This is a genomic window from Streptomyces sp. Rer75, assembly GCF_013414305.1.
In the GTDB taxonomy this organism is placed as follows: domain Bacteria; phylum Actinomycetota; class Actinomycetes; order Streptomycetales; family Streptomycetaceae; genus Streptomyces; species Streptomyces himastatinicus.
Window position 1 is genome coordinate 7,677,340 of sequence record NZ_CP058693.1, and the last position, 54,911, is coordinate 7,732,250.

Annotated in this window: 53 protein-coding genes (1 of these 53 running past the window's edge); 24 read left to right on the forward strand and 29 right to left on the reverse strand. The window is 72.4% G+C overall.

The genetic code is table 11. The features are described 5' to 3' along the window. Window positions 1-756 carry the beginning of a 3-hydroxyacyl-CoA dehydrogenase family protein gene (locus tag HYQ63_RS33060; RefSeq protein WP_179937445.1) on the reverse strand. 1,080 nt of this gene lie to the left of the window's left edge, so only the first 756 of its 1,836 coding nucleotides appear in the window; its start codon is at window positions 754-756; its stop codon lies beyond the left edge, outside the window. Between the two features lie 431 nt (window positions 757-1,187). Here HYQ63_RS33060 and HYQ63_RS33065 point away from each other — a divergent pair, with 431 nt between their 5' ends. Continuing rightward, a complete protein-coding gene (locus HYQ63_RS33065; RefSeq protein ID WP_179937446.1) occupies window positions 1,188-1,865 on the forward strand; it encodes a HEAT repeat domain-containing protein in 678 nt (225 codons plus the stop codon). Window positions 1,866-1,943: 78 nt separating this feature from the next. Here the strand turns inward: HYQ63_RS33065 and HYQ63_RS33070 are convergent, their stop codons facing one another. Beyond that, window positions 1,944-2,450, reverse strand: a complete 507-nt coding sequence (locus HYQ63_RS33070) for a GNAT family N-acetyltransferase (RefSeq protein ID WP_257232298.1) — start codon at window positions 2,448-2,450, stop codon at window positions 1,944-1,946. A gap of 68 nt (window positions 2,451-2,518) precedes the next feature. Continuing rightward, window positions 2,519-3,550 (reverse strand): Rv2578c family radical SAM protein, encoded by a 1,032-nt coding sequence (locus tag HYQ63_RS33075; RefSeq protein ID WP_179937448.1) that lies wholly within the window; start codon window positions 3,548-3,550, stop codon window positions 2,519-2,521. Between the two features lie 165 nt (window positions 3,551-3,715). Here HYQ63_RS33075 and HYQ63_RS33080 point away from each other — a divergent pair, with 165 nt between their 5' ends. From HYQ63_RS33080 to HYQ63_RS33115, 8 genes are all read left to right on the forward strand, one after another. Then, the gene (locus tag HYQ63_RS33080; protein WP_179937449.1) at window positions 3,716-4,171 is read left to right on the forward strand and encodes an SRPBCC family protein; all 456 of its coding nucleotides are present in this window, start codon (window positions 3,716-3,718) and stop codon (window positions 4,169-4,171) included. A 213-nt stretch (window positions 4,172-4,384) separates the two neighbouring features. Beyond that, a complete protein-coding gene (locus HYQ63_RS33085; RefSeq protein ID WP_179937450.1) occupies window positions 4,385-6,916 on the forward strand; it encodes an MFS transporter in 2,532 nt (843 codons plus the stop codon). Window positions 6,917-7,157: 241 nt separating this feature from the next. Next, the gene (locus tag HYQ63_RS33090; RefSeq protein WP_179937451.1) at window positions 7,158-9,647 is read left to right on the forward strand and encodes a SpoIIE family protein phosphatase; all 2,490 of its coding nucleotides are present in this window, start codon (window positions 7,158-7,160) and stop codon (window positions 9,645-9,647) included. Between the two features lie 58 nt (window positions 9,648-9,705). Continuing rightward, entirely contained in the window at window positions 9,706-10,479 is a 774-nt protein-coding gene (locus HYQ63_RS33095) for a class I SAM-dependent methyltransferase (protein WP_179937452.1), read from the forward strand. A gap of 11 nt (window positions 10,480-10,490) precedes the next feature. After that, window positions 10,491-11,324, forward strand: a complete 834-nt coding sequence (locus HYQ63_RS33100) for a M55 family metallopeptidase (protein WP_179937453.1) — start codon at window positions 10,491-10,493, stop codon at window positions 11,322-11,324. Beyond that, window positions 11,317-12,663: a M20/M25/M40 family metallo-hydrolase gene (locus HYQ63_RS33105; RefSeq protein ID WP_179937454.1), complete on the forward strand. Its 1,347-nt coding sequence runs from the start codon at window positions 11,317-11,319 to the stop codon at window positions 12,661-12,663. Before HYQ63_RS33100 ends, HYQ63_RS33105 begins: the two co-directional genes overlap by 8 nt. Before the next feature lie 16 nt (window positions 12,664-12,679). Beyond that, a complete protein-coding gene (locus HYQ63_RS33110) occupies window positions 12,680-14,821 on the forward strand; it encodes a prolyl oligopeptidase family serine peptidase (RefSeq protein ID WP_179937455.1) in 2,142 nt (713 codons plus the stop codon). 136 nt (window positions 14,822-14,957) lie between these two features. Further along, window positions 14,958-15,683 (forward strand): 4'-phosphopantetheinyl transferase superfamily protein, encoded by a 726-nt coding sequence (locus HYQ63_RS33115; RefSeq protein ID WP_179937456.1) that lies wholly within the window; start codon window positions 14,958-14,960, stop codon window positions 15,681-15,683. A 21-nt stretch (window positions 15,684-15,704) separates the two neighbouring features. Here the strand turns inward: HYQ63_RS33115 and HYQ63_RS33120 are convergent, their stop codons facing one another. Then, entirely contained in the window at window positions 15,705-17,069 is a 1,365-nt protein-coding gene (locus HYQ63_RS33120; protein ID WP_179937457.1) for an MFS transporter, read from the reverse strand. Between the two features lie 263 nt (window positions 17,070-17,332). On the opposite strand from HYQ63_RS33120, the gene HYQ63_RS33125 reads away from it, so the two are divergent. Further along, window positions 17,333-17,875: a GNAT family N-acetyltransferase gene (locus HYQ63_RS33125; protein WP_179937458.1), complete on the forward strand. Its 543-nt coding sequence runs from the start codon at window positions 17,333-17,335 to the stop codon at window positions 17,873-17,875. A gap of 58 nt (window positions 17,876-17,933) precedes the next feature. Here the strand turns inward: HYQ63_RS33125 and HYQ63_RS33130 are convergent, their stop codons facing one another. The 5 genes from HYQ63_RS33130 to HYQ63_RS33150 form a co-directional block, all read right to left on the reverse strand. Further along, window positions 17,934-18,287: a VOC family protein gene (locus HYQ63_RS33130; protein ID WP_123099071.1), complete on the reverse strand. Its 354-nt coding sequence runs from the start codon at window positions 18,285-18,287 to the stop codon at window positions 17,934-17,936. Window positions 18,288-18,319: 32 nt separating this feature from the next. Further along, the gene (locus tag HYQ63_RS33135) at window positions 18,320-19,132 is read right to left on the reverse strand and encodes a methyltransferase domain-containing protein (RefSeq protein ID WP_179937459.1); all 813 of its coding nucleotides are present in this window, start codon (window positions 19,130-19,132) and stop codon (window positions 18,320-18,322) included. A gap of 180 nt (window positions 19,133-19,312) precedes the next feature. Beyond that, entirely contained in the window at window positions 19,313-19,693 is a 381-nt protein-coding gene (locus tag HYQ63_RS33140; RefSeq protein WP_179937460.1) for a CBS domain-containing protein, read from the reverse strand. A 57-nt stretch (window positions 19,694-19,750) separates the two neighbouring features. Next, the gene (locus tag HYQ63_RS33145; protein WP_179937461.1) at window positions 19,751-20,134 is read right to left on the reverse strand and encodes a DUF2795 domain-containing protein; all 384 of its coding nucleotides are present in this window, start codon (window positions 20,132-20,134) and stop codon (window positions 19,751-19,753) included. A gap of 59 nt (window positions 20,135-20,193) precedes the next feature. Beyond that, the gene (locus HYQ63_RS33150; protein WP_179937462.1) at window positions 20,194-21,363 is read right to left on the reverse strand and encodes a Vms1/Ankzf1 family peptidyl-tRNA hydrolase; all 1,170 of its coding nucleotides are present in this window, start codon (window positions 21,361-21,363) and stop codon (window positions 20,194-20,196) included. A 259-nt stretch (window positions 21,364-21,622) separates the two neighbouring features. Between HYQ63_RS33150 and HYQ63_RS33155 the strand changes: the two genes are divergently transcribed. Then, window positions 21,623-22,222: a TIGR03086 family metal-binding protein gene (locus HYQ63_RS33155; RefSeq protein WP_179937463.1), complete on the forward strand. Its 600-nt coding sequence runs from the start codon at window positions 21,623-21,625 to the stop codon at window positions 22,220-22,222. 73 nt (window positions 22,223-22,295) lie between these two features. Here HYQ63_RS33155 and HYQ63_RS33160 read toward each other — a convergent pair whose 3' ends face one another. The 5 genes from HYQ63_RS33160 to HYQ63_RS33180 all read right to left on the reverse strand — a co-directional run bounded on the left by HYQ63_RS33160 (window position 22,296) and on the right by HYQ63_RS33180 (window position 29,097). Continuing rightward, the gene (locus HYQ63_RS33160) at window positions 22,296-24,401 is read right to left on the reverse strand and encodes a catalase (RefSeq protein WP_179937464.1); all 2,106 of its coding nucleotides are present in this window, start codon (window positions 24,399-24,401) and stop codon (window positions 22,296-22,298) included. After that, window positions 24,401-24,973 (reverse strand): type 1 glutamine amidotransferase domain-containing protein, encoded by a 573-nt coding sequence (locus HYQ63_RS33165; protein ID WP_179940751.1) that lies wholly within the window; start codon window positions 24,971-24,973, stop codon window positions 24,401-24,403. The genes HYQ63_RS33160 and HYQ63_RS33165 overlap by 1 nt, the downstream gene beginning before the upstream one ends. A 144-nt stretch (window positions 24,974-25,117) precedes the next feature. Further along, window positions 25,118-26,209 carry an enolase C-terminal domain-like protein gene (locus HYQ63_RS33170; protein WP_179937465.1) on the reverse strand — a complete coding sequence of 364 codons (1,092 nt, stop codon included), beginning with the start codon at window positions 26,207-26,209 and terminating at the stop codon, window positions 25,118-25,120. Between the two features lie 13 nt (window positions 26,210-26,222). Next, entirely contained in the window at window positions 26,223-28,055 is a 1,833-nt protein-coding gene (locus tag HYQ63_RS33175) for a thiamine pyrophosphate-requiring protein (RefSeq protein ID WP_179937466.1), read from the reverse strand. 76 nt (window positions 28,056-28,131) lie between these two features. Further along, window positions 28,132-29,097, reverse strand: coding sequence for a TIGR03557 family F420-dependent LLM class oxidoreductase (locus HYQ63_RS33180; RefSeq protein WP_179937467.1), 966 nt, complete (start codon window positions 29,095-29,097; stop codon window positions 28,132-28,134). A 236-nt stretch (window positions 29,098-29,333) separates the two neighbouring features. On the opposite strand from HYQ63_RS33180, the gene HYQ63_RS33185 reads away from it, so the two are divergent. Then, on the forward strand, window positions 29,334-30,197 hold the full coding sequence (locus tag HYQ63_RS33185; RefSeq protein WP_179937468.1) for a SigB/SigF/SigG family RNA polymerase sigma factor: 864 nt from the start codon (window positions 29,334-29,336) through the stop codon (window positions 30,195-30,197). On the opposite strand, the gene HYQ63_RS33190 is transcribed toward HYQ63_RS33185, so the two are convergent. Next, window positions 30,194-31,432 carry a PAS domain-containing protein gene (locus HYQ63_RS33190; protein WP_179937469.1) on the reverse strand — a complete coding sequence of 413 codons (1,239 nt, stop codon included), beginning with the start codon at window positions 31,430-31,432 and terminating at the stop codon, window positions 30,194-30,196. The genes HYQ63_RS33185 and HYQ63_RS33190 overlap by 4 nt on opposite strands. A gap of 124 nt (window positions 31,433-31,556) precedes the next feature. On the opposite strand from HYQ63_RS33190, the gene HYQ63_RS33195 reads away from it, so the two are divergent. From HYQ63_RS33195 to HYQ63_RS33215, 5 genes are all read left to right on the forward strand, one after another. Beyond that, window positions 31,557-32,300, forward strand: a complete 744-nt coding sequence (locus HYQ63_RS33195) for an ANTAR domain-containing response regulator (RefSeq protein WP_179937470.1) — start codon at window positions 31,557-31,559, stop codon at window positions 32,298-32,300. Window positions 32,301-32,431: 131 nt separating this feature from the next. Continuing rightward, on the forward strand, window positions 32,432-33,652 hold the full coding sequence (locus tag HYQ63_RS33200) for an aminotransferase class I/II-fold pyridoxal phosphate-dependent enzyme (RefSeq protein ID WP_179937471.1): 1,221 nt from the start codon (window positions 32,432-32,434) through the stop codon (window positions 33,650-33,652). 58 nt (window positions 33,653-33,710) lie between these two features. After that, on the forward strand, window positions 33,711-34,817 hold the full coding sequence (locus HYQ63_RS33205; protein WP_179937472.1) for an MBL fold metallo-hydrolase: 1,107 nt from the start codon (window positions 33,711-33,713) through the stop codon (window positions 34,815-34,817). A 72-nt stretch (window positions 34,818-34,889) separates the two neighbouring features. Then, the gene (locus tag HYQ63_RS33210) at window positions 34,890-35,957 is read left to right on the forward strand and encodes a nitrous oxide reductase family maturation protein NosD (protein WP_179937473.1); all 1,068 of its coding nucleotides are present in this window, start codon (window positions 34,890-34,892) and stop codon (window positions 35,955-35,957) included. A gap of 31 nt (window positions 35,958-35,988) precedes the next feature. Continuing rightward, complete coding sequence (locus HYQ63_RS33215) at window positions 35,989-37,050, forward strand: methyltransferase (RefSeq protein ID WP_373689170.1); 1,062 nt, start codon at window positions 35,989-35,991, stop codon at window positions 37,048-37,050. A gap of 70 nt (window positions 37,051-37,120) precedes the next feature. Here the strand turns inward: HYQ63_RS33215 and HYQ63_RS33220 are convergent, their stop codons facing one another. The 9 genes from HYQ63_RS33220 to HYQ63_RS33260 all read right to left on the reverse strand — a co-directional run bounded on the left by HYQ63_RS33220 (window position 37,121) and on the right by HYQ63_RS33260 (window position 44,062). After that, on the reverse strand, window positions 37,121-37,837 hold the full coding sequence (locus tag HYQ63_RS33220; RefSeq protein ID WP_257232300.1) for a class F sortase: 717 nt from the start codon (window positions 37,835-37,837) through the stop codon (window positions 37,121-37,123). A gap of 105 nt (window positions 37,838-37,942) precedes the next feature. Then, window positions 37,943-38,491: a hypothetical protein gene (locus tag HYQ63_RS33225; protein ID WP_179937474.1), complete on the reverse strand. Its 549-nt coding sequence runs from the start codon at window positions 38,489-38,491 to the stop codon at window positions 37,943-37,945. A gap of 350 nt (window positions 38,492-38,841) precedes the next feature. After that, a complete protein-coding gene (locus HYQ63_RS33230; RefSeq protein WP_009714127.1) occupies window positions 38,842-39,165 on the reverse strand; it encodes a TcmI family type II polyketide cyclase in 324 nt (107 codons plus the stop codon). Between the two features lie 4 nt (window positions 39,166-39,169). After that, window positions 39,170-39,634, reverse strand: a complete 465-nt coding sequence (locus tag HYQ63_RS33235) for an SRPBCC family protein (RefSeq protein ID WP_179937475.1) — start codon at window positions 39,632-39,634, stop codon at window positions 39,170-39,172. Between the two features lies 1 nt (window position 39,635). Next, entirely contained in the window at window positions 39,636-39,893 is a 258-nt protein-coding gene (locus HYQ63_RS33240; RefSeq protein WP_179937476.1) for an acyl carrier protein, read from the reverse strand. After that, window positions 39,893-41,161, reverse strand: coding sequence for a beta-ketoacyl synthase N-terminal-like domain-containing protein (locus HYQ63_RS33245; protein WP_179937477.1), 1,269 nt, complete (start codon window positions 41,159-41,161; stop codon window positions 39,893-39,895). The genes HYQ63_RS33240 and HYQ63_RS33245 overlap by 1 nt, the downstream gene beginning before the upstream one ends. Then, window positions 41,158-42,417: a beta-ketoacyl synthase gene (locus HYQ63_RS33250; RefSeq protein ID WP_179937478.1), complete on the reverse strand. Its 1,260-nt coding sequence runs from the start codon at window positions 42,415-42,417 to the stop codon at window positions 41,158-41,160. Before HYQ63_RS33250 ends, HYQ63_RS33245 begins: the two co-directional genes overlap by 4 nt. Beyond that, window positions 42,414-42,821 (reverse strand): cupin domain-containing protein, encoded by a 408-nt coding sequence (locus HYQ63_RS33255; RefSeq protein WP_063730698.1) that lies wholly within the window; start codon window positions 42,819-42,821, stop codon window positions 42,414-42,416. The genes HYQ63_RS33250 and HYQ63_RS33255 overlap by 4 nt, the downstream gene beginning before the upstream one ends. A 74-nt stretch (window positions 42,822-42,895) precedes the next feature. After that, window positions 42,896-44,062 (reverse strand): SchA/CurD-like domain-containing protein, encoded by a 1,167-nt coding sequence (locus HYQ63_RS33260; protein WP_373689171.1) that lies wholly within the window; start codon window positions 44,060-44,062, stop codon window positions 42,896-42,898. Window positions 44,063-44,221: 159 nt separating this feature from the next. On the opposite strand from HYQ63_RS33260, the gene HYQ63_RS33265 reads away from it, so the two are divergent. Further along, the gene (locus HYQ63_RS33265; RefSeq protein ID WP_179937479.1) at window positions 44,222-45,859 is read left to right on the forward strand and encodes an FAD-dependent monooxygenase; all 1,638 of its coding nucleotides are present in this window, start codon (window positions 44,222-44,224) and stop codon (window positions 45,857-45,859) included. A gap of 50 nt (window positions 45,860-45,909) precedes the next feature. Here HYQ63_RS33265 and HYQ63_RS33270 read toward each other — a convergent pair whose 3' ends face one another. Continuing rightward, on the reverse strand, window positions 45,910-46,542 hold the full coding sequence (locus HYQ63_RS33270; protein ID WP_257232301.1) for a DedA family protein: 633 nt from the start codon (window positions 46,540-46,542) through the stop codon (window positions 45,910-45,912). After that, the gene (locus tag HYQ63_RS33275; protein ID WP_179940758.1) at window positions 46,539-47,321 is read right to left on the reverse strand and encodes an MBL fold metallo-hydrolase; all 783 of its coding nucleotides are present in this window, start codon (window positions 47,319-47,321) and stop codon (window positions 46,539-46,541) included. The genes HYQ63_RS33270 and HYQ63_RS33275 overlap by 4 nt, the downstream gene beginning before the upstream one ends. A gap of 99 nt (window positions 47,322-47,420) precedes the next feature. On the opposite strand from HYQ63_RS33275, the gene HYQ63_RS33280 reads away from it, so the two are divergent. Continuing rightward, on the forward strand, window positions 47,421-48,014 hold the full coding sequence (locus HYQ63_RS33280; protein ID WP_179937480.1) for a MarR family winged helix-turn-helix transcriptional regulator: 594 nt from the start codon (window positions 47,421-47,423) through the stop codon (window positions 48,012-48,014). Between the two features lie 7 nt (window positions 48,015-48,021). Then, a complete protein-coding gene (locus HYQ63_RS33285) occupies window positions 48,022-48,942 on the forward strand; it encodes a DMT family transporter (RefSeq protein WP_179937481.1) in 921 nt (306 codons plus the stop codon). A gap of 10 nt (window positions 48,943-48,952) precedes the next feature. Here the strand turns inward: HYQ63_RS33285 and HYQ63_RS33290 are convergent, their stop codons facing one another. Continuing rightward, window positions 48,953-49,438 carry a GNAT family N-acetyltransferase gene (locus HYQ63_RS33290; RefSeq protein WP_179937482.1) on the reverse strand — a complete coding sequence of 162 codons (486 nt, stop codon included), beginning with the start codon at window positions 49,436-49,438 and terminating at the stop codon, window positions 48,953-48,955. 92 nt (window positions 49,439-49,530) lie between these two features. Here HYQ63_RS33290 and HYQ63_RS33295 point away from each other — a divergent pair, with 92 nt between their 5' ends. Together HYQ63_RS33295 and HYQ63_RS33300 are read left to right on the forward strand one after the other, a co-directional pair. After that, window positions 49,531-49,956 carry a cupin domain-containing protein gene (locus HYQ63_RS33295; protein ID WP_179937483.1) on the forward strand — a complete coding sequence of 142 codons (426 nt, stop codon included), beginning with the start codon at window positions 49,531-49,533 and terminating at the stop codon, window positions 49,954-49,956. Window positions 49,957-49,964: 8 nt separating this feature from the next. Then, a complete protein-coding gene (locus HYQ63_RS33300; protein WP_179937484.1) occupies window positions 49,965-50,696 on the forward strand; it encodes an SDR family oxidoreductase in 732 nt (243 codons plus the stop codon). A gap of 134 nt (window positions 50,697-50,830) precedes the next feature. Here the strand turns inward: HYQ63_RS33300 and HYQ63_RS33305 are convergent, their stop codons facing one another. Together HYQ63_RS33305 and HYQ63_RS33310 are read right to left on the reverse strand one after the other, a co-directional pair. Continuing rightward, a complete protein-coding gene (locus HYQ63_RS33305; protein ID WP_179937485.1) occupies window positions 50,831-51,520 on the reverse strand; it encodes a polysaccharide lyase family 7 protein in 690 nt (229 codons plus the stop codon). Between the two features lie 123 nt (window positions 51,521-51,643). Further along, window positions 51,644-54,061, reverse strand: coding sequence for a SpoIIE family protein phosphatase (locus HYQ63_RS33310; protein WP_179937486.1), 2,418 nt, complete (start codon window positions 54,059-54,061; stop codon window positions 51,644-51,646). A 209-nt stretch (window positions 54,062-54,270) separates the two neighbouring features. Here HYQ63_RS33310 and HYQ63_RS33315 point away from each other — a divergent pair, with 209 nt between their 5' ends. Both HYQ63_RS33315 and HYQ63_RS33320 read left to right on the forward strand, forming a co-directional pair. Continuing rightward, the gene (locus HYQ63_RS33315; RefSeq protein WP_179937487.1) at window positions 54,271-54,468 is read left to right on the forward strand and encodes a hypothetical protein; all 198 of its coding nucleotides are present in this window, start codon (window positions 54,271-54,273) and stop codon (window positions 54,466-54,468) included. Window positions 54,469-54,480: 12 nt separating this feature from the next. After that, complete coding sequence (locus HYQ63_RS33320) at window positions 54,481-54,885, forward strand: type II toxin-antitoxin system VapC family toxin (RefSeq protein ID WP_179937488.1); 405 nt, start codon at window positions 54,481-54,483, stop codon at window positions 54,883-54,885. The last annotated feature ends 26 nt before the right edge of the window (window positions 54,886-54,911 follow it).

Sequence of the window (54,911 nt, forward strand, 5' to 3'; positions counted from 1 at the left end):
CAGGGCCAGCGGGCCCATCGGCAGCCCGCAGCCGAGCTTCATCGCGGCGTCGATGTCCTCGCGCGCCGCGTACCGCGACTCGTACATCGCCGCGGCCTGGTTGAGGTAGCCGAACAGCAGCCCGTCGGCGATGAATCCGGGCCGGTCGCCGAGCGCCACCGGCTCCTTGCCGAGGTCGCGGGCGAGCGCGGTGACCGCGTCGACGGCGGCGGGCGCCGTCAGCACGCTGGAGACGATCTCCACCAGCTTCATGGCGGGCGCCGGATTGAAGAAGTGCAGCCCCAGGACGCGTTCGGGGTGGGCGGATTCGGCCGCCAGCCGGGTCACCGACAGCGCGTTGGTGCCGGTCGCCAGGATGGTGTCGGGCCGGACGACGGCGTCCAGCGCGGTGAACACCTCGCGCTTGATGCCGTAGTCCTCGGGCACCACCTCGACCACCAGGTCCGCGTCCGCCGCGGCGGACACCTCCGTCGCGATGCGGAAGCGGTCGAGCGCGGCCGTCCGCTCGCGCTCGGTCATCCGCCCGCGGCCCACCGCCCGCGCGGTGGCCACCTCCAGCGCGGTGACCGCCCGGCGGCAGGCGCTCTCGCTGATGTCGATGCCGATCACCTGACGCCCCGCACGGGCCAGGATTTCGGCGATGCCGGTGCCCATCGTGCCGAGCCCGACGACCGCAACAGTAGTGAGCGGGGCCCGGGAGGGGGAGAGATCAGGGGAGGACGTGGTGCTGACGCCGGTCTGTGGGAGACGGTCCATCGCGGACTCCAGAGGGTGTTCCCCGGAAGACGGGGATGAAGTGACGACTGGGACGATCGAGGGGAGCCTTCGGTGAAGAGCGGAGGAACGGCACCGCGATCAAGGCAATCCGGACGGGCGTCCGGCGCCTGCTGCGGAATCTCCTCCGGCCGTGACGAAAACTCCGACGGAAGGGCTTGCACGCTCCCTGGCGGACAGCGCCGCACGGAGGAAACTGCCCGTGGGAGACACACGGCGGGCCCTGTCCCGGGGCCGTGCCGCAACTCTGCTGAAACTGCCGAACCGACGTCACACAAGGCGGCTGCGTCACCAGGCCGCCCGAGCAGGGGTGCTGCTCGTGTCGCCATATTAACTCGCGGGTAACCAAGACGCCAGAGCCGACTGTGAGTCCTGCGCGATGGCGCGGATCACCGGGGAGGGGAGACCTCGACATGGACGACGAATTCCGGACGCTGACGGAGCGGGTACGGGCCTCGCTCACATCGCAACAGGAGACCGCGGCACACGCCTCGCTGCTCGCGCTCGTACGACAGGGCACCCCCGCCGCGCGCGAACAGCTCGCCCGCATCCTCGTCGCGCCGGAGCAGCCGCTGTGGGCCCGCGAGACCGCCGCCTTCGTGCTGGGCAGCGCGGGCGACCGGCGGGCCTTCGAAACGCTCGTCCTGCTCCTCAACTACCGCGAGCCCGCGCGCTGCGCGACCGCCGCCCGGGTGCTGGCCCGGCTCGGCGACCCGCGCACCGCCCGCGCCGCCGCCGCCCTCGCCACCAACCCGCTGCGCACCGCGTACTCCCTGCACCCCATCCGGCTCCTCGTCGAACTCCGCGCCCCCGAATCCGTACCGGCCCTGGTCGCCGCCCTGGAACGGCAGTTGGCCGCCCGCGACCGGCACTGGGCCATCGCGCGCGCCTGCGTCGAGGGGCTGGGCGCGATCGGCGACGAACGCGCCATCCCCGCCCTGAAGGCGGCGGGCGAGCACATACGGCTCAGCGCCGCGGCGGCCGCCGCCCTGGCCCGCATCAGCGTCGGCGGCTCCCTGGACCCGGAAGCCACCCCGCCCCCCACCCCCCGCTCCGGCCGCGCGGGCACGGGCCGCGCGGGCGTGCGGTGACGGGGGCGGCGCGAGGCCCGACCCACCCCGCCCCTTCCGGCCGCATGTCGATGCTGCGGGAAGGGGCGGGGTGGGGGATCAAACCCCGGGTAGCCGCAGGGCGTAGCGCACCTCCGGCACTGACGCCCCCTCCACCTTGTACGTCTCCGCGCCCCCGTCCGGCGCGAAGCCCGCCCGCTCGTAGAAGCGGCGGGCCCGCGTATTACCCTCCAGCACCCACAGCCGCAGATGGGGGAAGCCCCGCTCGGCGGACCGGCGACGGGTCTCGTCGAGGAGGGCGCGGCCGATGCCCGTGCCCAGGAGTGAGGGGTGTACGTAGAGGGCGTACAGCTCGGCGTCCCCGGGCGGCACATCGCGGTCCCGGTACGGGCCGAAGCAGGACCAGCCGACCACCTCGCCGGTGCCGTCCTCCGCCACCAGGTTGACCACGTCGCCGAGCCCGCGGGAGAAGAACTCCCGCCGCCGCTCGGCGTCCTCCTCGACGCTCAGACCGTCCAGATACGTCTGCGGCATCAGTCCCGTGTACGCCTTCTGCCACCCCCGGACCCGTACCACCGCCACGGCGTCGATGTCGGATTCGGTCATCTCCCTTACCAGCACCCCGTCCATATGCGTCCACCGTAGGTGGCTCGGCCTGGACCCCGGTGGCAGGGTCACAGCAGTGACAGCTGGGCCGGGCCAGGGGAATCGGCGGGGTCGGGAGCGGGGTCGGGGACGGCGCGGTGGGCTCCGGGCTCGTACGGGCCGATGCCGTACTCGGCGGCGAGGTCGTGCACCATGCCGGTGATCCGCCGCTGGTACCACTTCGGTGCGTACGAGCCGCCGTCGTACAGGGCGTCGTAGCGCTTCAGCAGCCGTGGGTGGTGCCGGGTGAGCCAGGTCGTGAACCATTCGCGGGCGCCGGGGCGCAGGTGCAGCACGAGCGGGGTCACGGAGGTCGCCCCGGCCTCGGCGATGGCGCGGACGGTCGCGCGCAGCTGCTCGGGGGAGTCGCTGAGGAACGGGATCACCGGGGCCATCAGCACCCCGCAGGGCACGCCGTGCTCGGACAGGGTCCGTACGGCGTCGAGGCGCCGCTCGGGGGAGGGGGTGCCGGGTTCGACGGTGCGCCACAGCGCGGGGTCGGTGAAGCCGACGGAGACCGAGACGCCGACGTCGGTGACGCGGGCCGCGCGGCGCAGCAGCTCCAGGTCGCGCAGGATCAGGGTGCCCTTGGTGAGGATGGAGAAGGGGTTGGCGCGCTCGACGAGCGCGCCGAGGATGCCGGGCATGAGCTGATAGCGGCCCTCGGCGCGCTGGTAGCAGTCCACGTTGGTGCCCATGGCGATGTGCTCGCCGCGCCAGCGCGGGGCGGCCAGCTCGCGCCGCAGCAGCTCCGGGGCGTTGACCTTGACCACGACCTGGGTGTCGAAGTCGCGCCCGGTGTCGAGGTCGAGGTAGCTGTGCGTCTTGCGCGCGAAGCAGTAGACGCAGGCGTGGGTGCAGCCGCGGTACGGGTTCACGGTCCATTCGAACGGCATCCGGGAGGCCCCGGGCACCCGGTTCACGATCGAACGGGCGCGGATCTCGTGAAAGGTGATGCCGCGGAACTCGGGGGTGTCGAACGTGCGGCTGACCACCGCGTCCGTGGAGAAGAGGGCCGGGGCGGCCGCCTCGCCGTCGCCTGTCAGGTTGTCCCAGCGCATGGCCCGCACCTCCGGAGTCTCGCTCGTTCCCTTAATAGAACACATGTTCCCTTCGTTTCCGTCAACCCCGAATTTGGGCGGGTGACCCGCAGGTGGTTGGCTTGCCCGCGCAGGGCAACGGCGCCGCAGCGCACGAACGCAACGCAAGCATCGGAGGACAGAGCAATGGGCCAGGTCGAGGCCACCACGGAGCGCATCGTCACGGGCAAGCCCGAGGACGTGTTCGACGCGCTCGCCGACTACCGCGAGGTCCGCCCCCGGCTGCTCACCGAGCAGTTCAGCGAGTACGAGGTCCGTGAGGGCGGCGACGGCGAGGGCACCCTCGTCCACTGGCGCCTCCAGGCCACCAGCAAGCGGGTGCGCGACTGCCTGCTGGAGGTCTCCGAGCCGAGCGACAATCAGCTCGTGGAGAAGGACCGCAACTCCTCCATGGTCACCACCTGGACCGTCACCCCGGCCGGGGAGGGCAAGGCGCGGGTCGTCGTGACCTCGGTGTGGAACGGCGCGGGCGGCATCGGCGGCTTCTTCGAGCGCACCTTCGCGCCCAAGGGGCTCGCCCGCATCTACGACGGCGTGCTGGAGAAGCTCGCGGCCGAACTCCCGGCTCAGAGCGCCCAGTAGCCTCCCGGGCGTCCGGCCGCCCCGGTCTCGGTCTCGTCGTCGCGGTCACCGGTTCGGGTGGTTTTCTCCGCGGTGCGCTCCATAGGCGCACATGCTCTCACTTGCGGTAAAGCCGCCCGAACCCGTCTCTTTGTCGATTCGTCGCGCTTGCCCCTTGTTGTTGCGTAATGCGAGAAAAGGGCGGCGGCGCAGGCGTGACGAGGGGAGACAGACGTGGGCGGGATCACCGAGACCACCTTCGCGAAGGGCCATCGGCCGGCAGGCGCACCCGCCCGCGCCTCCGGCGACAACGGCCCCGGAGCCCGACCCGGCGACGGTGACGGGGACGGCACGGGCACCGGCACCGGCACGGCGGGACCACGCACCGACGACGGCCCCCCGGGGGCCGGGCTCAGCCCCGCCCGGGTGCGGACGGTCTTCCTCGGGCTGATGCTCGCCCTGCTGCTGGCCGCACTCGACCAGACGATCGTCGCCACCGCCCTCCCCGAGGTCGTCGGCGAACTGCACGGCCTGGACAAGATGTCCTGGACCGTCACCTCCTACCTCCTCGCCGTCACCATCGTGCTGCCCGTGTACGGCAAGCTCGGCGATCTCATCGGCCGCAAGAGCGTCTTCATCTTCGCGATCGTCGTCTTCGTCGTGGGCTCCGCGCTCGCCGGGTGGTCGCGCACGATGGACGAGCTGATCGCCTTCCGGGCGGTGCAGGGCGTCGGGGCGGGCGGGCTGATGATCGGCGTCCAGGCGATCATCGCCGACATCGTGCCGCCGCGGGAGCGCGGCCGCTACATGGGGCTCATCGGGGCCGCGTTCGGCCTCGCGTCGGTGGCCGGGCCGCTGATCGGCGGCTTCTTCACCGACCGCGCCTCATGGCGCTGGTGCTTCTACGTGAACGTCCCCTTCGGCCTGGTCACGCTCGCCGTGGTGGCGGCCGTCCTCAAGGTGCCCGAACCGCTGCGGCGGCCGCGCTTCGACTTCCTGGGCGCCCTGTTCCTCACCATGTTCTCCACCTGCACCATCCTGCTCACGAGTTGGGGCGGTACGGAGTACAGCTGGCACTCGCGCGTCATCCTCGGGCTCGCCCTGGGCGCGGCGGGCTCCGCGATCCTCTTCGTCGTCGTCGAGTGCGTCGTCCCCGAACCGCTCATGCCGATGCGGATGTTCCGCGACTCGGTCTTCTGCGTCTCCGGGCTCATCGGCGCGGTCATCGGCGTCGCGCTGTTCGGCGCCGCCAGCTATCTGCCGACCTTCCTCCAGATGGTCGACGGGGTCTCCGCCACCGAGTCGGGGCTGCTGATGGTGCCCATGATGGGCGGCATGGTGCTGGCCTCGATCGCCTCCGGCCAGCTCATCAGCACCACCGGCCGCTACAAGGTCTTCCCCATCGTCGGCGGCCTCATCTCGATCGGCGGCATGTGGCTGCTGTCCCGGCTGGAGGAGGACACCTCCCGCCAGGACTACAGCCTCTGGATGGGCGTCCTCGGGCTGGGCATCGGGCTCGTCCTGCCGGTGCTGATCCTCTCCGTGCAGAACTCGGTGTCCCCCGACGACCTCGGCTCGGCCACCAGCGCCAACAACTACTTCCGGCAGATCGGCGGCAGCGTCGGCGCGGCCATCTTCGGCACGCTCTTCGCCCACCGGCTCGCCGACCGCCTCGCCGAGGAGTTCCCCGGCGGCACGGGCGTCCGTACCGTCGGCGGACCGGAGCTGCCCGACCCCGACGCCATCACCCCGCAGATCGTGCACGCGATGCCGCGCGCCCTGCGCGACGGCTACGTCACGGCGTACGCCGACGCCATACCGCGGATCTTCCTCTACCTCGTGCCGGTGCTCGTCCTGGGCTTCCTGCTCGCCTTCCTGCTGAAGGAGAAACCTCTGGTGTCCCACACCGACTTCGCCGTCCAGCCAGACCCCGGCGTGCAGCCGGACCCCGTCGTACCGGCGGCGCGCTCGGTGCCCCGGCACGCCCCGCCCCCGCCGCCGCCCGTCGCGGGCATCCCGGTCTGCGGCACCGTCCAGCACCACGACGGCACCTCGGTCCCGCGGGCCGCGCTCACCCTCATCGACATCGGCGGCCGCCAGATCGGGCGCGGCGCCACCGGCGAGGACGGGCGGTACGCGCTGAGCACGCCCGGCACCGGGTCGTACGTCCTGATCGCGGCCGCCGGCGGCCACCAGCCGCGGGCGGTCAGCGTCACGGTCGGCGACCGCCCGGTCGAGCTGGACGTGGTGCTGGGCGGCGCGGGCCGCCTCGCCGGTTCCGTGCTCACGGCGGACGGCACGCCCGTACGGGACGCCACGGTCACCCTCACCGACGTACGCGGCGAGGTGGTCGCCTCCACGCGCAGCGGGCGTGAAGGGGGCTATGTGATGACCGAGCTGGTCGCCGGGGAGTACACCCTGGCCTCCAGCGCGCCCGCCTTCCGCCCCGCCGCGCTCCCCGTCACCGTGCAGGCCGCCCGCGAGACCCGCCAGGACATCGAACTGGCCGGTGGCGCGGTGCTGCGCGGCGTCGTACGCGCCGGTGGCGGCCGCCTCGTCGAGGACGCCCGGGTCACGCTGCTGGACGCGGCGGGGAACGTGGTCGACACCGCGACGACCGCCGCCGACGGGGCCTTCCGCTTCATCGACCTGTCGGCGGGGGAGTACACGGTGATCGCGGCGGGCTACCCCCCGGTGGCGACCGTGCTCCAGGTGGCGGGCGGCGGCCGTACGGAACGCGATCTGCACCTGGGCCACGAGGACTGACCACCGGTGGACCACGAGGACTGACCACCGGCCGCCCCGCCCCGGCCCCCGCCTTCCGCCGGGGGCCGGGGCGGAGGCATGTCCGCCGATGGCATGTCCGCGATGACGGGTTCGCGATGGCGGGTTCGCGACCCCGCGCTGAGATGACACCTATTCGGGTATTGGCCCACGCTGCGCCTCGCCCCCGCCGTACCGTTGAAGACGGTGTCGCAGATCGTGCGTGCGAAGGAGTCTTCCGCCTATGGAGCAAGGCACGTCGCGCGGTGACGGCGGGCTGGGAGGGGCACCCAGGGTGCCGGCGCAGCGGACGGAGGTGTCCGGCCGGATCCCGCTCGCGGTGGTCGTCGCCGACGCCGACGGGCTGGTCACGCACTGGAGTTCCGGCGCCCGCAAGCTCTTCGGACGCACCCGCGAGCAGGCCGTCGGCGCGCCCGCCGTCGATCTGATGCCGGTCTCGGGCGCACTGCGCGGCGCGGACCTGCCGCACGAGGCGGCCGCACCGGACGACGCCCTCGGCGGTGCGCGGTACTACCCCACCGCGGGCCGCGCCCGGATGACCCTCCCGGCCGACGCCGCCCAGGACGCCGCCCAAGCTGACGTCCTGTGGTGGGCGTACCCCCTCGTCGGACCGGGCCCCGAGCGGCTGCTGGTGCTGGCCGCCGACGCCGCGGGGCTCACCGGGGGCGCCCCGGACGAGCGCTTCGCGCCGGGTTTCGCGCTGCACACCGAGTTCCCCGGCGCCGAGCTGCTGGCCGGACGACTGCCCGACATCCTGCCGAACATGGGCCCGGCCACCGGCGGCCGGATCGTCGCCCAGGTCCTCGAACTCGGCTACCCCGTCCTGGAGATCAGCCACCACGAACGGGTCCCGGTGACCCCCGACTGGGGCATGCCGCGCTACCGCGAGCGTCAGGCCCGCCGCGCGGCGAGGCTCCGCGCGGCCGCCGAGGCTGGTCCCGCCACCCCGGCCGATCCGCCGTCCCGCCCCCAAGACCTCGAAGAACTCGAAGACCTCGAACACGCCGCCGTCCGGGAGCGCCTGGAGTTCCTGAACGAGGTCAGCGGCCGCATCGGCAGCTCCCTCGACCTGGCCCGCACCATCCGCGAGGTGACCAGCGCCGCCGTCCCGCGCTTCGCGGACTTCGCCGGTACGCATCTGCGCGCCCAGGTCCTCGCGGGCGAGGGCTTCCCCGACGGCCCGCCCGACGTCACCACCGTCTGGCACCGCGTCTGGGTCGAGCACAACGACGAACCGGGGCGCTGGGACGACACGGTGCCGGTCGGGGAGAGCATCGCGTTCCCCGAGCACACCCCGTTCTTCCAGTGCATGGTCACCGGCGAGCCCGTGCTCATCCCGTACATCAGCGACGAGTTGGGCGACCGGATCGCCGGGCAGTTCGAGAAGCGGGACCTGCGGCCGCTGATCAACGGCCGGTCGATCCTCATCGTGCCGCTCAAGGCGCGCACCGTGGTGCTCGGCTTCATGGTGCTGCTGCGCCGCGCGGGCCGCGAGGCGTTCGACGACATGGACCGCACGACCGGGGCCGAACTCGCCGCCCGCGCCGGGCTCGTGCTCGACAACGCCCGCATGTACACGTACCAGGAGAACGTGGCCGAGACCCTCCAGGACAGCATGCTGCCCCAGGTGACGCCGCGTATGGCGGGCTGTGACACCGCCACCCGCTATCTGCCCGGCACCCGGCTCGGCCGGGTCGGCGGCGACTGGTTCGACGCCATCAAGCTGTCCGGCTCGCGCACCGCGCTCGTCGTCGGCGACGTGATGGGGCACGGGCTGAACTCGGCCGCGATGATGGGCCAGTTGCGCACCGCCGTCCAGACCATGGCCGCCCTCGACCTGCCGCCCGCGCAGCTGCTGCGCAACCTGGACGACCTGGCGCAGCGGCTCGGCGAGCACTACCTGGCCACCTGCCTGTACGCGGTCTACGACCCGATCCGCTCCGAACTGCTCCTGGCCAACGCGGGCCACATCCCGCCCGTGCTGGTCCGCGCCCAGGACGGCCGCAGCGCGTTGCTGGACCTGCCGACCGGCGCGCCGATCGGCGTGGGCGGGGTGCCGTTCGAGACGGCCACGGTGCGGGTCGCGCCCGGCGACCGCCTCATCCTGTGCACCGACGGCCTGGTCGAGGTGCGCGGCCAGGACATCGGCGCCGGGCTCGCGGCGCTGTGCGAGTCCGCCGCCCATCCGGCGGCGTCGATGGACGACGCGTGCGACACCCTCATCCGCACGCTCGCTGCCTCGTCCCGGGAGAAAGACGGGCGCGGCGGCCGCAAGGACGACGTGGCGCTGCTGATGGCCCGGCTGAACGGCATCCCCTCCGACGACGTCGCCCAGTGGCGGCTGGCCCTGGACCCGGGTGAGGTGGGCCGGGCCCGCCGCCTGGTCCGCGAGCGGCTGCTGCGCTGGGGCCTCCCGCACGCCGTGGAGACCGCCGAACTGCTCGTCAGCGAGGCCGTGACCAACGCGGTGCGGCACGCCCACACCCACCATGTGGTGCTGCGTCTGGTCCGCACCGAGGCACTGCTGTGCGAGGTCTCCGACGACGACCACGAACTGCCCGCGCTGCTGACCGCCGGACCGGACGACGAGTGCGGGCGCGGGCTGCGCGTGATCAGCGAGCTGGCCAGGGAGTGGGGGACGAGCCGGACGCGGCAGGGCAAGACCGTCTGGTTCGAGCAGGCGCTGACGGGCCCCGCCCGCCGTCACTCCTGACGCACGGCCTGACGAACGACGGCCTGACGCACAGTGGGAACGGACGTGGGGAGCGGTGATGAGTGTGTCGGAGCGTTACCGGGAAGCGTGGGAGAGCTATTGGCGGGCCACCTCGGACGCCCCGGGGGAGGCCATCTGGGACGCCGACCCGTCGCTGAGCGCCGCCCGGGACGTCGACCGCTTGGCCCCGCACGCCGACCTCTCCCTCCCCATCCTGGACCTGGGCTGCGGAAACGGAACCCAGACCCGCTATCTGGCCGCCCGTTTCGGCCGCGCCCTGGGCGTCGACCTGTCCCATGCGGCGGTCGAGCACGCGCGGCGCGCCGATACGGCGCGGACCGCCGAGTTCCGGCAGCTGAGCCTCACCGACCCGGCGGCCGTGCGGGAGCTCCACGAGCGCCTCGGCGACGCCAACGTCTACATGCGCGCCGTCATCCACCAGAGCGACGCCCCCGACCGCCGTCCGGTCGCCGAGGCGGTGGCCACCCTGGTCGGCCGCCGCGGCCGGGGCTTCGTCGCGGAGCTGACGGAGGAGTCCAAGACGACGCTGGCGCGCCTGGCCGGGAGCCCCGGCGGCCCGCCCCTCAAGCTCCGCCGCGTGTTCGACCACGGCCTCAAGCCCGCCGACGCGGCGGACAGCGAAGTGCCGGAGCTACTGGCGGCGGCGGGACTGCGGATCCTGGCCGAGGGCCCCACGGCCCTGGCCCAGACGGAGCAATGGGCCGACGGTTCGCGGGTGGAGCTCCCGGCCCGGTGGTTCGTGGTGGGACGGGCGCCGGAGGGTGAGGGACGGTTATCCACAGGGGTGGTTCGGCCCCCGCACAGCGCGTAACGTAACGAACCATGAAGATCCTGATCAGCGCCGACATGGAGGGCGCCACCGGGGTGACCTGGCCGGGCGACGTCCTGCCCGGCACCCCGCAGTGGGAGCGCTTCCGGCACCCGTTCACCTCGGATGTGAACGCGGCGGTGCAGGGGTTCTTCGACGGCGGTGCGGACGAGGTGCTCATCAACGAGGCGCACTGGTCCATGCGCAACCTGCTGCTGGAGAAGCTGGACCAGCGGGCACAGATGATCACCGGGAAGCACAAGACGCTGAGCATGGTCGAGGGGGTACAGCACGGCGATGTGGACGGGGTGGCGTTCATCGGTTATCACACCGGCGCGGGCACCGAGGGCGTGCTCGCGCACACGTATCTCCCCAACTCCGTGACCGGCGTCTGGGCGAACGGCGCCCGGGCGAGCGAGGGCCTGCTGAACTCGCTGGTGGTCGCCGAGTACGGGGTGCCGGTGGTGCTCGTCACCGGGGACGACAAGACCTGCGAGGACGCCAAGGGCTATGCGCCGGACGCCCGGTGTGTCGCCGTCAAGGACTACGTCTCGCGGTACGCGGCGGTGTGCCGCACCCCCGCCCGCACCGCCGCGGACATCCGGGAGGCGGCGCGGGAGGCCGCCGGGCTGGCGGTGCGCCACGAACCCCCGCACCGCGGGCCGTTCACGATCGAGCTGGAATTCGACGCCGAGCATCTGGTGGGGGCGGCGAGCGTCGTACCGGGCGTGGAGCGCAGCGGTGAGCGGCGCGTCGCCTTCACCTCACCGACCATGTACGAGGGGATCCGCTGCTTCAAGGCGGTCACGACCGTCGTATCGGCCGCGGTGGAGGAGCAATATGGCTGACACGGTCCGTCCGGAGGCGATCGACGCGCAGGCGCTGGAGGAGGTGGTGCGGTTCACCTCCGAGCTGATCGCGATCGACACCACCAACCGCGGCGGAGGGGAGTGCTCGGAGCGCCCGGCCGCCGAGTACGTGGCGGAGATGCTCAGCGACGTGGACATCGACCCCACGCTGCTGGAGCGGTCGCCGGGGCGCACCAATGTGGTCGCCCGGATCGAGGGCACCGACCGGGCGGCGCCCGCGTTGCTCGTCCACGGCCATCTGGACGTGGTGCCCGCCGAGCCCGCCGACTGGACCGTGCACCCCTTCTCCGGGGAGGTGCGCGACGGGGTGGTGTGGGGCCGGGGCGCCATCGACATGAAGAACATGGACGCGATGGTCCTCGCGGTCGTCCGGGCCTGGGCGCGGGCCGGGGTGCGGCCCCGCCGGGACATCGTGCTGGCGTTCACCGCCGACGAGGAGGACAGCGCCGCCTGGGGCTCAGGCTACCTCGCCGACCGGCACCCGGAGCTGTTCGAGGGCTGCACCGAGGGCATCAGCGAATCCGGCGCCTTCACCTTCCACGCCGGGCCCGGGCTGCGGCTCTACCCCATCGCGGCGGGGGAGCGGGGCACGGCCTGGCTGAAGCTCACCGCGCGCGGCCGGGCCGGTCACGGCTCGAAGGTCAACCGGGCCAACGCGGTCAGCCGGCTGGCCGCCGCCGTCGCCCGCATCGGCGACCACCGCTGGCCGGTCCGGCTGACCCCCACCGTCAAGGCGGCGCTCACCGAGATCGCCGCGCTCCAGGGCATCCCGGCCGACGTGGACGCGCCCGACTTCGACGTCGACGAACTGCTCGCCAAGCTGGGCCCGGCCGCCGCCCTCATCGAGCCGACCGTGCGCAACAGCGCCAATCCGACGGTCCTGGAGGCCGGTTACAAGGTCAATGTGATCCCCGGCAGCGCCTCCGCCTATGTCGACGGGCGGATGCTGCCCGGCGGCGAGGACGAGTTCCGGGACACCCTCGACCGGCTCACCGGCCCCGACGTCGACTGGGAGTTCCACCACCGCGAGGTCCCGCTCCAGGCCCCGGTCGGTCCCGAGGCGCCCACGTACGAGGCGATGCGCGCCGCCGTCCAGCGCTTCGACCCGGGCGGCCACGCCGTTCCGTACTGCATGTCGGGCGGCACCGACGCCAAGCAGTTCTCCCGGCTCGGCATCCGCGGGTACGGCTTCTCGCCGCTGCGGCTGCCCGAGGGCTTCGACTACCAGGCGCTCTACCACGGCGTGGACGAGCGGGTGCCGGTCGACGCCCTGCACTTCGGCGTCCGGGTGCTCGACCACTTCCTCCAGAGGGCGTGAGCCGGTGGTGCAGCAGGTGACGGCCACCGCCCCGTACGGGACCTGGCCCTCCCCGGTCGACGCCGCCCTCGCCGCCTCGCACGACGGCCACCCCGAGTACGTGGGCACGGTCGGGCCCGAGGTGTGGTGGACCGCGCCCCGCCCCGCCGAGGGCGGCCGCCGCGCGCTGATCCGGCGCCGGCCCTCGGGCACCGAGGAGCCCGTACTGCCCCCGCCGTGGAACGTGCGCAGCAAGGTCATGGGCTACGGCGGCACGCCCTGGGCCGCGGTGCCGCGCGCGACCGGCGGCCCGCTGGTGGTGTTCGTCCACTTCGCCGACCAGCGGCTGTACGCGTACGAGCCGGACGCCCCGGCGGGCGCCCCGCCGCGCCCGCTGACCCCGGTGTCCGCGGTGGGCGAGGGGCTGCGCTGGGCGGATGTGCGGCTTCATGTGGACCGCGGCGAAGTGTGGTGCGTCCTGGAGGAGTTCACGGGGGAGCGGCCCACCGACGTACGGCGCGTGATCGCCGCCGTACCGCTGGACGGCTCGGCCGCCGAGGACCGCACGGCGGTGCGCGAACTGACCGACGCCCGCCACGACTTCGTCACCGCGCCCCGGCTCTCGCCCGACGGCCGCCGGGCGGCGTGGATCGCCTGGAACCACCCTGAGATGCCGTGGGACGGCACGGTGGTGATGGTCGCCGAGGTGGCGGATGACGGTCCGTTCACGGATGCCTGTGCGGCGCTGGGCGGACCGGGGGAGTCCCTCGCCCAGGTCGACTGGGCCCCTGACGGCTCCCTCCTCGCCGCCACCGACCGCACCGGCTGGTGGAACCTGCACCGCCTGCCGCCGCCGCGCGTCCCCGCGGCGGCGGGGCCGAACGCGGAAGCGCCCGCGATGGCGAGCCCGGCCCCGGCCGCCGGATCCGGCCCGCTCGCGGGACCGGGCCGGTCCGCGCCCCCGGGGGAGGAGGCCGCGCCAATGGCAGGCGCCGCCGCGCCCGGGGCGGATACCGGGGTGCGTGAACTGTGCCCCCGCCAGGAGGAGTTCGGCGGACCGTTGTGGAAGCTCGGGCACCGGTGGTTCGCGCCGCTGGACGGCGGGCTGATCGCGGTGCTGCACGGGCGGGGTGCCCAGACGCTCGGGATCCTCGACCCCCAGACCGGTGAGCTGGCCGACGTCGCCGGGCCGTGGACCGAGTGGGAGCCGACGCTCTCGGTGGACGGCACCCGGATCGTCGGCGTCGCCGCGAGCCCGCACAGCGGGCACGAGGTCGTGGAGCTGGACACCCGTACCGGCCGCGCCCGCGTCATCGGCAACGCCCACACCGACCCCGTCGACCCCGCGTACTACCCCCAGCCACAGGTCCGCACCTTCACCGGGGCGGACGGCCGCGAGATCCACGCCCACCTCTACCCGCCCCACAACCCCCACCACACCGCCCCGCCCGGCGAGCTGCCGCCCTACGTGGTGTGGGCGCACGGCGGGCCCACCGGGCGGGCCCCGCTCGTGCTCGACCTGGAGATCGCGTACTTCACCTCGCGCGGCATCGGCGTCGTGGAGGTCAACTACGGCGGGTCCACCGGCTACGGCCGCGCCTACCGTGACCGGCTGCGCGAGCGGTGGGGCGTGGCCGATGTCGAGGACTGCGCCGCCGTCGCCGGGGCCCTCGCCGACGAGGGCGTCGCCGACCGGGCCCGGCTGGCGATCCGCGGCGGCAGCGCGGGCGGCTGGACGGCGGCCGTGTCGCTCACCGCCACCCGGCTGTACGCGTGCGGCACGGTGATCTATCCGATCCTCGACCCCGCCGCCTGGGCCACCGGCGAGACCCATGACTTCGAATCGCGGTACGCGGAGTCGCTGATCGGCCCGGTGGCCGAGGTCCCGGACCGCTACCGGGAGCGTTCGCCGTTGCACCGGGCCGACCGGATCGCCGCGCCGTTCCTGCTGCTCCAGGGGCTGGACGACACGATCTGCCCGCCCGCGCAGTGCGAGCGGTTCATGGCGGCCATGGCGGGGCGCGGGGTGCCGCACGCGTACCTCACCTTCGAGGGCGAGGGACACGGCTTCCGCCGCGCCGAGACCATGGTCCGCGCCCTGGAGGCCGAACTGTCCCTGTACGCCCGGACCTTCGGCCTGCCCGAGGCGGGGCTGCCCGCCCTGGAGCTGCGCACATGAGGGCGCCCCGTTCAGCCGCTCGTCGGCGAGGATTGTCCGGGGCGCACTGCCGACTGTCTTCGGGCAGCGGTAGCGTGAGCAGCCCTGAAACCCGATATGCGAACTGTTTCGCCATCATTGGTACTGGAGGAGCCAGTTGACACCCCCACGGGCCCCGCGCCTCGTCGGCCGTGAGCCGCCACCCACCGCCCTGGCCGGTGGGTGGCCGCAGGGCGGCGAGCCCGAGACCTGGCTGCTCAGCGTCTCGGCCTTCACCGCCGCCCTGGACGCCGCCGCGCCCGGCAAGATCCTCGACGCCGAGGAGCAGGAGCGGGCCGGGAGGTTCCTGCGCGCCGAGGACCGGGAGCGGTACACGGCGGCCCATATCGGGCTGCGGCAGCTGCTCGGCGGCTATCTGGGCGTGGACCCGGCCGCCGTGCCGTTCACCCGGGAGGACTGCCCCGGCTGCGGCGGCCCGCACGGCCGCCCCGCGGTGGTCGGCGCCCCGCTCCACTTCAATATGTCGCACGCCGGTGACCTGGTGCTCTTCGCCTTCGCCGGGACTCCGGTCGGGGCCGATGTGGAGAAGCTCCAGTCCGCCTCCACGGTGGCCCAGGTCGCCCAGAGCCTGCACCCCAGGGAGCGCGCCGAGCTGGACGCGCTGCCGGAGGCGGACCGGCCCGCGGCCTTCGGCCGCTGCTGGACGCGCAAGGAGGCGTATCTGAAGGGCATCGGCACCGGGCTGTCCCAGGACCCGGCGCGGGACTACGTCGGCACCGGCCGGGAGCCGGTGCCGGTGGGGCCGTGGGCGCTGATCGACGTACCGGTGGATTCGGGTTACGCGGCGGCCATGGCGCTGCGCGACCCCGGCCGGGACGGATAAGCCCCGGCCGGGGACGATGCGTCAGTGCGCGGACGGTGCGGGCACCGGGGCGGGGGCCTTGGTGCCCGCCCCGGTGCCGGTCCCTGCGCCCGGGCGGCGCAGCAGGTAGACCCCGATGACCGCGACGAGGGAGGCGGCGGAGAGCGCGTAGAGCCCGCCGTTGGTGCTGCCCGTGCTCTCCTCCAGGTAGCCGAAGAGCGTCGGGGCGACGAAGCCGCCCAGGTTGCCGAGGGAGTTGATCACGGCGAGCCCGGAGGCCGTGACCTTGAGGTCGAGGCTGGACTGGGCCAGCGGCCAGAAGAGGTTGGCGCCGCACTTGCTGCCGACGGCGGCCAGGGTGATGGCCACGAGCCCGAACCACGGGGAGCCGAGCGTGGCGAGGAACGTGCCGACGGCCGACAGCACCAGCACGATCGCGAGGTACGGGCGCCGGTCCGGCATGCGGTCGGTGTAGCGGCTCATGGTGTACATGGTGATCACGGCGCAGATCCACGGGATGGCCGAGAGCAGGCCGACCTGGAAGGGCGACAGCCCGCCGATGTCGTCGACCAGGCTCGGCAGCCAGAAGGTGATGGCGTAGCCGGTCAGCGCCATGGCGAAGAAGACGAGGGTGAGCAGCGCGACCTGCGGGTGGAGCACCAGGCGCAGCCGGGACACCTTGGGCTCGCGGCTGCGGGTCTCCCGGTCGTGTGCGACCGCCGCGGTCAGGGCCGTCCGCTCCTCGGTGGTGAGCCAACGGGCGTCGCTGATCCGGGAGACGAGGAAGAACGCGGCGACGAGGCCCACCACGATCGAGATGGCGCCTTCCATGGCGAACATCCAGCGCCACCCGGCGAAGCCGCCGAGGCCGTGCATTTCGAGGAGCGCGCCGCTGATCGGGCCGGTGACGATGTACGCGGTCGCGGAGCCGCCGAGGAAGATGGCGCTGGCCCTGCCCCGATAGGAGTCGGGCAGCCAGGTGGTGAGGTAGTACATGACGCCCGGGAAGAACCCCGCCTCCGCGATGCCGAGCAGGAAGCGCAGGGCGTAGAAGGAGGTGGCGCCGTGCATGAAGCACATGGCGAGCGTGACCGCTCCCCAGCTGATCATGATGCGGGTCAGCCAGACGCGGGCGCCGAAGCGCTCCATGAGCATGTTGCTCGGCACTTCGAAGATGGCGTAGCTGATGAAGAACAGTCCCGCGCCCAGGCCGTACGCGGCGGCGCCGACTCCGATGTCGGCCCTGAGGTCGTCCTGGACGAACCCGACGTTGGTGCGGTCCATCTGATTGACGACCAGCATCAACACCAGCATCGGCATGACGCGCCGCAAGAACTTGCTCACCGCCCGGTCGACCAGCTCCGGGGCGGGCGCCTCGTCCTGGCCGGGGGGTCCCTGCTGTGCCATGGTGCTCTCCTGGCGATACGTTCATCCCTGTGAACAGCCAACGGGTGGTGCGCAGGACCATACGGTTCTGTATGCACTCGGTCAATGGCCCGTGAAGCACTAATTCCGCGGCGCTGACCTGGCCTTCAGGCGCTCATCGGGTCCGAAAAGTCAAGAGGGTCCTGAGCGTTTGGCGTTCATGAATGTGACCAGAAGGGTCCGCTGCCGTCCTGCCGCCATCAAAGCCGGTGGCGGAGGCGGGGCCTCCGTACCATCATTGACCAATGCCCGAACACGCGTATCTCGCCGAGGGAACCCGCGCGGCCATCCGGCCCCATCGGCGGGAGGACGGCGCCGAATTCGTCCGGCTCGCGCGGCAGAGCGTCTCCTTCCACCACCCCTGGCTGACGCTTCCCACGACCGACGAGGCGTACGAGGGCTTCATCGCCCAGCTGGAGCGGGAGGACCGGCGCGGCTTCCTGGTCTGCGTACGGGAGACCGGCGCGCTCGCCGGATTCATCAACATCAACAACATCGTGCGCGGCGCGTTCCAGTGCGGCGCGATCGGCTACGGCGCCTTCCCGCCCGCCGCCGGGCACGGCTATATGTCCGAGGGGCTCGGGCTGGTGTTGCGGCAGGCCTTCGGCCCGCTCGGGCTGCACCGGATCGAGGTCAACATCCAGCCCGGCAACGAGGCGTCGACCGCGCTCGTCAAACGGCATGGCTTCCGGCTGGAGGGCTTCTCGCCGGACTTCCTCTACATCGAGGGGGCGTGGCGCGACCACGACCGCTGGGCCATGACCAGCGACATGCTGGGGCCCGCGTAACCGCGGTCGGCGAGGGTGCCGGGGGAGGCGGCCCCCGCCGACCGGCCGGGGGGCGGCGTCAGGCGCCGGGGTTGCGGTCCACGTACTCGAAGATCGACCCGTCCGGGTGGCGGGCCACCAGCATGCGGCCGGTGGGGGCGGGGATCGGGCCCGCGACGATCTGCGCGCCGACCGCCGTGAGATCGGCGATCGCCTCGTCCACGTCCTTCACCGCGATCGTCGCCGTGATCTTGCGGAGGATCTCCATCTCCGACTCCGGGCCGCTCATCAGAAAGAAGCAGCCGACCGCCGCGACCGAGACGCCGCCCCGCTGGAAGCGGGATGCCTCGGCGCCGGTGAGCCGTTCGTAGACGCTGATGGCGGAGTCCAGATCGTCGACGCAGACCCGCAGTGAAGTCCCCATGATGTCCATGCGGGCGAGCCTAGTTGAACCTCAACCGCACGTCAGACGCGGCACAGCACCTCACCGTGCAGGACGGCGAACCAGCCGTCGTCCCGGCTGCCCCACTCGCGCCAGGCGTCCGCGATCTCCCGCAGCTCCGCCTCCGTGGCATGGCCGCCCTCCACCGCGCGCCGGGCGTACGAGGACGCCACCGTGCGGTCCGCCCACAGTCCGCTCCACCACGCCCGCTCCTCGGGGGTGGCGTAGCACCACGCCCCGGCGCTCGCGGTGACGGCGGAGGCGGGGAAGCCCGCCTCCAGGGCCCAGGACCGCAGCCGGCGCCCCGCGTCCGGCTCGCCGCCGTTGGCGCGCGCGACCCGGCGGTACAGGTCCAGCCAGGCGTCCAGCCCGGGGACGTGCGGGTGCCAGGTCATGGTGGCGTAGTCGCTGTCGCGGGCCGCGACGATGCCGCCCGGTTTGCACACCCGCCGCATCTCGCGCAGCGCCCGCACCGGGTCGCCGACGTGCTGGAGCACCTGGTGGGCGTGGACGACGCAGAAGGAGTCGTCGGGGAAGTCCAGTTCGTGGACGTCGGCGACCGCGAAGCGGGTGTTCGTCAGCCCGCGCCCGTCGGCGGCCGACCGCGCCCGCTCCAGGATGGCGGGCTCCGTGTCGACGCCGACGACCTCGCCCTGGGGGACCAGTTCGGCCAGGTCGGCGGTGATGGTGCCGGGGCCGCAGCCGATGTCCAGGATCCGCATGTGCGGCTCGAGATGGCCGATCAGATAGGCCGCGGAGTTGGCGGCCGTGCGCCAGGTGTGCGAGCGCAGCACCGACTCGTGGTGTCCGTGGGTGTAGACGGCGTCGTTCGGCATGACGGAACTCCTCATCGAGCGTCGAGTCGACCGCGGGCGGGAACGATCACCACCGTACGCCGCGTCTCGTATGACGAGAAGGATCGTCTCGCCATGTGGGCGGTCGATGGACGCGAGAAAGGGCGGCGGGGTACGGCAACTCCCGTTCCCCGCCGCCCTCTTGGCGTTCGGACCCACCGCTCAGGTGGGCGCCCGTCCCTGTTCCAGATCCCCCATGCTCACCACACCCACCGGGCGCCCCGACCGGACCACCGGCAGCCGCCGCACCTCATGCCTGCGCATCAGCGCGGCCGCCTCGGCGATCTCCTCGTCGGGGCCGATGGTCACCGGGTTCGGGGTGCACACCAGATGGCAACTGACCGCCAGCGGATCGACGCCGTCCGCGACCGCGCGCAGTGTGATGTCGCGGTCGGTGAGGACGCCCAGCAACTCACCGTCGAGCGCCACGAGAACGCCGCCGATGTCTTGCGCGCGCATCAGCTGCGCCGCTTCCACCAGCGAGGCATCGGGACGCACCGAGGTGACCGTCGGCGTCATGACGTCTTTCACGTACTGAGGCATGCCGTTCGCCTTCTTCGGATGTGTCGGGGTGCAGGGAGCCGCCACGCCTCGGGGCGGCTACGCCTCGGGGCGCAGGCCGAGCGCGGAGACCACCTCCTGCACGGTGTGGAACGTTTCGTGGGCGGGCAGCTCCTGGGCCAGGGCGATCAGCCGGTCCGGGGCGTGCCGCTCGTGCAGCACGCGCAGCACGGCGCTCCGTTCCGCCGGGAACGTCGTACGGCCCAGATGGCGGGCGAACTCGAAGCGGAGCGCCTCCGCCTCGCCGGTCGCCCCGGGCGCGGGCACCGGACCGGTCGTCACCTCCGGGTCGTCGTCGGCGGCGGGCTCCGGGTCGTGCCACTCCTCGACCCGGGTCGGGTGTCCGGAACGGATCAGGCCCTGAAGCTCCTGCTTCATCTCATCGTCCCGGTGAACGCTCAGCCGGTTGCTGCCTCGCTGCATGTCGGTCCCCTTCCTTCATGGGTCCGTATGGCTCGTGGGATGGTCATGTCCCCGAGTGTTCACTGCGGCGCGCCGCCCTCGTACGGCCAGCGCAGCAGTGCGCCCAGTCCCCCGACCGGGGCCCCGTTCGTGTCCTCCGCCCCGCCGGGCGGCACCGTCAGCACCTCGGCGCCGGTGGCCGCGGCCGAGCGGATCAGGGCGTCGTCGGCGCGCACCGCGGCGGGCCGGGCGTCGCCCAGGTACTGGAGGTCGGTACGGCGCATCGCCACCTGGTCCGGCTCGGCCCCCGCCCATACGTCGCGGTACAGGTCGGTGCCGTCCGGCCGGATCAGCAGCGTGCCGATGCGGTGCTCGCGCGCCGCGTCGACCAGCGCCGGAACGCCCTCCGCCGCCGTCACACGGCCCTCTGCGGGCACGCGGCCCGCCCGGAACCGTTCCAGCACCTCCCCGGTGTGGTCGTGCACGTGCCGAGCGCGTACCTCGTCCACGTCGCGGTCCAGCAGCCGGGCGGCGTGCGTACCGGGCGAGGCCGAACCGGCGGCCCGGCCGCCGTGCGCGGTCTCCGCGGCCCTGCCGCGCAGCTCCTCCGGCAGCCGGTCGTGCACGGCGCGCCGCTCGCGCGCGTCCCCGACCAGCAGCACCAGATCGGCCTGCGTCTCCTCCTGGCGGGCCCGCAGCTCGTCCGCGATCAGCCCCGCGTTGTGCTCCCAGGTGTTCTCCGTCCGCAGCTGGAAATGGCGCTCCGACCAGTCGGCCGTCGCGGTGCGGTGCACCGGCCACTGCCGCCCGGTCACCCGCCCCACGGCCCGGTCGCCGCGCGCGCCGCGCAGCTCGAAGTCCGCGCCCGTGCGGTCGATGTACGCCACCAGGCAGGACGGATCGTCCCCCGCCAGCTCCACCAGCGGCCCCACGTGCGGCAGCGCCGACCAGCACGCCTGGGGCGCGCCCTGCGGCGGCGCCGTCAGCGACGGGTCGAGCACCACCTCGCCGCGCGAGGCGAAGACGGCCCGGCCCACCGGCTCGGTCGCCGGTGTCACCGTGGCCAGCTCGTCGTACACCGCACGGCAGGTGCGCGCGTCGGCGCCCTGCTGCTCCAGGCGGCGGCACGCCTCACGGGCGTGGCGCTCGTGCTCCTCGGCCGAGGACTGGTCGGGGTGCGAGGTGTCGACGTAAACGGTTGCCCAGGGGCCTGGGCGTTCGAACAGCGGATTCAGAAATCCGAGTCGCATGTACTCCCTCCCGGCGGTCCGGGTGTTTCGTCCCTCCCGCGTACCCGTCGCCACGGCATCGACACGGGGCGGACGGGTCGGGTCCGGATTCCTGAGGAAGATTTCGTCGCCAGGTTTGAGGCCCCCCGGCCAGGGGACCCGACGCGTGGCCGAGCGGCCCGCAGGGAGTGAGGGCGGCGCCGGGCACGGGAGATCAGGGGCCCGTGCCCGGCGCCTCTGCGCGTTTTTTAACGCCACGGGGCGCGGGTACCCGGCGCGCATGACTGACACCTCCGCGAACCCGGCGGCGGAGAATCCGCTGCTGGCCAGACACGGTGAGGCGCTGGACCTGTTCACCGAGCGGGTGCACGCCGTACGGCCCGACCAGTGGGACGCCCCCACGCCCTGCGCCGAGTGGACCGTGCGGGACCTGGTGAACCACTTGGCGGTCGAGCAGATGTGGGTCCCGGCCCTGCTCCGCGAGGGCGCGAGCGCGGGCGGCGAGACCGACGTCCTGTCCGGCGACCAGCTCGGCGAGGACCCCATCGCCACCTGGGACGCGGCCGCCGCGGTCGCCCGTACGGCCTTCCAGGAGCCGGGCGCCCTGGAACGCACCGTCGACCTCTCCTACGGCGCGAGCCCCGCCACGGAGTACTGCGCCCAGATGACCGCCGACGCGACGGTCCACGCGTGGGACCTGTCCCGAGCCATCGGCGCCGACGAACGGCTCCCCAAGCCGCTGGTCGACTTCTCCGTACGGGAGGTCGCCCCGTACGCGGCGGACCTGGAGAAGAGCGGCCTCTTCGCGGCCCCGGTAGAGCCCCCACCGAACGCCGACGCCCAGACGAAACTCCTGGCCCTCCTGGGCCGCGAAACCTAGGACCACCGAAAACCTAGGACCACCGAAACGCCACACCCCCCGCGTCCGGGGTGTGGCATTCGGTGGGTGCCGGTCAGGGGCGGGTCGGGGGGCGGGACCAGTGGCGGTGGGCGGCTATCGCTTCGGAGAAGGCCCGGGTGAACTCCTCGCTCGCCGCGCCCGTCGTCGTGTCGGTGACCACGCCCCGGTCCGCGCAGACCTGGCCGTGTCCGGCGGACAGGTGCAGGCCGTCGGGGGCGAGGGCTGTGAGGAGGCCGACGCCGGAGCCGAGGGCGCCGATCGGCTTGCCGTGCCGGTAGGCGTCGCGGACGAAGCGCATGGCGGCTTCGTCGGAGGCCAGGTCGGGGGTGCCGGGGGGACCGCCGGGCAGCAGGACGGCGTCGTACAGGACGGAGGCGACGGTCGGCAGGGCGCGGTCGACCGCATAGCCGTTGCCGTCGCTGCCGCGCACCTTGCCGTCGTGGCCCGCGAGCGCTTCGACGACGGCGCCCTCGGCGGTGAGCGCCTGCTGCGCCTGGCTGAGCTGTTCGGCGTCCACGCCGTCCGTGACGAGCACCGCGACGGTGCGGGTGCGGATGGAGTGGTCGCCGCGCAGGTTGTCCAGGCTGAGGGCGGGGGAGGCGACGGGTTTGTGGTTGTCGGGGCCCGGGGCGGGGTTGGCGACGCCGATGCCCTCGGCGACCTCGGTGGCCAGGCCGTAGTCGATGTGCGCCAGCTCGTTGACGGTACGCTCCCGCACCTGCACCGTGCCGACCTTGCCCAGCTCGAAGCGGAAGGCGTCGACGATGTGCTTGCGCTCCCAGTCGCTCATGCTGTTCCAGAACATGGCGGCCTGGCTGTAGAAGTCCTTGAAGCTGGGGCTGCGCTTGCGGATCTTGTCGCCGTCGACGCGTTCCGCGTAGTGGGTGTAGGCGTAGCCGTCCGCTCCGGCGAGGGCGGGGCAGCCGCCGCCGAGGGAGTTGGGGGAGTAGTTGGTGCCGGTGTGGATCGTGCCCTGGTGGAAGCCGTCGCGGTGGTTGGTGCGTACGGGCGCGACGGGCTGGTTGACCGGGATGTGGGCGAAGTTGGGGCCGCCGAGCCGGATCAGCTGGGTGTCCAGGTAGGAGAAGTTGCGGGCCTGGAGCAGCGGGTCGTTGGTGAAGTCGATGCCGGGGACGACGTTGGCGGTGTGGAAGGCGACCTGTTCGGTCTCGGCGAAGAAGTTGTGCGGGTTGCGGTCCAGGACCATGTGGCCGATGGGCCGGACGGGCACCTGCTCCTCCGGGATGAGCTTCGTGGCGTCGAGCAGGTCGAAGTCGAAGTTGAACTCGTCCTCTTCCGGGACCAGTTGGACGCCCAGCTCCCACTCCGGGTACTCGCCCGCCTCGATGGCGTCCCACAGGTCGCGCCGGTTGAAGTCGGGGTCCCGGCCCTGGCACTCCTGGGCCTCGTCCCACACCAGGGAGTGCACGCCGAGCTTGGGCTTCCAGTGGAACTTCACGAAGGTGCCCTTGCCGCTCGCGTTCACGAAGCGGAAGGTGTGCACGCCGAAGCCCTGCATCATCCGGTAGCTGCGCGGAATCGCCCGGTCCGACATCAGCCACATCATCATGTGCATGGTCTCGGGCTGGAGGGAGACGAAGTCCCACAGGGTGTCGTGCGCGGAGGCGCCGGTGGGGATGTCGTTCTGCGGTTCGGGTTTCACCGCGTGCACGAAGTCGGGGAACTTGATGCCGTCCTGGATGAAGAAGACCGGCATGTTGTTGCCGACCAGGTCGTAGTTCCCCTCCGAGGTGTAGAACTTGGTGGCGAAGCCGCGTACGTCGCGCACCGTGTCGGCCGAGCCGCGCGGCCCCTGCACGGTGGAGAACCGTACGAAGACGGGGGTGCGCACGGACGGGTCCTGGAGGAAGGCGGCCTTGGTGAACTCCGCGCAGGACTCGTACGGCTCGAAGTACCCGTACGCGCCCGCGCCGCGCGCGTGCACCACCCGCTCCGGGATCCGCTCATGGTCGAAGTGCATGAGCTTCTCACGGAAGTGGAAGTCCTCCATCAGCGTGGGGCCGCGCTCGCCCGCCGCGAGCGAGTCGTCGGTGTGGTCGACCGCCACCCCCTGGTCGGTGGTCAGCGGCCCCTCGGCGGGGTCGGGGGCCAGATGCGCTTCCCGCTGCCGCTCTTTGCGGTCCGGTTGTTCGGTCATCACGCCGCTCCCTTCCGCGCCGAGCCCGCCGGGCCCGCGGCCTTCGCGAACTCCTCCAGGAAGGCCTCGTCGAAGGCCTTGAGGTCGTCCGGCTTACGGCTGGTGATCAGGGCGCCCCGGCCGCCCTCGCAGATCTTGACCTGCTCGTCCACCCAGACGCCGCCCGCGTTGGCGATGTCGGTGCGCAGGCTGGGCCACGAGGTGAGGGTGCGGCCGCGTACGACGTCGGCCTCGACCAGCGTCCAGGGCGCGTGGCAGATGGCGGCGACCGGCTTGCCCGCGTCGACGAAGCCCTTGACGAAGGCGACGGCCCGCTTGTCCAGGCGCAGGAGGTCGGGGTTGGCGACGCCGCCGGGCAGCACGAGGGCGTCGTACTCCTCCACCGTCGCGTCCTTCACCGTCTGGTCGACCTCGAAGGTGTCCGCCTTGTCGAGGTGGTGGAACGCCTGGATGCGGCCGGATGCGGTGGACACCAGTCGGGGCGTGCCGCCGGCGTCGCGGACCGCCTGCCAGGGATCGGTGAGTTCGACCTGCTCAACGCCTTCGGGGGCGACGAGGAAGGCGACCTTCATTGCGTTCACGTCCTTTCGGGGGTCCTCGGTGTCGTCGCTGTCATGGGTGTCATGGCTGTCATCGGTGTCATGGGTGTCGTGGTGCCATCCGGGGGCATCCGCCGTCCGCCCGGCGGGTAGCCAGCAGGGCGGCGCCGAAACCGCTCACAGCACCCGGTACGGCGTCGCCGTCTCGTGGTGGAAGGACATGCCGTGTCCCGGCGCGCCGCCCACCCCGGGCCGTACCGAGCCGCCGGTGGGGTCGAGGGCGCCGGTGAACAGGGTGGACTCGAGGCGCGCATGGTCGTGGAACCATTCAATGTGCCGCAGGTTCGGCACGCACGCGGCCGCGTGCGCATGGGCGTGCGGTGCGCAGTGCGCGGAGATCTCCAGCCCCATGGCCTCGGCGAGGGCGGCGGCGCGCAGCCAGACGGTGAGCCCGCCGCAGCGGGTGGCGTCGGCCTGGAGGCAGTCCACGACCGGCGCCAGCCGCGCGAAGGCGGGCAGCATGTAGCCGTACTCGCCCGCCGTGACGTCGCAGACCACCAGGTCGCGGACGATCCGCAGGCCGTCCAGGTCGTCGGAGGACACCGGCTCCTCGAACCAGCCCACCCCGCTCTCGGCGAGCGCGTGGCCCATGCGCACCGCCTGCTTGCGGTTGTAGGCGCCGTTGGCGTCCACGTACAGCTCGGCGTGCGGCCCGATCGCGTCGCGTGCGTGGCGCACCCGGGCGAGGTCGCGTTCGACGGCCCGGCCCCACGCCTCACCGATCTTGATCTTGACGCGTTCGATGCCCTGGCCGTGCACCCAGCCGGCCAGCTGGGTGGCCAGATGGGTGTCGTGGTACGTGGTGAAGCCGCCGGAGCCGTAGACCGGCACGGCCTCGTGCACCGCGCCGATCAGCTGTGTCAGCGGCAGCTCCAGCAGCCGCGCCTTGAGGTCCCACAGCGCGATGTCCACCGCGGAGATCGCGCAGGACACCAGCCCGGGCCGGCCGGCGTTGCGCACGGCGCGGCCCATGGTCTCGTTCGTCCCCGCGATGTCCATGGGGGAGCGGCCCAGGACATGGGCGCGCAGCAGGTCGCAGACCACCGACCCGGCGTCGGCCGGTGCGTAGGTCCAGCCGAGTCCGGTGGTCGTCCCGCTGCGCGCCTCGACCACCACGATGGTGGTGTCCTCCCAGGCGAGGGTGGCGTCCGCCTCGGGGGCGTCGGTCGGCACCGTGTAGGCCGTGACGTCCAGCCGCTCGATCTTCACGACGCACCCGGGCTCATGTGGCGTCGCCGTCGGCCTTCTTGCCCTGGCCGTGGGAGCGGTGCGACCGGTGCGGCAGGAACTCCTGCACCTTCGCCTTCAGCCCCTGGCGCACCATGCCGGTGCGGTCCGGGTCGCCCTTGACCATGGATTCGAGCGTGGCCTCCATCTGCTCCCAGGTCGCGTGCGGCGGGATCGGCGGCACGGCCGGGTCGGTCAGGAACTCGACGCACACCGGGCCGTCCGCGCTCAAAGCCTCGCGCCACGCCTGCTCGACCTGCTCGGGCTTCTCCACCCGGATGCCCTTCAGGCCGAGGGATTCGGCGAACCGCGCCGCGGACACGTCGGGGATCTCCTGCGAGGGCAGGAACTGCGGCGCGCCGCCCATTGCCCGCATCTCCCAGGTCACCTGGTTGAGGTCCAGGTTGTTCCAGACGCCGATGATCAGCCGCGGATCGTCCCACGCGTGGCGGTACTTGGCCGCGGTGATCAGCTCCGCCATGCCGTTCATCTGCATCGCGCCGTCCCCGACGAGCGCCACCACGGGCCGGTCCGGCTGGGCGAACTTGGCGCCGATCGCGTACGGCACGCCGCTGCCCATGGTGGCCAGGGTGCCGGACAGGGAGCCGCGCATCCGGCCGCGCATCCGCACATGGCGCGCGTACCAGTTGGCGACGGAGCCGGAGTCGCAGGTGAGGATCGCGTCGTCGGGGAGCAGCGGGTTCAGGCAGTGGGCCACGTACTCCGGGTTGATGGGGTCGGCGCTCACCTCGGCGCGCTGCTCCATCACCTCGTCCCAGCGCCGTACGCCCGCCATGACCTCGTCCTGCCAGTCGCGGGACTCCTTGCGACGCAGCATCGGCAGCAGCCGCAGCAGCGTCTCGCGGGCATCGCCGACCAGGTTGACCTCGTACGGGTAGCGCATCCCGATCATGTGCGGGTCGAGGTCGATCTGCACCCCGCGGACCTTGCCGAACTCCGGCAGGAACTGGGTGTACGGGAAGCTGGAGCCGATCGTCAGCAGGGTGTCGCAGTCGCGCATCAGCTCGTACGAGGGGCGGGTGCCCAGCAGTCCGATGGGCCCGGTGACATACGGCAGGTCATCGCTGAGCACGTCCAGCCCGAGGAGCGCCTTGGCGATGCCCGCGCCGAGCGTGTCGGCCGTCTGCCGCACCTCGGCGCGCGCTCCGGCGGCGCCCTGGCCGACCAGGATGGCGACCCGCTCGCCCGCGTTCAGCACTTCGGCGGCGCGTTCCAGCGCGCTGCTGGAGGGCACCGCGGACCAGCCGCTGCGGTCCAGGCTGGAGGGCACCATCTTGAACTCGTGGGTGGGCGGGGTGTAGTCCAGCTCCTGGACGTCCGCCGGGATGATCACGGCGGTGGGGGCGCGCCGGGCGTAGGCGGTGCGGATGGCCCGGTCCAGGACGTTCGGCAGCTGCTCGGGGACGGTCACGGTCTCCAGGAAGTCGGAGGCGACGTCCTTGTACAGGCTGTGCAGGTCGACTTCCTGCTGGTACGAGCCGCCCATCGCGCTGCGGTGGGTCTGGCCGACCAGCGCCACCACCGGGACGTGGTCCAGCTTGGCGTCGTACAGCCCGTTCAGCAGGTGGATGGCGCCCGGTCCCGAGGTCGCCGCGCAGACGCCGAGCCGTCCGCTGAACTTGGCGTAGCCGACGGCCTGGAACGCGGCCATCTCCTCGTGCCGGGCCTGGATGAACCGGGGTTGGTTCTCCGCCCGCCCCCAGGCGGCGAGCAGTCCGTTGATGCCGTCGCCCGGGTACCCGTAGACATGGTCGACGCCCCACTCGCGCAGCCGGGCGAGGACATAGTCGGCGACTTTGGTGGTCATAGTCGGTCACTCACTCCTGTGGGGTGCTCGGAATTGCTCACTGGGCAGGGGGTGGACAGGACAGGCGGTGCGGGTCTCAACCGGCCAGCTGCGGCAGCACCTTGGTGCGGTAGAAGTCGAAGAAGCCGCGCTGGTCGGGCCCGATCTGGTTGACGTAGACGGTGTCGAACCCGGCCTCGGCGTACGCGGACAGCGCGCCGATATGGGCGTCGACGTCGTCGCCGCAGATGACCTTGCGTGCGGTCCGCTCGGGCGTGATGAGGTCGGTGGCCTGTTCGAAGTGGGCCGGGGTGGGCAGCGTCGTCAGCAGCTGGCCGGGCAGCGACTCGACCGCCCACAGCCGGTGCGCGGTGCGCAGCGCCTCGTCGGCGTCCGGGCCGAAGCACACCTTCAGACCGCCGCGTACGGGCTTGTGGTTGCCGCTCGCGCCGCTGCCGCGCCGGAACCGCTCCACCAGCTCCGCGTCGGGGGCCATGGTGATGAAGCCGTCGCCGACCCGCCCGGCCAGCGCGCAGGCGGCCTCCCCGAACGCGGCGATGTCGATGGGCACCGGCTCGTCGGGGACCGTGAACAGCCGGGCGTTCTCCACCGTGTAGTGCTTGCCGTGGTGGTTGACCCGGTGCCCCTCGAACAGCTGGCGCATCACCATCACGGCCTCTTCCAGCATCTCCAGCCGGACCGGGGCCGGGGGCCAGCGGTCGCCCAGCACATGCTCGTTGAGGGCCTCACCGCTGCCCACGCCCAGCCGGAACCGGCCCTCCAGCAGGACCGCGCTGGTGGCCGCCGCCTGGGCGACGACGGCGGGGTGGATGCGGAACGTCGGGCAGGTGGCGGCGGTCTGCACGGGCAGCGAGGTTGCCTGGGCCAGGGCGCCGATCACCGACCAGACGAACGAACTCTGGCCCTGCGCCTCGTTCCAGGGGTGGTAGTGGTCGGAGATCCACAGCGAGGTGAACCCCGCCTGTTCCGCCATCCGCGCCTGCTCGATCAGCTCGGCGGGGCCGTGTTCCTCGGCGGCCAGGAAGTAGCCGTACTCGGTCATCGGACCCTCCTCCACGAGCGCGGATGCGGTGCCACGGGTAACCGGCGCGAAGGGAAGAAAACACGGGAAGAACCTCGTTTGGCAGGGTCTCGGACGGGCACGCGACCCTTAGTGCTTCGGCCCGGAGGCACGCCACGGGAGCAGCTCGGCTGCGACAGGCGTGTCCTCAGTGGTCGCCACATTTGTCCGATTTGCTCCCACGGTGACACACCATAGCCCAAGGGAGGCGCGGGCGCATGACAGCCGTACGAGCACACCCCCGGCAGACACACACCCGGCAGGCACATCACCGGCAGACTCACCCCGGGCAGGCACATCACCGGCAGCGCCGGCATTCGCACGACGACGCCCCCGACACCACCGCCGAGTTCCGCCGCATCGCCTCCCTGCCGGAGGGCCCGTCGAAGGAGGCCCTGCGCCAGGACGTCGTCCGCGCCTGGATGCCGATGGCCGAGCGGCTGGCCGGGCAGTTCCGCAACCGGGGCGAGTCAGCCGAGGATCTGCGGCAGGTCGCCATGCTCGGCCTGGTCAAGGCCGTCAACGGGTATGACCCGGACCGCGGGACGGCCTTCGAGGGCTACGCCGTGCCGACGGTGGTCGGCGAGGTCAAGCGGCACTTCCGGGACCACCTGTGGGGCCTGCACGTCCCGCGCCGGGTCCAGGAACTGCGCAACCGGGTCCGTACGGCGGTCCAGGAGCTGACCCGCTCCCCGGACGCCCGCACGCCCAGCGTGGCCGACGTCGCCGAGCACACCGGGCTGAGCGAGGAGGAGGTCCGGTCCGGCATGGAGGCGCTGGAGAGCTACAGCGCCCTGTCCCTGGACGCCGAACTGCGGGGCGCCGACGACGGATACGCGCTCGTCGACACCCTCGGCTCGCCGGAGCCCTCCTACGACCTCGTCGTCCAGCGCGAGGCGCTCAAACCGTGCCTGCGCGCCCTGCCCGAACGCGAACGGCGCATCCTGTACCTGCGGTTCTTCTGCGACGAGACGCAGGGCCGCATCGCCGACCGCATGGGCATCTCCCAGATGCATGTCTCCCGGCTGATCAGCCGCACCTGTGAGCGCCTGAGCGAGGAAGTCGACGCGGAGGCCGCCTAGGCTTCCCGGACCCGGGGGCGGCTGAGGGCCAGGGCCATGTGGCGGGAGACGCGGTCCGCCGCCCCCGCCTCCGCCATCTCGAAGGCGCTCCGCCCGCCCGTACGGAACAGCGTGAGCGCCCCGAGGACCGGGGACGTGGGCGAGACCCGCAGCGGGATGCAGAGCAGCGAGGTGACCTCCTCCCGGACGAGCACGGGCGCGCCCGTGGCGTCCCGGCCGAAGGCGTTCGCGTCGGGCGGGCTCACCCGCAGGGCCGACACCCCGTCATCCAGCGCGTCGGCCACCAGCGGGCAGCCCGCCGGGTCCTGTTCGGCCAGTGACGCCGTCCGCTCACCGGCCGCCTCCGGCGGGCCGAGCGCCACCATCCGGCGCGGTGCGCCGGTGCCGTCCTCGGCCAGGTCGGCGATCACCCAGTCCGCGAACCGGCCGTGCAGCAGCTCCGCCGCCCGCCCGAGCACCTCCTCCGGCCCGCCGCCCGCGAGGGTGACCCGCAGCAGCGCCGTCGCCATGTCGTCGACCAGATCCAGCAGCTCGGCATGGCGCGTCACCTCGGCCAGGTCCGGTTGCGCGAGCACCCCGTCCACGGCGTCCTTCCCGTCCCTCCCGCTCTTCCTCCTGTCCTTCCCGGCGGCCCTCGGCGGCGGGAGCGTGGCCGAGGAGGTGGTCACCGGGGTGTCGCGGTCCGGCTGGAAGGCGGCCAGCACCGCGGGCTGCGGTTCGCCCGGCGGGCGCAGGGCCGCCAGCGTCACCCGCAGCGAGCCGTCCGGCCCCGGCTGCGACAGGTGCACGGTCAGGCTGCGGCCGCCCTCCCCACGCGCCACGGCCGCGACCTGCGACCGCAGCGCCGCCTGCCCGTCGCGGCGCAGCGACGACGTCAGCGGGCGGCCGGTGGCGTACCCGGCGCGGGTGTTGAACAACTGGGTCGCGGCGAAGTTCATACGCCGTACGACGGACTCCCGGTCCAGCAAGACGACGGGAATCGGCAGCCGCTGGAACAGGGCGCGCAGCAGCTGCTGCTCATGCGGGTCGGCCCGGCCGCCCGAGGGGCCCCGGCTGGCCGCGGCCAGCTCCTCGTACCGCGGCCACAGCACGTCGACGACGTGCTGGAGCTCGAAAAGAGCGGCGTCCAGCAGGGACAGCCGCTCCAGGGAGGGCAGCGCCCTCGCTGATCGCAATTCATCGACACGTCTGCGGAAATCCGTGAGTTCCGCACCAAAATCCTGCGCCCGGGACATGCGCTAACGGTAGCCGGACCGGCTGCGCAGCACCCGCCCGGTGTTGTTTTCCGCGCAAGGCAGCGGGAAGCCGACCGAATAGGACCTCTGCGACCTCTACCGAAGGAAAGGACCGGAGTCGGCGATGCCCGAACGCGCGTACAGCCGTCCGCAGTGTCAGACCGAAGCCCCGTCGCTCGGCCGGGGCCTCGCGGAGCTGGCGGAACAGGCCGCCTCGTGCACTCCGGCCAGCTGCGGGGCCACCGCCACGGCGCTCCTTCCCCAGGACGCGCCCGTCGGCGCGGAGGACGACCGGACGATCGCCGCCACCCATCCCGATCTGTCGGCGCTGGTGTCGGTGCAGATGCTGTCGGGTGAGGGGCCGATCCTGGCGGCCCTGGACACCGGCCGCCCGGCGGGCGCCGACGATCTGCTGCACGATGTGCGCTGGCCGCAGTTCCGGGCGCGGGCGCTGGACGCGGGCGTGCGGTCCAGCGCGACGCTGCCGTTCGAGTGCGACGGGCTGACGGTCACGATCTCCGTCTACGGCCTGCGGCCCGGCGCGCTGGAGAAGTCAGCCCAGGGCACCACCGAGCTGCTCGGTGACCTCGCGACGGAGAGCCTGGCCCGGGACCGCCTCTACCGCGACGCCCTCGCCCAGGTGGACCAGCTGGACGCCGCGCTGCGGTCGCGTCCCGTGGTGGACCAGGCGTGCGGGATCGTGATGTACGTGCTGGGGTGCGACGCCGACCGCGCCTTCGACCTGCTGCGCCGGACCTCGCAGCGGACGAACCGGAAGCTGGTGGATCTGGCCGAGACGGTCGTACGGACCCGCGGCCGCGGTCTGGAGCGCCGGCTGATCGCCCTGGACCAGGACGACTCGTCCTGACCGTCCCCCGGTCCTGAACGTCCCGCCGCCCGGGTGTCGCCCCGCGCCGCCGCCACCGCGGATCTGCGAAGGTGGACAGCGTCGGCACACGTGCGTACACACACGTGCACACACACGAAAGGTGTGGGCGAATGCAACGGCAGTGGACCGCACCGGCCCCGGCCGACCGGGAGGACGGCGGGCTGCCGGTCCTCCCGGAGCTGGCCGCGTGCTTCGCGGCGGCCGCGGACCGGGTCGCGCCGGAGCCGGTCGGCGGCTCCGCCGACCTGCGCACGGCCGCCTGCGAGTACTGGTCGCGGCGCGGGCTGTGGACCGACCCCGCGCACATCGTGGCCGCCCCCGGCGCCGAACCGCTGCTGCTCGCGCTGCTCGCCTCGGCCCCCGGCGGCGACGTCCTGCTGCCCCGCCCCTGCGCCGCCTGGTACGAGCCGCTGGTGCGGCTGGTGGACCGGCGCGGCCACCACGCCCCCGTACCGGCCGAGTGCGGCGGGCTGCCGGATCCGTTCGCGCTGCTGGAGACCGTCCGCCGGGTGCGGGCCGAGGGCGGGGTGGCGCGCATCCTGCTGCTGTCCGTCGCCGACGACCCGACCGGCACCGTGGCCCCGCCCGAGCTGCTGCACGAGGTGTGCGAGGCGGCGGTGGCCGAGGGGCTGCTGATCGTGAGCGACGAGACGTGGCGGGACACGGTGCACCATCCGCACGGCACGGTGCTGCTGAGCCCCGCGGAGATGTGCCCCGAGGACGTGGTCGTGCTCACCGACCTCGCGGGCGCCTTCACCCCGGCCGGCTGGCCCGCCGCGGTGGCCCGGTTCCCGGCGACCGAGCGCGGCGCGGAGCTGCGCGCGCGGGTGCTGTCCACGCTCACCGCCGTACGGGGCGAGCTGCCCGCGCCGGTCTCGGTGGCCGCCGCGTACGCGCTCACCGAGCCCGAGCCGGTCCGCGCCCGGATGACCGCCGCCGCCCGCGCGCACGGGGCGGTGGCGGCCGCGGCGTACCGGGCGCTGACCGCCGTCGGCGCGCTGTGCCGCCCGCCGCAGGCCGGGCGCCAGCTGTATGCGGACCTCGACGAGCTGCGCGGGGTGCTCGCCGCCCGCTCCCTCACCGATTCGGTCGAGCTGGAGCGCGAACTGGCCGGGCGGCTCGGCCCGGCGGTGGCCGGTGGCCACCGGTTCGGGGACCCGCCGCACACCCTGCGGGTCCGGCTGGCGACGCTGCCGCTGCTCGGGGCGTCGGACGAGCTGCGGCTCGCCGCGCTGGCCGCCCCGGATCCGCTGGAACTTCCGCATGTGGCAGAGGAGTTGGCCGCCTTCGAGACGGCCTTCCGCGACCTCGTCAGCACCGAGGCGCCGTAAGCCGTGACCGGCAGGCCGCGCAAGCGGCCGTGAAGCGACCGCGAAGGGAGCGCACCGCATGACCGACCAGGCCGAACCCACCGAAGCGGGTGAGGGCCGCGGCACCTCCCGGTCGCCCCTGCCGCCGCGGCCGCACCCTGCGGGGCATCCGTCTCCCGCCGCGTCCTCTCCCGTCGCGGCGCCGCCGCCGCTGTCCGCCCCGCGCCCGCTCGGCGAGGTCCGCACCTGGCCGCGGTCGTTCGTCCACCGGCTCACCTCGCCGCTGCCCGGGGTGCGCGCCCTCGCCCGGCTGGCCCGCGAGGGGCGGCTGCGGCCGCCGGTGGACACGCTGCGCCAGATCCCGGACCTGCCCTTCGCGCCCGGTCCGCTGCCGCCGACCGGACCCGCGCAGGTGGCGCTGACCTGGGCCGGGCACGCGAGTTGGGTGCTGCGGATCGGCGGGCTGACCGTGCTCACCGACCCGGTCTGGGCCCGCCGGATCCTCGGCACCCCGGCCCGGGTCACCCCGCCCGGGGTGCGCTGGGAGGACCTGCCGCCCGTCGACGCGGTGGTCATCAGCCACAATCACTACGACCACCTGGACGCGCCCACCCTCAAGCGGCTGCCCCGGGCCACGCCGCTGTTCGTCCCGGCCGGGCTGGCCGGGTGGTTCCGGGCGCGCCGGTTCACCCGGGTGACCGAGCTGGACTGGTGGGAGGCGGCCGAACTGCCGGGCGCGGGCGGCCCGGTCCGCTTCGACTTCGTCCCCGCGCACCACTGGAGCAAGCGCACCCTGACCGACACCTGCCGCTCGCTGTGGGGCGGATGGGTCGTCACCGCGCCCGACGGGCAGCGGGTGTACTTCGCGGGCGACACCGGCTACGGCCACTGGTTCCGGGAGATCGGCCACCGCTACCCGGGCATCGACCTGGCGCTGCTGCCGATCGGCGCGTACGACCCGCGCTGGATGCTCCGCCCGGTGCACACCGATCCCGACGAGGCCGTACGGGCGTATCAGGACCTCGGGGCGCGGGCGCTGGTCCCCATGCACTGGTCGACGTTCCTGCTCTCCGCCGAACCGCCGCTGGAGCCCCTGCACCGGGTCCGCGCTGCCTTCGAGGCGACGGGCCGACCCCGCGAGGAGCTGTGGGACCTGCCGGTCGGCGGTTCCCGGGTGCTCGAGTAGGACGATCAGGGCGTACGTAACAAGGAGGGGCATAAGTGGCGAGTGGTGAAAGTCGCTCATAACTTCCTGTTCATGCGCACATTCAAGCTTCGCTACCTCGCGGGCCTCACGGCCGCCCTCGCCATCGAACTCACCCAGCTGCCGGGCGCCCACGCCGCCCCGGCCCCCACCGTGCACACCGTCAAGCCCGGCCAGTCGATCCAGGCCGCGGTGAAGGCGGCCAGGCCCGGCGACACCATCCAGCTGCGGGCCGGTGTCTACCGGGAGAACGTGCAGATCACCAAGGACCGGCTGACCCTGCGCGGCGTGGGCCGGACGACCGTCCTCACCGCGCCCGCCAAGGCGTCGGCCAACGCCTGCGGCAAGGCCGGACACGGCGTCTGCGTCACCGGTACGGCCCAGCGCCGCGTCAAGAATGTCCACATCCGCTCGCTGACCGTCACCGGCTTCCCCAAGAACGGCATCTGGGGCTCCCGCACCGTCCGGATGGACGTACGCAACACCCTCGCCGAGAAGAACGGCCAGCAGGGCATCGGCCAGCAGCTGTCCACCCGCGGGGTCTTCCTCCGCAACATCTCCCGCAACAACAAGGAATCGGGCATCTTCCTGGCGAACACCGTCGACGCCGAGGGCGGCGCCACCGACGCCAAGGGCACCCTGGTCGCCGGGAACCGGCTGACCGGCAACCGGATCGGCGTCGTCGTGCGCCGGCTGCGGAACCTGACCGTCGAGCAGAACACCGTCACCGGCAACTGCGGCGGGGTGTTCGTCGTGGGCGACGAGTCCAAGCCGCGCGCCGGGGACCTGACGGTGGCCCACAACGCCGTCCACGCGAACAACGCCTACTGCGCGCCCAACGCCCGGCTGCCGTTCATCCAGGGCGCCGGCATCGTGCTCACCGGCACCGAGACCACCCGGGTGACCGGCAACCAGGTGCACGACAACGTCGGCACCTCGCCCATGTCCGGCGGCATCGTGCTGTTCAAGAGCGTCGTCGGCATCGCGAACAGCAAGAACGCCATCAGCCGCAACGTGCTCACCGGCAACAAGCCCGCCGACGTGGCCGACCGGGACAAGGGCCCCGGCAACACCTTCACGGGCAACGTCTGCACGCTGTCCGTGCCCACCGGCCGGTGCTGAGCGGCGACGCCATGACCAGAGAGGCGACGCCATGACCACCACCGCCACTCCGCCCCCCGGCACGGCACCGGACGGCGCGGCCGCGCCCCAGGCGGCGGCCATGCAGCTGCGGGAGATCGCCTTCGGTGCCGCCCGGGCCGCCGCCGTACGCGCCGCCGCCCGGCTGCGCGTCGCCGACGCGCTGGGGGAGCAGCCCACCTCCATCGGGGAACTCGCCGCCACGGTGGACGCCGAACCCGACCCGCTGCGCCGTCTGCTGCGGGCCCTGGCCTGCTGCGGGATCTTCGCCGAGACCGACGACGGCCGCTTCGTCCACACCGACATGTCCCGGCTGCTGCGCGAGGACGCCCCGCGCAGCCTGCGGTACATCTCCCTGTGGTGCACCGAGCCCTGGACCTGGGAGGCCTGGCCGCGGCTCGACCGGGCGGTGCGCACCGGCGGCATCGTCTTCGACGACCTCTACGGCAAGGACTTCTTCGCGTATCTGCACGAGGACGCGCCCGAGTCGGCCGAGGTCTTCGACCGGGCGATGACCACCTCCAGCCGCCAGTCCGCGGCCGATGTCGCGGCCTTCGTCGACCTCGACGGCATCAAGGAGGTCGCCGACATCGGCGGCGGCCAGGGCCATGTGCTGGCCAGCCTCCTGGAGAAGCGCCCCGATCTGCGCGGCACCCTGCTGGACCTGCCGCAGGTGGTGGCGGGCGCCGATCCGCGGCTGCGGGACGGCGGCGCGCTGGCGGAGCGGGCCACGCTGGTGCCGGGCGACTGCCGCCGGGAGATCCCGGTCCGGGCCGACCTGTACATCATCAAGAACATCCTGGAATGGAACGACGAGAACACCCGCCGCACGCTCGCCAATGTGGTCGCGGCCGCGCGGCCGGGTGCCCGGGTCCTCGTCATCGAGAACCTCATCGACAACAGCCGCTCCTCGTTCACCACGGCCATGGACCTGTTCCTGCTGCTCAACGTGGGCGGCCGCAAGCACACCACGGACAGCCTGGTGGCGCGGATGACCGAGGCCGGGCTGAACGTCACCGAGAGCCGTCCCGTCAACTCGTATCTGCACGCCATCGACAGCACGGTGCCCGGCTAGCCGCCGGTGCACGCAAACGAACGAAGGTGCCCGCGCCGTGCGCGGGCACCTTCGTGGTTCCGGCGGGGACTCAGGCCCAGCGGAACGAGCTGAGATGGGCAAAGGCCACCACGTTCGCCGTGTAGTCCTTCGCGGTGTGGTCGTACGCACCGCCACAGGTGATCACGCGCAGCTGGGCGTCGTTGGTGTCCCCGTAGACCTGCTGGTCCGGGAAGTCCTTCTTCTTGTACGTCTGCACCTTGTCGACGACGAACGTGGCGAGGATGCCGTCGTCGCGGGTGACGGTCACCTTGCTGCCCGCCTTCAGGGTGTTGAGCATGGAGAACACCGCGGGGCCGGTCTTGGTGTCCACGTGTCCGGCCACGATGGCGTTGCCGCGCTCACCGGGGGAGGGACCGGCCTTGTACCAGCCGACGAGGTTGTTGTCGGTGTCGGGCGGCGGGATCAGGGTTCCCTGGCGGTCCAGCGACAGCGCGGTGAACGGGGCGCTCACGCCGAGCGAGGGGATGTCCAGCTGGTTCGGGGTCGACCGCGGCAGCGCGGGCCCGGGCCGGGACGCGGGCTTGGCCGCCGGCTCCTGCGAGTCGGACCCCTCCGGGGGCACCTCCGCCGTCTCCGGCTGCGAATCCGCCTCGGACGCGGTGGCCGCGGGCGAGGCCGGTGCCACCGAGGAGGACTGGGAGGACGCGTCGACCGAGTTGTAGATCAGGAAGACACCGATGAGAGACGCCGCCGCGGCCCATCGGAGCGTGCGGGTGTTGCTGTCAGTACCGCCCTGTGTGCCCATGCGGGTGTTCGCCTTTCTCACAGCGCCCGTTCGTGGCGCTGCCGTGGCACCTCCGCCGAAGCGAGCGGTGGTGCCACGGCAGCACGGGTTTCAGAAGCGTCAGGCTCAGATCGCGGTGCCGGACGGCTTGCGGCGACGCAGAGCGTAGGCGCCGGCGCCGAGACCACCGAGGAGCAGAACCGAACCGGCGGCCATGCCGCTGCCCGTGGTGGCCATGCCGCCACCACCGGTGTGGACACCGCCCTTCGGCTTCTCGTGGCTCTTCCAGGACCCGCCGTCCCAGTCGCCCTTCTTGCCCGACCAGTCGTGGTGCTCGCGGGGGTCCTCGTCCTTGCCCTTGCTGGACCAGTCGTGCTCCCGCGGGTCCTCGTCCTTGCCGCTGCTGCCGCTGTCGGACCAGTCGTGGTGCTCGCGGGGGTCCTCGTCCTTGCCCTTCGGCTCTTCCTTGGCGGGGTCTTCCTTGGGGTCCTTTTCCTTGTCCTTCCAGGAGCTGCCGCTCTGACCGTAGCCGTCCTCGGAGGACTCCTGGCTGCTCGAGTACCCGCCGTGACCGCCCGGGTCCGAGACGTCGGCAGCGAACGCGGCGGCGGGGGCGCCCAGGGTCAGGGTGGCGGCAATCGCCGCCCCGGCGAAGAGTGCGCGAGTAGATCGCATGAGTCATTCCTTCCGGCACCGGCGCGATGACTGACTATTTGCCAGACAAAGGGATCGCGTCGGCGTCTTAACCACCGTCAGCGAAGAGTGGCCCGGCTGCCACCCGACGCGGCCAGCAAATCGGACGGATGTAAGCCCTCCGGGTGGAGTTCCGGCCATGGATCACTCCTTTGCCGCGCGAACGGGCTGATGGTCATTCATCTGATTGGCCGACAGGCTTTTCGGTGCTCCGTCGGACGGCTTCCCCCAAAACGCCGGAACCGGCTTCCGCGTATGCGGCAGCCGGTTCGAAAACAGCCCGTTCGAAGAGTGCGCCCGACGGCGGGCCGGGCCCTCGCCCGGCCCGTCCACTAGCACTCCCAGCGGTAGAACTCCCTCGCCATGGCGTCCTTCGGCTCGCGCCAGGTCGCCGGGTCGTAGGCCTGTACGTACGCCGAGAGGCGTTCGCTGATGGCGCGGAACTCCGGATGGCCGGCCACCCGTGCGACTTCGGGCCCCGGCGGCTTGTCGGCCTCGATCAGATGCAGATACACATCGCCGAACTGGAACAGACTCCGGCCGCGCACGCCTATCAGGTGCGGCAGTTCGCCATTGCGGTCCGATTCGTCGAATACGGCGGCTATGTTCTGTGCCGCATTCTCCTTCATTCGGGCCACTATCAGTTCACGGTGCATTTCCTCACGCCTCCACCCGCGCGCGGGCGCGCTGCTCGATCTTGTCCCGGATCAGCTCCATCTGGATTTTGGAGTTTCGGTTGATGTGCTCGGTCATTCCGGCGTCGTCGACCGGTGCGTCCGGCTTCATCTCGAAGTCCTGGGTCCAGCGCATGCGGGTGCCCTCGGGCTCCTCCTCGTACTCCCAGCGGATGTTCATGAAGGCGAAGGGCCCGGTCTCCACCCGGCGCGCCCAGACGGTCCGCACATCGCGGGCCGTCTCGCGCTCGGAGACCCAGCTCCAGACCTTGCCGTTCTCGTCGGGGTGCATCGTCAGCCGGAAGGTGGTGGTGTCCCCGTTCCGCTGGAGCACCTCGAGCGACGCGTACTCGCTGAACAGGTTCGGCCAGTTCTCCAGGTCGTTCGTCATGTCCCAGACGAGGTCCAGGGGCGCCTTGATGAGGATCTCGTTGTCGGTGTGGCCGGTCATCTCATGCTCCCGTGGTGAGTGAGGTGTTGATGACGTCGAGGAAGTCGCCGGGGGTCTTGGCGCTCTCGGCGCCGGGCTCGATGGGGGTGCCGTACCGGTTCTCCAGCTCGCCGACGATCGCGAGCAGGCCGAGCGAGTCCAGCCCGTACTCCTCGAACGTGGCGGTGGGCCGGGTGCGCATCAGCTCCGGGTCGACGGTCAGTCCGGCACAGCGCTTCATGAGCGAGGCCAGGTCTCCGTAGGACAGTTGACTGGACATCACATATCTCCTTCCGGGCCGCGGAGCACGAGCGCCGCGTTGCAACCCATGAGCCCCCGGCTGAGCACCAGCGCGGTCCGGGCCCCGCAGGCGCGGGAACTGCCGGTGACGAGGTCGAGGTCATGGCATACGTCGGTGACGTACGGGGTGGGCGGCACGACGCGGTGTTCCATGGCGAGCACCGCGGCCGCCACGTCCAGGACCGGAGCCGCGCAGTACGCCCGGCCGAAACCGGCCTTGGGGGCGGTCACCGGCACCCGGCTGCCGTGGGCGCCGAGCGCGTCGGCGATCGCCAGGGCCTCGGCGCGGTCCGCCTCCGGGGTGCCGAGGGCGTCCGCGAACACCACGTCGACCTCCTCCGGGGCGCACCCGGCCTCGGCCAGCGCGACACGGATGGCCTGCGCCAGCCCCTCCCGGGACCGCTCCCACATCGACGGGCCGGTGAAGGTGGCGCCGTGGCCGAGGATCCGCCCGCGGACGCGCGCCCCGCGGCGCAGCGCCGCGCCCTCCTCCTCGACGATGAGCATCGCCCCGCCCTCGCCCGGCGCGAAGCCGCAGGCGTCGGCGGTGAACGGCAGATAGGCCCGGCCCGCGTCCCGGGCCAGGCTCATCTCCTCGTACCCCAGCTGGCAGACCACCGAGTACGGGGCGAGCGGCGCCTCGGCGGCGCCCACCACGATCGCGTCCGCCCCGTGCCGGATCGACCGGCAGGCGTGCGCGAGCGCGTCCAGACCGCCCGCCTCGTCGTTCGCGACCACCCCGCACGGTCCCTTGAACCCGCCGCGGATGGAGATCTGGCCGGTGCTGGCCGCGTAGAACCAGGCGATGGACTGGTACGGGCCCACATAGCGCGGCCCCTTGCCCCACAGCTGCTGAAGCTCGCGCTGGCCGAACTCGCCGCCGCCGGATCCGGACGCGGTCACCACGCCCACCGCGTACGGCGACATGTCCCGGCGCGGCAGCCTTGCGTCGTCCAGCGCCAGCTCGGCCGCGGCCATCGCGAAGTGGGTGAAGCGGTCGGTCTGGACGAGGTACCGCTCCTCGATCAGCGAGCCCGGATCGAAGCCGCGGACCTGGCCCGCGACCCGCAGCGGGGAGTCCTCGCAGCCCTCGCGGGTGAGCCGGTCGAGGAAGGTGATCCCCTCCCGTACGCCCTTCCAGAAGGCATCCGTCCCCACACCGTTGGGCGCCACGATCCCCATTCCGGTGATCGCCGCGCCCCGGATGTGCTTCCTGGCTGTGCTGGTCGTCTCTACGGTCGCGTTCATGACGCACCCCCATGACTGAGCACGACCGCGGACTGGAAGCCGCCGAACCCGCTGCCGACCGAGAGCACATGGCGCAGCGGCAGGGAGCGGGCGGTGCGCGGCACATAGTCCAGATCGCACTCGGGGTCGGGATTCTCGTAGTTGGCCGTGGGCGGCACCACGCCGTGCGCGAGGGCCAGGGTGCAGGCCACGACCTCGATGGCCCCGATGGCGCCCAGCGAATGCCCCACCATGGATTTGATCGAACTCATCGGCGTCCGGTACGCGTGATCGCCCAGCGAGCGCTTGACGGCGGCCGTCTCGTGGCGGTCGTTCTGCTGGGTGCCGGACCCGTGCGCGTTGACGTAGTCGATGTCGGAGCTGTTGACGCGGGCGTGGCCCAGGGCGTGGTCGATGGCCTCGGACATCTCCAGGCCCTCCCGGGTCAGCCCGGTCATGTGATACGCGTTGCCGTAGGTGGCGAACCCCCTGATCTCGCAGTAGATCCGGGCGCCGCGGGCGCGCGCGTGCTCCAGCTCCTCCAGGACGAGCACGGCGGCGCCCTCGCCCAGCACGAAGCCGTCGCGGCGCGCGTCGAACGGCCGCGACGCGTGCTCGGGGTCGTCGTTGTTGGCCGAGGTCGCCTTGATCGCGTCGAAGCAGGCCACCGTGATGGGGGAGATGGGGGAGTCCGCCGCGCCCGCGATGCACACGTCGGCCCGGTTCTCCTCGATCGCCTGGAAGCCGTACCCGATCGCGTCCAGACCCGAGGTGCAGCCCGTCGAGACGGTCTGCACCGGCCCCTGCGCCCCGATCAGCTCCGCCACCCCGGAGGCCAGCGCGCTGGGCGAGAACGCCCGGTGCAGATGCGGCCCGGCCCGCCGGTGGTCCACGTTCCACGACTCGCCCTTGTTGCTGACCTCGACGTAGTCGTGCTCCAGCCGGGTGGTGCCGCCGACCGCGGTGCCCAGCGACACCCCCGTACGCCACTGGTCGCCGCCGGTCTCCAGACCCGCGTCCCGCACGGCCTCCCCGGAGGCCGCCAGAGCGAACTGCACGTACCGGTCGGAGCGTTCGACCTGCTCCGTGGTCAGCCCGGCGGCCACCGGGTCGAAGTCGCATTCGGCGGCGATCCGCGAACGGAAGCCCGCGGGGTCGAAGAGGGTGATGCCGCGCGTCGCCGTACGCCCGGCGGTGAGCATGTCCCAGAAGGCCGGAACACCCACGCCCCCCGGTGCGACCACGCCGAGCCCGGTGATCGCCACCCGTCGCGTCACGATGACGCCTCGGCAGGTTCGGTGGCCTCCGTGTCCACGTGCCCCAGCTCGGGACGGGGAGCCAGCGGGCCCAGATGGAAGACCATCCGGGCCTCGGTGTCGCCGACGTTGCGGAAGCGGTGCCGCATGTCGCGGGGGATCAGCAGGCCCTGGTCGGGGCGCAGTTGGTGCGCCGTCCCGTCCAGGTCCACCTCCAGGTCGCCGCAGACGACGAACACGAACTCCTCGGAGTACGGGTGGTAGTGCTCACCGATGCGCTCACCCGGTTGCATGAGGGCCAGGCCCATGAAGCCGCTGGTGGCGCCCACCGTGCTCGGGGTGAGCATGGCGCGCAGATCGCCGCCGCGCCGCGTGTTGTGAGCGACGTCGGCGAGGTCGACGATGTGGGGGGACTGCGTGGTCATGATCGGTGCCTCCGGACATGGAACGTGACATGGGGGACGTAAAGGGCGTGAAAGCCGTAAAGAAGGGGGGAATGTCAGTAGTCCGCCGCCCGGCGGTCGGTGACCGGCTCCATGTCGCAGTCCGCGAGGAAGCGCCGCAGCCCGTCCGCGTGGGACAGATCCCGGTCCGGGCCGCCCTCGATGAGACGGCTCAGCACGGCGGCGGCGCGCTTGCCGCCGACACCGACCGAAAGGGCGGGGTCCTGGTCCAGCGGCGCCCTCATGTCGACCATCCGGACGACGAGGTCCTCGTGCTGGAAGATCGTGCTGCTCACCAGGGGCGCCGTACCGCCGTTCATCGCCAGTTCGTCCTGGCGGGCCAGCAGCCGGGCCACGGCCGTGCCGGACCCCTCCCGCACCGGGTAGCACAGGGCGTGCCGCCGCAGCGGTCCCGCGGGCGCGCTGCCGTCTCTCCCGTTGACCGCCGTCAGGTGGTGCACCACCGGAAGCGCGGCCCGGTAGAAGAACTCCCGCGCCGCATCCGGGTCGTCCAGGTCGCGCGGCTCCTCCAGATACGGGTTGACGGCCGCCTCCACCGCACGCACCTCGGGCTGCCGCGACACATGGCGCAGGGCCGCCACCAGGTCGCCCTTGACCTCGACGGCCCGGACCACGCGGTTGCCGGTCATGAACAGCGACGTCCGGCACAGCCGGGTGGTGTCGTCCACCCGCGTCTCCATCGGGGCGTAGTCGGCCAGGATCGCCGCCACGTCCTTCTCCGAACCGGGCTTCACCGTGAACGTCAGGCCGTGCCGGACCAGCCCGTCGCCGATCCGCGGCGCGGCCTGGAGCCGGCCCCGGGCCGCCGCCGTCCCGCGGCCCCGCTTGTCGGTCTCCCGCAGGATGCCGAAGCGCAGCGACCGGGTGTCCTCCACGCAGCCGTGCATGGGCTTGACCATCTCCCGGTGCGCCTCGCTGTCCACCCAGGCCAGGAAGGGCGGGGCGCTCTCCCACTCGCTGGTGATCAGCCACTTGGAGGGGTCCTCGATCGACTGGCACAACTGGTCGCTGAGGTGCCCCGGAACCGAGGCCACCTGCTGGCACAGCTCGTCATACGCGCGCAGAAAACGCTCCTCGGCACCGCTGCGCACATCCAGCAGCAGCACCACGCGCAGCCGCGAATCGGCGAGTGAGGACTGCGAGGACCGCGTGGTCATGGATGGTGTCGTGGTGGGCTGTGGAGTCTGGGGCAGGGTGCTCATATTCCACTCCTCCTAGGGGGATGCGTCCTTCCTTGGATGCGCCGCCCGTCAGACCGATCGTGGGGCGCTCCCACGTATGGCGCGAGATTTGTGAGCCATCTGAGGGAACGCCTGGTCAGAGCCCCGAACGGGCCTGGAAACACCGGGCATAGCAGCAAGATGAACCGTCTTGCCGAGACTGCTGAACGCGTCCCCGTCCTCATCGCGGGCGGCTCCCTGGTGGGCCTGTCCGCCTCACTGTTCCTGGGCCGTCTGGAGATCGGCCACCTGCTCGTCGAGAAGCATCCACGGACCTCCCACCACCCGCGCGGGCGCGGGAACAACATCCGCACGATGGAGCTGTACCGCACCGCCGGAGTGGAGTCCGCGATCCGCGAGGCGGCCGCCGTCCTGGCCGACAACCACGGCATCATGCAGACCCCGTCGCTCGCCGGAGACGAGCACAACTGGCTCTTCCGGGACATCGACCCGGGCGGCAAGGCCGCCCGCATCAGCCCCTCCGCCTGGTGTCTGTGCAGCCAGAACGACCTCGAACCCGTCCTGCTCAAAGCCGCCCAGGACCTCGGCGGCGACCTCCGCTTCGGCACCGAGCTGCTCTCCTTCGAGCAGGACGCCGACGGGGTCACCGCCGTCATCCTGGACCGCCGCACCGAGGCCCGCTCCACCGTCCGCGCCGACTACCTCATCGCCGCCGACGGCCCCCGCAGCCCGGTCCGCGAGGCGCTCGGCATCGGCCAGAGCGGACACGGCGAGCTGTTCCACAACGTGTCCATCACCTTCCGCGCCAAGCGGCTCGCCGACGTCGTCGGCGACCGCCGCTTCATCGCGTGCTACCTCACCAACCCCGAGGCCGACGGGGCGCTCCTGCCCGTCGACAACCAGGAGCAGTGGGTCTTCCACGCCCCCTGGCACCCCGAGCGCGGCGAAACCCTGGAGGAGTTCACCGACGAACGCTGCGCCCAGCACATCCGCACCGCCGTCGGCATGCCCGACCTGGAGGTCGAGATCACCGGAAAGGCGCCCTGGCACGCGGCCGAGCGGGTGGCCGACCGTTACGGCTCCGGCCGCGTCTTCCTCGCCGGGGACTCCGCCCACGAGATGTCCCCCACCGGCGCCTTCGGCTCCAACACCGGCATCCAGGACGCCCACAACCTGGCCTGGAAGCTCGCCGCCGTCCTCGGCGGCTGGGCCGGTCCCGGCCTGCTGGAGACGTACGGCACCGAGCGGCAGCCGGTCGCCGAGGCCACCAGCGCCCGGGCCGCGTCCCGCTCGGCCGAGCACAGCCACCCCGGCTACTCCGCCCCGCCCACCGCGGGCCCGCAGAGCAACGTCATGGCCGTCGCCATGGGCTACCGCTACGTGAACGGCGCGGTCCTCGGCGCCAACCCGGCCGCCCCCGCCGTACCCGACCGCTTCGAGATCTCCGCCGAACCCGGCAGCCGCGCCCCCCACATGTGGGTCCACCGCTGCGGGGTCCGGCTCTCCACCCTCGACCTGTACGAGCGCACCTGCGTGCTGCTCACGGGCCCGGGCGGCGCCGCCTGGCACGAGGCGGGCCGCCGCGCCGCCGACGCCCTCGGCGTCCCCCTCGACTGCTACCGCGTCGGCACCGAACCGGACCACGAACTGGCCCCCGAGCCGGGCACCGACTGGGCCGAACTCCACGGCACGGCCCCGGACGGCGCGGTCCTGGTCCGCCCCGACGGCTTCGTGGCCTGGCGCGCGGAACGCGCCGCGTCCGACCCGTACGCGCTGCTGACGGAGGTGCTGCGGGAGGTATTGAGCCTGGGCAGCTGAGCGCTGCCCCGGCGGGGGTGCGGGGGCGGAGCCCCGCACCTAACCCGCACCTAACCCGCGCCGTGGCGCCGCACCACGCGGCGCCACGCGCCCGGGGCCACGCTGATGGCCACCGTCAGCAGCACGGCCGCCACCACCCCCTCCCACGGCTCGCGGAACAGCGAGCCGCCGAGCAGGCCGATCAGCTGGTACGTCCCGGCCCAGGCCAGCGCCGCCGGGGCCGCGCCGCGGGCGAACCTCCGCAGCGGCCAGCGGGCCAGCAGACAGGCCAGCATCACCGGGATCCGGCCCGCCGGGACCAGCCGGGACAGGACCAGCACCGCCACCCCGTGGTCGGTGAGCTTCGTCCGCGCCTGGTCCAGCCGCTCCGGCGCCGCATGGTCGTGGATGCGCTCCAGCCACCGCGAGCCGTTCTTGGACCGCACCCCGCGCCGCCCCAGCCAGTACAGCGCGAGGTCCCCGAGGAACGCGGCCAGCGCGGCGACGCAGAAGCTGAACAGCAGCGAGAACGGCGAGGACTGGTGGATCGCGACCACGGCCGCCGAACTGACCACCGCCCCGGTCGGCACCACCGGCACCAGTGACCCCAGCACCACCAGCAGGAACAGCGACGGATAGCCCACCGCCTGCTGCGTCGACTCCGGTGGCACGGTGCGTGCCAGCTCGCCCAGTTCGCCTATCACCTGGCGGGCTCCAGCCGCACGCACTCGCCGTGCCGCAGCCGGTGCACCGAGGCGTCGGGGGCCAGCCGCCCCGCGTGGCGGACGAAGTCGTCGCCCGGCGCGTGGAATTCATGCGGCCGCACGGCGTCCAGGCCGATCGGCCAGTACGTCCCGTAGTGCACCGGCACCGCGCTGCGCGCCCCCAGCTGGGCCAGCGCCTCGGCGGCGCGGCCCGCGTCGAGGTGGCCGTGGCCCAGGTACGGGCCCCAGCCGCCGACCGGCAGCAGCGCCACGTCGCACGGGCCGACCGCGTCCGCCATCGCGTCGAACAGCCCGGTGTCGCCCGCGAAGTACGTGGTGGCCTCGCCGTGGAGCACGTACCCGAGCGCGGGCGCCCGGTGCGGCCCGAACGGCAGGCGGCGGCCGTCGTGGGCGGCGGGTACGGCCCGGATCCGTACGTCGCCGACCGACACCTCGTCGCCCGGCCGCACCTCGGTGACCCGCAGGTCGCCCGCCGCGGCCACCCGCCGCAGCCCCGGCACGGCCCGCCCGGCGCCGTACGGCACGATCAACCGGGTGCCGGGCCACAGCCGGGCCAGCGAGCCGAGGTGCAGATGGTCGGCGTGCAGATGCGAGACGAGCGCGACGTCCGCCACCGCCGCGTCCGGCGGCGGCACGGGCCCGCGGCGGCGGCGCAGATGGGCCAGCCGCCGTACGAAGAGGGGATCGGTCAGCACCCGTACGCCGGAGTCCCGCACGGTCGCGGTGGCATGCCCCCACCAGGTGATCTCCACCGACACGCGGTGCCTCCCGTCGCGCACGTACCACACCGTCGGGTCCGATCCTCTCACTCCGGCGGCCCTCGTTTGCAGTCACTCGAAGCAGGATATGCATGAGTCATGCATGGCTCGGACGCTGAAACCGACACCCGAACCGACACCGAACCCGACATCGAGCGCGTGGCGAATCTGCTGGGCGCCGCGGCGCTGGCCGTCACGGACGACCTGCTCACCGCCCCGGCCGCCGCCTCCCGCCTCAGCATGAGCGCGGCCGCCGCCCTGATCGTCCTGCACGCCGACCCCGGCGTGAGCGTGACCGAGCTGGGCCGCCGGGTCGGCCTCACCCAGTCCGCCGCGGTGCGGATGGTCGACGGGCTGGAGCGGTCCGGCCTGGTCGAGCGGCGGCGTACGGTCGGCAACTGGACCGGCGTCCACCCCACCTCCCACGGGCGGCGCACCGCCGAGCACCTGCTGACCGCCCGTACCTCGCACCTCGCCGGGGTGCTGCACGGCCTGGACCGGACCGAGGTGCACGACCTCGGCCGACTGCTGGCCAAGCTGCTCGACGGCCTCTACCAGGGCTGCGGCGCGGCCGACCGGATGTGCCGCATGTGCGACCGCGACGCCTGCACCCACCAGGGCGCCCCCTGTCCGGTCGGCGCCGCGGACCGGGCGGCGGCCGCCGAGCGCGAGGCCGCGGCCCGCGAGGAGTGAGCCCGCGATGGGTGAACTGCTCGCCCTCACCTCCGCGCTGTGCTTCGGCACCACCCACTTCCTCAGCGGTCTGGTCTCCCGCCGCCACCACGGCGTGACGGTCGCCGCCTGTGCCCAGGCGGGCGGTACGGCGGTGAGCCTGGTCCCCGTCCTCCTCACCCACGCCGCCCCCGCCCCGCCCTCGGCCCTGGCGTGGGGCGCCCTGTCGGGGGTGGGCACCGGGGTGGGGGTGGCCTGTCTGTACCGGGCGATGAACACCGGCCCGATGAGCGTGGTCGTCCCGGTCAGCGACATCACGGCCGTCGGGGTCCCGGTGGCCGCCGGGATCGCCTTCCTGGGCGACCGCCCCTCACCCTCGGCCCTGACCGGCATCGCCCTGGCGCTCCCGGCCCTCTGGCTGATCTCCCGCGGCGGCACCGGCCACGCGCCCACTGCCCAGACGCCCACCGGCCGGACGCCCACCGCCCAGATGCCCACCGCCCAGAGGCCGACTGCCCAGCCGCCCACCGGCCGCCGCGCCGCCGCGCCCCTGGTCACCGCCCTCATCGCGGGCCTCGGCCTCGCCGTGCACTTCTTCGCGCTGGCCCGCGTTCCCGCCGACGCCGGGTGGTGGCCGGTGGTGGTCAGCCGCGTGCTGTCGGTGGCCGTCATCCTGGCGCTGCTCCCGGCGGTGGGCGCGTCCGTGCGGCTGCCCTGGCGGGCCGCCGTCACGGCGGCCGCCGCGGGGGCGCTCGGCACGCTCGCCACCGTCCTGTATCTGCTGGCCACCCGGCAGGAGTTGCTGTCGGTCGCCGTCGTGCTCTCCGCGCTCTATCCGGCGGTGCCGGTGCTGCTGGCGCTGACGGTGTTGCGGGAGCGGATCACCCGGCCGCAGGTGGCCGGGGTGCTGGGCGCCGGGGCGGCCCTCGCGCTCATCGCCCTCGGCTGACCCGCCGCCGTCATGCTCGTCCCAGGACCAGCACCAGTTCGCCGATCTCCCGCCCCCGCGCCGTCGCGAACGCCCGCTCCTCCCGGGTCACCCGGAACCCGCACTTCTCCAGCACCCGCAGCGAGCCCGCGTTGTCCGCGGCGACCCGTGCGTACAGCGGGCGCCTCGGCACCTCCTCCAGGAACGCGGCCAGCGCGCGGGTGGCGATCCCCTTGCCCCAGTGCTCGCGCCCGATCCAGTAGCCGACGGACGGATCGCCGTACTGCTCGAACCCCAGCACGTTCCCGGCCACCCGCCCGTTGTACAGCACCGTCCGCTTGACCACGGTGTCGTCGCCGAGGATCCGGTCCCAGCGCTCGTCGAAGGCGACCCGGTCGTCCGGGTCCTCGGCGGTGAAGGCCGCCATCCGGTTGGCCTCCGCGTCCCGGTGGTAGTCGAAGAAGACCGCGAGGTCCTCCCGGTCCACCGCGCGAAGCCGCACCCTGGGTCCGCTCATGTCCTCAGTGTGCACCGGAGTCTGCACCGGCCGACAAATGCTCGCGCGGGTCGTCACCATCAGAAGGCCCCTGCGGTCTTTACTTATGACTCATGTCGAGCGATGAATCGAGCAAGAAACCACGCTCCGAAGCGTGGAAGACCGCACTGACCACGCTTCAGACAGCAAAGCCGCCCTTCATTCCGGAGGGGGCAGAGGTGATGACCGTCCTCATCGAATACCCCCCGGGTGACCCGGGAACCCCTCCGCACCGGCACTCCGGTCCCGCATTCGGATACATGCTCGAAGGGGAAATGCTCTTCGAGCTGGAAGGCGAGCCGGAGCGCGTGATCAAGGCCGGAGAGACGTTCTGGGAGCCGGGCGGCGACGTCATCCACTATCAGGACGGGAACAACCGAACGGATTCCTGGAGCCGTTTCCTCGTGACGATGATGTGCGCGCCGGGTCGGCCCATGTTGACCCTGGTGGACGACGAGGAACTGGCCCAGCGCAAGGACCGACGCGCTCCGCGGAAATGAAGGTGACCATGAAGATCGCAGTTCTCGGCGGGACCGGCCTCATCGGATCGAAGGTCGTGAAGAACCTGACGGCGGGCGGCCATGAGGCCGTGGCCTGTTCGCCCTCCACGGGGGTCGACATCATCACCGGAAAGGGATTGGAAGAGGCGCTTTCCGGTGCCGACGTCGTGGTCAACCTGACGAATTCCCCGACCTTTGACGACGCCTCTGCGGCGTTCTTCCGGACCTCGATGGACAACCTTCTGGCCGCCGCCGGTAAGTGCGGGGTGCGGCACGCCGTCATCCTGTCGATCGTCGGCGCGGAACTGGTGCCCGAACTCGTCTACTACCGGGCCAAGGTGCTCCAGGAAGACATCCTCAAGGCGGGGCCGATTCCGTATTCGATCGTCCGCGCCACCCAGTTCATGGAGTTCATCGACACGGTCCTGTCCTGGACCACCGACGGCGACACCGTCCGGCTGCCCGCGACGCCGATCCAGCCGATCGCCGCGCAGGACGTCGCCGACGCCGTCGCCGAAGTCGCCGTCGGCGCCCCGCTGAACGGCACCCGCGACATCGGCGGGCCCGATGTCTTCACCCTCGATGAACTCGGCCGGGTCACCCTGGACGCGCGTTCCGACAGCCGCACCGTCGTCCTGGACGACACCGCCGGCATGTTCGCCGCCATCCGCGGCGATGCCCTCACCACCAAGGGGGACACCCGCCTTGCCCCCACCCACTACACCGAGTGGCTGTCCTGAGCCGGTCCGTGGGGTGATGCGTACGAGGTGAAGCGGTCCCGCGCGTGGCGCGCTGTGGACGTGTCGCACCGGCCGCCGGGCGACGGCGACCGGTGCGACGTACGGCCCTACGTACGGCCCTACGTGACCCGGTACTACTTGACCCAGTAGCGCACGTTGCGGAAGCGGGCCTCGGCCTTGCCCGAACCGTGGTGGTAGACGCCGTTCTTGAAGTAGCGCGTGGCCGGTCCGCGGTCGTCGGCGGTCAGCACCAGCTTGTCGTCCGCGTAGACCTGGATCGTTCCGGCGCTCGCGTCATGGGCGACCTTCAGGTTCCACCAGGTGTTGTAGATCCCGGTCTTGATGGTCTCGTTGGTGTAGCGCTTGAGCGTGCCGCCGTTCGCGCTGGACGCCCGGAACATGATGTCGGTCGCGGGGGTCCCGGACGGGCGCTTGGTGCGCAGGATCTGCATGATGTCCGCGCCGTTGGTGCCGGACGGGACGTACACATCGGCGTCCCACATCTGCTTGCCCGAGGTGTAGTCGTTCTTCCAGCGCATCTCGGTGCGCGGATTGGTCGAGTTGCCTTCCTCGAACGGCTCGTCGGTGGCGTTCACCCACATGGTGTGGGTCTTGGTGCTGGAGTTGTAGCTGTAGCGCTCGCTGAGATCCAGGTTGTACGGCTTCTGCATGCTGTACGTGTACGACTTCTGCGTCCAGCCGTCCGTCGGGTCGGCGGCCGGGGCGGCCGCCGTCGCCCCGTGCGCGGTCGCCGTCCCCGTCAGCGCGGCCATGAGCGCGCCGACGGCGACGCCCACCCTGACCCTCGTGCGTAACGCGGGCATGTGCCCACCTCCAGTCGTCATGGTCCAGACCAGGCGTCAACGTAGGCCAGGGTTGATGACGTGTCCATATCAATGAACGAGTTTCTTCGCTTTCGCAGGTCTCGTTCAGGGATGTGACCCGGTTCAGGGGTGCGGTCCGACCAGCTGCTCGCACCAGATGGTCTTGCCCGTGTGGGTGTGCCGGGTGCCCCAGCGCTGGGTGAGCTGGGCGACCAGCAGCAGCCCGCGGCCGCCCTCGTCGGAGAGGCGGGCCCGGCGCATGTGGGGCGCGGTGCTGCTGGCGTCGGACACCTCGCAGATCAGCGTCCGGTCGCGGATCAGCCGCAGCTGAATGGGGCCCTCCGCGTGCCGGATGGCGTTGGTGACCAGCTCGCTGACCACCAGCTCCGTGATGTACGACGCGTCCGCGAGACCCCAGGCGTCGAGCCGGCGCGACGCCCACGACCGGGCCGACGCCACGGTGACCGGGTCGGCCGCCAGATCCCGTACGGCGAACCGGTCCGTGCCCAGGGCCTGGGTGCGGGCGATGAGCAGCGCGGCGTCGTCGGCCGGGTGGTCCGGCAGCAGATCGCCGAGCACGTGGTCGCACAGCGCATCGAGGGAGGGCGCGCGGTGGGTGAGCGTCCGGCACAACTCCGCCAGCGCGCCGTCCAGTTCGCGTTCCGGTTCGCGGAAGCCGAGCAATCCGTCCGTGTAGAGCGCGAGCAGGCTGCCCGGCGGCAGCTCCACCTCCACCGCCTCGAACGGCAGCCCGCCGAGGCCCAGCGGGGGACCGGCGGGCAGATCGAGCAGCCGCGCCTCGCCGTCCGGGGTGACCACGGCAGGCGGCGGATGCCCGGCCCGGGCCACTGAACAGGTGCGGGTGACCGGGTCGTAGACCGCGTACGTACAGGTGGCGCCGAGGATGGCGGGGTCGCCCCCGTCGCTGCTCCCCGCCTCCGCTTCCGCTTCCGTTCCCGTCTCTGCCGCGAGCCGGATCACCACATCGTCCAGATGCGTCAGCAGCTCGTCCGGCGGCAGATCGACATCCGCCAGCGTGCGGACCGCCGTGCGCAGCCGTCCCATGGTGGCCGCCGCGCTGATGCCATGGCCGACGACATCGCCCACCACCAAGGCGACCCGCGCCCCGGACAGCGGAATCACATCGAACCAGTCGCCCGCCAGCCCCGACCGGCCCCCCGCGGGCAGATAGCGGGACGCGGTCTCGACCGCCGCCTGCGCGGGAGTGCCCCGCGGCAGCAGGCTCTGCTGGAGGCTGAGCGCGGCGGTGCGCTCGCGGTCGAAGCGGCGCGCGTTGTCCAGACAGATCGCGGCCCGCGCCACCAGCTCCTCGGCCAGCAGCTGGTCGTCCTCCGTGAACGGGTCCTTGGTCCGCCGGTAGAACATGGTGATCCCCAGCGTCATCCCGCGCGCCCGGATCGGCACCCCCATGATCGACTGGAACCCGTACTCCCGGAACTTCTCCGCCCGGGCGGGGTCCCTGGCCAGCCAGTCCCGCATGTCCCGGTCCGTGACCCGGTGCCGGGTCGACCGGCCCGTGGCCATGCAGCGCACGGCGGGCGTGTACGGCGGGTAGAAGTCCACCTCGCCCGGCTGCCGCACCGCCTCCGGCGCCCCCTCGATGATCGACTGGTTCGCCGCCCGGCGCAGCGCCACCACCCCCGTGAACGGACCCGGCTCATCGCCCCTGAGCAGCGTCTCCAGCAGATCGACGGTCACCCAGTCGGCGAGCCGCGGCACCACCGCGTCGGCGAGTTCCCGCGCGGTGCGCATCACGTCCAGGGTGCTGCCGATCCGGGTGCTCGCCTCGTTCAGCAGCGTCAGCCGCTCCCGGGACCGGATCTGCTGGGTCACGTCGGCGACCGTCGTACACAGCCCGAGCGTCTCCCCGTCCGCGCCCCGCAGGGCGGACGCCGAGGCCAGGAACACCGAGTCCCGGTCCGGGTTCGCGGGCAGCCGACCCCGCATCTCCCCGCTGAACGCGGTCTCGCCCGTCTCCAGCACCCGGCGCAGCCGCTGCTCCCACGCCGCCGCGTCCGGACCCGTCAACACCTCCGGCAGCCGCAGCCCCTTGCGGTCGGACTCCGAGATCCCCGACATCCGCGTCATGGCGGCGTTCTGCCGAATGCACCTGAGATCCGTGTCGTACATGGTCACGGCCACCGGGGACACGGAGAACAGCCAGTCCACGACCGCCCGCTCCACCTCCTGCGGCAGCGGCCCCGCGGCGTCCTCGACCGACGCCACCAGCACCCACTGCCCCCGCGTGGCGCGATCCATCAGCCGGTGCCCCGCCCCGCGCACCCGCACCACCCGGCCATCGGCACCCCGCACCGACAGCCACCCCAGCCAGTCGTCCCGCTCCGGCGGCCCCTCCCAGAACGGCGCCCCGCCCTCCACGGTGAGCAACTCCCCGGCCCGCCGCCCCACGGCGTCCTCCGCGGTATGCCCCAGCGCCCGCTCGGCACCGCGGTTCCAGCCCGTGACGATGCCGAACTCATCGACCGTGATCACGGCGGTCCGCGGGGCCTCGGCGTTCATGCGCCCATCTCCTCCTTACCGAGCATGCACCCGCCGCCAGGGCCGTTCAAACGAGCGGGCGACGGCCGGTCACTCAGCGGAAGCGGGCGCCTTCATTGAACTGGACATTTGTTCGAGCTATGCCCTGTCGAGGGAATATTCGGGGCCTACTGGTGCACGGCGCCGTATGCTGAACAGCGCCAGCCCGCAGCGCCCCGGTGGAGGTCCCCATGAGCACACCTGAAGCGGACCACTCCTTTCATCCGCCGATCAGGCCCCGGCTGTCGGTGGAAGAGATGCTGGCGGCGAAGGGTACCCAGCCAATCCGGTCGCTGGACGACCTCGCCGCCGACACATTCGAGTCGGACGAGGAGCTGGAGGAGTTCCTGGCGTTCACGTACGCCGAGCGTCATCACGACGCTGCCTGAGCTGCCGCCGCCATGCAACCCGTCATTCTTGACACCGACGTCGCCTCGCTCACGCACAAGCGCAAGCTCTCGGGGGCGCTTGCTACCCGATTGATCGGTCGCAAGCCACTGATCACCTTCGTGACCCTCGGCGAGCTGACCAAGTGGACAGAGATCCGGCACTGGGGCACCCGCAGTCGACAGGAACTGGCCGACTGGCTCTCCGGTATTCCGATTCTCCCCGGCGATGAGCCGGTAGCGGCGATGTGGGGTCGCCTGTCCGCGGCGGGTGTCCAGCGCGGGCGGCCCCGACCCGTCAACGACATGTGGATCGCAGCCTGTTGCCTCACTTACGACCTGCCGCTGGCCACGCTCAACCTCAAAGACTACGAGGACTTCCAGGCCCATCACGGACTGCGCATTCTCGGCACGGAGTAGGGCCCGGCTGAGGACGGCACCGTGCA

Excerpts from the sequence above, each read along its gene's own strand:
- HYQ63_RS33065 (WP_179937446.1), top strand. The coding sequence starts at position 1,188 with ATGGACGACGAATTCCGGACGCTGACGGAGCGGGTACGGGCCTCGCTC.
- HYQ63_RS33070 (WP_257232298.1), bottom strand. The coding sequence starts at position 2,450 with ATGACCGAATCCGACATCGACGCCGTGGCGGTGGTACGGGTCCGGGGG.
- HYQ63_RS33075 (WP_179937448.1), bottom strand. The coding sequence starts at position 3,550 with ATGCGCTGGGACAACCTGACAGGCGACGGCGAGGCGGCCGCCCCGGCC.
- HYQ63_RS33080 (WP_179937449.1), top strand. The coding sequence starts at position 3,716 with ATGGGCCAGGTCGAGGCCACCACGGAGCGCATCGTCACGGGCAAGCCC.
- HYQ63_RS33090 (WP_179937451.1), top strand. The coding sequence starts at position 7,158 with ATGGAGCAAGGCACGTCGCGCGGTGACGGCGGGCTGGGAGGGGCACCC.
- HYQ63_RS33095 (WP_179937452.1), top strand. The coding sequence starts at position 9,706 with ATGAGTGTGTCGGAGCGTTACCGGGAAGCGTGGGAGAGCTATTGGCGG.
- HYQ63_RS33100 (WP_179937453.1), top strand. The coding sequence starts at position 10,491 with ATGAAGATCCTGATCAGCGCCGACATGGAGGGCGCCACCGGGGTGACC.
- HYQ63_RS33105 (WP_179937454.1), top strand. The coding sequence starts at position 11,317 with ATGGCTGACACGGTCCGTCCGGAGGCGATCGACGCGCAGGCGCTGGAG.
- HYQ63_RS33120 (WP_179937457.1), bottom strand. The coding sequence starts at position 17,069 with ATGGCACAGCAGGGACCCCCCGGCCAGGACGAGGCGCCCGCCCCGGAG.
- HYQ63_RS33125 (WP_179937458.1), top strand. The coding sequence starts at position 17,333 with ATGCCCGAACACGCGTATCTCGCCGAGGGAACCCGCGCGGCCATCCGG.
- HYQ63_RS33130 (WP_123099071.1), bottom strand. The coding sequence starts at position 18,287 with ATGGACATCATGGGGACTTCACTGCGGGTCTGCGTCGACGATCTGGAC.
- HYQ63_RS33135 (WP_179937459.1), bottom strand. The coding sequence starts at position 19,132 with ATGCCGAACGACGCCGTCTACACCCACGGACACCACGAGTCGGTGCTG.
- HYQ63_RS33140 (WP_179937460.1), bottom strand. The coding sequence starts at position 19,693 with ATGCCTCAGTACGTGAAAGACGTCATGACGCCGACGGTCACCTCGGTG.
- HYQ63_RS33145 (WP_179937461.1), bottom strand. The coding sequence starts at position 20,134 with ATGCAGCGAGGCAGCAACCGGCTGAGCGTTCACCGGGACGATGAGATG.
- HYQ63_RS33150 (WP_179937462.1), bottom strand. The coding sequence starts at position 21,363 with ATGCGACTCGGATTTCTGAATCCGCTGTTCGAACGCCCAGGCCCCTGG.
- HYQ63_RS33155 (WP_179937463.1), top strand. The coding sequence starts at position 21,623 with ATGACTGACACCTCCGCGAACCCGGCGGCGGAGAATCCGCTGCTGGCC.
- HYQ63_RS33160 (WP_179937464.1), bottom strand. The coding sequence starts at position 24,401 with ATGACCGAACAACCGGACCGCAAAGAGCGGCAGCGGGAAGCGCATCTG.
- HYQ63_RS33165 (WP_179940751.1), bottom strand. The coding sequence starts at position 24,973 with ATGAAGGTCGCCTTCCTCGTCGCCCCCGAAGGCGTTGAGCAGGTCGAA.
- HYQ63_RS33175 (WP_179937466.1), bottom strand. The coding sequence starts at position 28,055 with ATGACCACCAAAGTCGCCGACTATGTCCTCGCCCGGCTGCGCGAGTGG.
- HYQ63_RS33180 (WP_179937467.1), bottom strand. The coding sequence starts at position 29,097 with ATGACCGAGTACGGCTACTTCCTGGCCGCCGAGGAACACGGCCCCGCC.
- HYQ63_RS33185 (WP_179937468.1), top strand. The coding sequence starts at position 29,334 with ATGACAGCCGTACGAGCACACCCCCGGCAGACACACACCCGGCAGGCA.
- HYQ63_RS33190 (WP_179937469.1), bottom strand. The coding sequence starts at position 31,432 with ATGTCCCGGGCGCAGGATTTTGGTGCGGAACTCACGGATTTCCGCAGA.
- HYQ63_RS33195 (WP_179937470.1), top strand. The coding sequence starts at position 31,557 with ATGCCCGAACGCGCGTACAGCCGTCCGCAGTGTCAGACCGAAGCCCCG.
- HYQ63_RS33200 (WP_179937471.1), top strand. The coding sequence starts at position 32,432 with ATGCAACGGCAGTGGACCGCACCGGCCCCGGCCGACCGGGAGGACGGC.
- HYQ63_RS33205 (WP_179937472.1), top strand. The coding sequence starts at position 33,711 with ATGACCGACCAGGCCGAACCCACCGAAGCGGGTGAGGGCCGCGGCACC.
- HYQ63_RS33210 (WP_179937473.1), top strand. The coding sequence starts at position 34,890 with ATGCGCACATTCAAGCTTCGCTACCTCGCGGGCCTCACGGCCGCCCTC.
- HYQ63_RS33215 (WP_373689170.1), top strand. The coding sequence starts at position 35,989 with ATGACCACCACCGCCACTCCGCCCCCCGGCACGGCACCGGACGGCGCG.
- HYQ63_RS33220 (WP_257232300.1), bottom strand. The coding sequence starts at position 37,837 with ATGGGCACACAGGGCGGTACTGACAGCAACACCCGCACGCTCCGATGG.
- HYQ63_RS33225 (WP_179937474.1), bottom strand. The coding sequence starts at position 38,491 with ATGCGATCTACTCGCGCACTCTTCGCCGGGGCGGCGATTGCCGCCACC.
- HYQ63_RS33230 (WP_009714127.1), bottom strand. The coding sequence starts at position 39,165 with ATGCACCGTGAACTGATAGTGGCCCGAATGAAGGAGAATGCGGCACAG.
- HYQ63_RS33235 (WP_179937475.1), bottom strand. The coding sequence starts at position 39,634 with ATGACCGGCCACACCGACAACGAGATCCTCATCAAGGCGCCCCTGGAC.
- HYQ63_RS33240 (WP_179937476.1), bottom strand. The coding sequence starts at position 39,893 with ATGTCCAGTCAACTGTCCTACGGAGACCTGGCCTCGCTCATGAAGCGC.
- HYQ63_RS33245 (WP_179937477.1), bottom strand. The coding sequence starts at position 41,161 with ATGAACGCGACCGTAGAGACGACCAGCACAGCCAGGAAGCACATCCGG.
- HYQ63_RS33255 (WP_063730698.1), bottom strand. The coding sequence starts at position 42,821 with ATGACCACGCAGTCCCCCCACATCGTCGACCTCGCCGACGTCGCTCAC.
- HYQ63_RS33260 (WP_373689171.1), bottom strand. The coding sequence starts at position 44,062 with ATGAGCACCCTGCCCCAGACTCCACAGCCCACCACGACACCATCCATG.
- HYQ63_RS33265 (WP_179937479.1), top strand. The coding sequence starts at position 44,222 with ATGAACCGTCTTGCCGAGACTGCTGAACGCGTCCCCGTCCTCATCGCG.
- HYQ63_RS33280 (WP_179937480.1), top strand. The coding sequence starts at position 47,421 with ATGCATGGCTCGGACGCTGAAACCGACACCCGAACCGACACCGAACCC.
- HYQ63_RS33285 (WP_179937481.1), top strand. The coding sequence starts at position 48,022 with ATGGGTGAACTGCTCGCCCTCACCTCCGCGCTGTGCTTCGGCACCACC.
- HYQ63_RS33290 (WP_179937482.1), bottom strand. The coding sequence starts at position 49,438 with ATGAGCGGACCCAGGGTGCGGCTTCGCGCGGTGGACCGGGAGGACCTC.
- HYQ63_RS33295 (WP_179937483.1), top strand. The coding sequence starts at position 49,531 with ATGTCGAGCGATGAATCGAGCAAGAAACCACGCTCCGAAGCGTGGAAG.
- HYQ63_RS33300 (WP_179937484.1), top strand. The coding sequence starts at position 49,965 with ATGAAGATCGCAGTTCTCGGCGGGACCGGCCTCATCGGATCGAAGGTC.
- HYQ63_RS33305 (WP_179937485.1), bottom strand. The coding sequence starts at position 51,520 with ATGCCCGCGTTACGCACGAGGGTCAGGGTGGGCGTCGCCGTCGGCGCG.
- HYQ63_RS33310 (WP_179937486.1), bottom strand. The coding sequence starts at position 54,061 with ATGAACGCCGAGGCCCCGCGGACCGCCGTGATCACGGTCGATGAGTTC.
- HYQ63_RS33315 (WP_179937487.1), top strand. The coding sequence starts at position 54,271 with ATGAGCACACCTGAAGCGGACCACTCCTTTCATCCGCCGATCAGGCCC.
- HYQ63_RS33320 (WP_179937488.1), top strand. The coding sequence starts at position 54,481 with ATGCAACCCGTCATTCTTGACACCGACGTCGCCTCGCTCACGCACAAG.